At 60.7% G+C, this 57,032-nt stretch carries 52 protein-coding genes and 2 pseudogenes (1 of these 54 running past the window's edge); 23 read left to right on the top strand and 31 right to left on the bottom strand.

The features are described from left to right. Nucleotides 1-57: 57 nt before the first annotated feature. Nucleotides 58-348, bottom strand: a complete 291-nt coding sequence (locus ABLV54_RS04275; RefSeq protein WP_348813697.1) for a cupin domain-containing protein — start codon at nt 346-348, stop codon at nt 58-60. A gap of 139 nt (nt 349-487) precedes the next feature. Here ABLV54_RS04275 and ABLV54_RS04280 point away from each other — a divergent pair, with 139 nt between their 5' ends. Further along, the gene (locus ABLV54_RS04280; RefSeq protein WP_023290911.1) at nt 488-1,201 is read left to right on the top strand and encodes an aspartate/glutamate racemase; all 714 of its coding nucleotides are present in this window, start codon (nt 488-490) and stop codon (nt 1,199-1,201) included. Here the strand turns inward: ABLV54_RS04280 and ABLV54_RS04285 are convergent. Next, nucleotides 1,167-2,093: a LysR family transcriptional regulator gene (locus tag ABLV54_RS04285; protein WP_023290910.1), complete on the bottom strand. Its 927-nt coding sequence runs from the start codon at nt 2,091-2,093 to the stop codon at nt 1,167-1,169. The two genes, ABLV54_RS04280 and ABLV54_RS04285, sit on opposite strands and share 35 nt — an antisense overlap. Before the next feature lie 136 nt (nt 2,094-2,229). Between ABLV54_RS04285 and lysA the strand changes: the two genes are divergently transcribed. After that, a complete protein-coding gene (lysA, locus tag ABLV54_RS04290) occupies nt 2,230-3,492 on the top strand; it encodes a diaminopimelate decarboxylase (RefSeq protein WP_023290909.1) in 1,263 nt (420 codons plus the stop codon). On the opposite strand, the gene ABLV54_RS04295 is transcribed toward lysA, so the two are convergent. Beyond that, nucleotides 3,485-4,486, bottom strand: a complete 1,002-nt coding sequence (locus ABLV54_RS04295) for a LacI family DNA-binding transcriptional regulator (RefSeq protein ID WP_004229436.1) — start codon at nt 4,484-4,486, stop codon at nt 3,485-3,487. The two genes, lysA and ABLV54_RS04295, sit on opposite strands and share 8 nt — an antisense overlap. A gap of 299 nt (nt 4,487-4,785) precedes the next feature. Between ABLV54_RS04295 and ABLV54_RS04300 the strand changes: the two genes are divergently transcribed. The 4 genes from ABLV54_RS04300 to ABLV54_RS04315 all read left to right on the top strand — a co-directional run bounded on the left by ABLV54_RS04300 (nt 4,786) and on the right by ABLV54_RS04315 (nt 8,875). Beyond that, nucleotides 4,786-6,123, top strand: coding sequence for a PTS transporter subunit EIIC (locus ABLV54_RS04300; RefSeq protein ID WP_050533523.1), 1,338 nt, complete (start codon nt 4,786-4,788; stop codon nt 6,121-6,123). A gap of 7 nt (nt 6,124-6,130) precedes the next feature. Then, nucleotides 6,131-7,558, top strand: a complete 1,428-nt coding sequence (locus ABLV54_RS04305; protein ID WP_023290907.1) for a glycoside hydrolase family 1 protein — start codon at nt 6,131-6,133, stop codon at nt 7,556-7,558. 67 nt (nt 7,559-7,625) lie between these two features. Continuing rightward, nucleotides 7,626-8,399, top strand: a complete 774-nt coding sequence (locus ABLV54_RS04310; protein WP_004205433.1) for a GntR family transcriptional regulator — start codon at nt 7,626-7,628, stop codon at nt 8,397-8,399. Next, nucleotides 8,396-8,875: a GNAT family N-acetyltransferase gene (locus tag ABLV54_RS04315; RefSeq protein ID WP_060592051.1), complete on the top strand. Its 480-nt coding sequence runs from the start codon at nt 8,396-8,398 to the stop codon at nt 8,873-8,875. Before ABLV54_RS04310 ends, ABLV54_RS04315 begins: the two co-directional genes overlap by 4 nt. Here the strand turns inward: ABLV54_RS04315 and galR are convergent. Continuing rightward, entirely contained in the window at nt 8,836-9,852 is a 1,017-nt protein-coding gene (galR, locus tag ABLV54_RS04320; protein WP_002915981.1) for an HTH-type transcriptional regulator GalR, read from the bottom strand. The two genes, ABLV54_RS04315 and galR, sit on opposite strands and share 40 nt — an antisense overlap. A gap of 93 nt (nt 9,853-9,945) precedes the next feature. On the opposite strand from galR, the pseudogene ABLV54_RS04325 reads away from it, so the two are divergent. The 3 genes and pseudogenes from ABLV54_RS04325 to lplT all read left to right on the top strand — a co-directional run bounded on the left by ABLV54_RS04325 (nt 9,946) and on the right by lplT (nt 13,818). Continuing rightward, a pseudogene (locus ABLV54_RS04325) lies at nt 9,946-10,210 on the top strand (hypothetical protein). Between the two features lie 262 nt (nt 10,211-10,472). Then, nucleotides 10,473-12,632 (top strand): bifunctional acyl-ACP--phospholipid O-acyltransferase/long-chain-fatty-acid--ACP ligase, encoded by a 2,160-nt coding sequence (gene aas / locus ABLV54_RS04330; RefSeq protein WP_048298207.1) that lies wholly within the window; start codon nt 10,473-10,475, stop codon nt 12,630-12,632. Beyond that, entirely contained in the window at nt 12,625-13,818 is a 1,194-nt protein-coding gene (gene lplT / locus ABLV54_RS04335) for a lysophospholipid transporter LplT (protein ID WP_101881274.1), read from the top strand. The genes aas and lplT overlap by 8 nt, the downstream gene beginning before the upstream one ends. Nucleotides 13,819-14,016: 198 nt before the next feature. Here lplT and ABLV54_RS04340 read toward each other — a convergent pair whose 3' ends face one another. The 5 genes and pseudogenes from ABLV54_RS04340 to ABLV54_RS04360 all read right to left on the bottom strand — a co-directional run. Then, on the bottom strand, nt 14,017-15,057 hold the full coding sequence (locus tag ABLV54_RS04340) for an NADP(H)-dependent aldo-keto reductase (protein WP_008806332.1): 1,041 nt from the start codon (nt 15,055-15,057) through the stop codon (nt 14,017-14,019). 221 nt (nt 15,058-15,278) lie between these two features. After that, nucleotides 15,279-15,497: a YgdI/YgdR family lipoprotein gene (locus ABLV54_RS04345; protein ID WP_002915974.1), complete on the bottom strand. Its 219-nt coding sequence runs from the start codon at nt 15,495-15,497 to the stop codon at nt 15,279-15,281. Nucleotides 15,498-15,620: 123 nt separating this feature from the next. Continuing rightward, nucleotides 15,621-16,334 (bottom strand): TerC family protein, encoded by a 714-nt coding sequence (locus tag ABLV54_RS04350; RefSeq protein WP_023290903.1) that lies wholly within the window; start codon nt 16,332-16,334, stop codon nt 15,621-15,623. A 63-nt stretch (nt 16,335-16,397) separates the two neighbouring features. Further along, nucleotides 16,398-17,093, bottom strand: a complete 696-nt coding sequence (gene mutH, locus ABLV54_RS04355; protein ID WP_101881272.1) for a DNA mismatch repair endonuclease MutH — start codon at nt 17,091-17,093, stop codon at nt 16,398-16,400. Between the two features lie 88 nt (nt 17,094-17,181). Next, a pseudogene (locus tag ABLV54_RS04360) lies at nt 17,182-17,322 on the bottom strand (hypothetical protein); the annotation flags it as partial. Nucleotides 17,323-17,774: 452 nt separating this feature from the next. On the opposite strand from ABLV54_RS04360, the gene rppH reads away from it, so the two are divergent. The 12 genes from rppH (at nt 17,775) to recD (ending at nt 36,261) form a co-directional block, all read left to right on the top strand. Further along, nucleotides 17,775-18,305 carry an RNA pyrophosphohydrolase gene (gene rppH / locus ABLV54_RS04365; RefSeq protein WP_004205443.1) on the top strand — a complete coding sequence of 177 codons (531 nt, stop codon included), beginning with the start codon at nt 17,775-17,777 and terminating at the stop codon, nt 18,303-18,305. Between the two features lie 12 nt (nt 18,306-18,317). Continuing rightward, entirely contained in the window at nt 18,318-20,564 is a 2,247-nt protein-coding gene (ptsP, locus tag ABLV54_RS04370) for a phosphoenolpyruvate--protein phosphotransferase (protein ID WP_023290901.1), read from the top strand. Between the two features lie 244 nt (nt 20,565-20,808). Then, complete coding sequence (gene lgt, locus ABLV54_RS04375; RefSeq protein WP_004205445.1) at nt 20,809-21,684, top strand: prolipoprotein diacylglyceryl transferase; 876 nt, start codon at nt 20,809-20,811, stop codon at nt 21,682-21,684. Between the two features lie 6 nt (nt 21,685-21,690). Then, nucleotides 21,691-22,485, top strand: a complete 795-nt coding sequence (gene thyA / locus ABLV54_RS04380; RefSeq protein ID WP_023319077.1) for a thymidylate synthase — start codon at nt 21,691-21,693, stop codon at nt 22,483-22,485. 188 nt (nt 22,486-22,673) lie between these two features. Then, on the top strand, nt 22,674-23,225 hold the full coding sequence (locus ABLV54_RS04385) for a prepilin peptidase-dependent protein (protein ID WP_101881280.1): 552 nt from the start codon (nt 22,674-22,676) through the stop codon (nt 23,223-23,225). Next, the gene (locus tag ABLV54_RS04390) at nt 23,222-23,779 is read left to right on the top strand and encodes a prepilin peptidase-dependent protein (RefSeq protein WP_032453975.1); all 558 of its coding nucleotides are present in this window, start codon (nt 23,222-23,224) and stop codon (nt 23,777-23,779) included. The genes ABLV54_RS04385 and ABLV54_RS04390 overlap by 4 nt, the downstream gene beginning before the upstream one ends. Further along, nucleotides 23,776-24,183 (top strand): DUF2509 family protein, encoded by a 408-nt coding sequence (locus ABLV54_RS04395; RefSeq protein WP_023290896.1) that lies wholly within the window; start codon nt 23,776-23,778, stop codon nt 24,181-24,183. Before ABLV54_RS04390 ends, ABLV54_RS04395 begins: the two co-directional genes overlap by 4 nt. After that, nucleotides 24,168-24,491 carry a prepilin-type N-terminal cleavage/methylation domain-containing protein gene (locus tag ABLV54_RS04400; RefSeq protein WP_023290895.1) on the top strand — a complete coding sequence of 108 codons (324 nt, stop codon included), beginning with the start codon at nt 24,168-24,170 and terminating at the stop codon, nt 24,489-24,491. Before ABLV54_RS04395 ends, ABLV54_RS04400 begins: the two co-directional genes overlap by 16 nt. A 12-nt stretch (nt 24,492-24,503) precedes the next feature. Further along, nucleotides 24,504-27,881, top strand: a complete 3,378-nt coding sequence (gene recC, locus ABLV54_RS04405; RefSeq protein WP_101881271.1) for an exodeoxyribonuclease V subunit gamma — start codon at nt 24,504-24,506, stop codon at nt 27,879-27,881. A gap of 120 nt (nt 27,882-28,001) precedes the next feature. Continuing rightward, entirely contained in the window at nt 28,002-30,887 is a 2,886-nt protein-coding gene (gene ptrA / locus ABLV54_RS04410; protein ID WP_101881270.1) for a pitrilysin, read from the top strand. After that, on the top strand, nt 30,884-34,420 hold the full coding sequence (gene recB / locus ABLV54_RS04415) for an exodeoxyribonuclease V subunit beta (protein WP_101881269.1): 3,537 nt from the start codon (nt 30,884-30,886) through the stop codon (nt 34,418-34,420). The genes ptrA and recB overlap by 4 nt, the downstream gene beginning before the upstream one ends. Continuing rightward, complete coding sequence (gene recD / locus ABLV54_RS04420; RefSeq protein WP_050533529.1) at nt 34,417-36,261, top strand: exodeoxyribonuclease V subunit alpha; 1,845 nt, start codon at nt 34,417-34,419, stop codon at nt 36,259-36,261. Before recB ends, recD begins: the two co-directional genes overlap by 4 nt. 208 nt (nt 36,262-36,469) lie before the next feature. On the opposite strand, the gene argA is transcribed toward recD, so the two are convergent. Next, nucleotides 36,470-37,801 carry an amino-acid N-acetyltransferase gene (gene argA, locus ABLV54_RS04425; protein ID WP_004149616.1) on the bottom strand — a complete coding sequence of 444 codons (1,332 nt, stop codon included), beginning with the start codon at nt 37,799-37,801 and terminating at the stop codon, nt 36,470-36,472. A 226-nt stretch (nt 37,802-38,027) separates the two neighbouring features. Between argA and amiC the strand changes: the two genes are divergently transcribed. Further along, entirely contained in the window at nt 38,028-39,281 is a 1,254-nt protein-coding gene (gene amiC, locus ABLV54_RS04430; RefSeq protein ID WP_023290890.1) for an N-acetylmuramoyl-L-alanine amidase AmiC, read from the top strand. A 17-nt stretch (nt 39,282-39,298) separates the two neighbouring features. Continuing rightward, nucleotides 39,299-40,375, top strand: a complete 1,077-nt coding sequence (gene cobD / locus ABLV54_RS04435) for a threonine-phosphate decarboxylase CobD (RefSeq protein WP_023290889.1) — start codon at nt 39,299-39,301, stop codon at nt 40,373-40,375. Nucleotides 40,376-40,378: 3 nt separating this feature from the next. On the opposite strand, the gene ABLV54_RS04440 is transcribed toward cobD, so the two are convergent. From ABLV54_RS04440 to pduA, 21 genes are all read right to left on the bottom strand, one after another. Next, nucleotides 40,379-41,245, bottom strand: a complete 867-nt coding sequence (locus ABLV54_RS04440; RefSeq protein WP_032429207.1) for an L-threonine kinase — start codon at nt 41,243-41,245, stop codon at nt 40,379-40,381. A gap of 91 nt (nt 41,246-41,336) precedes the next feature. Then, on the bottom strand, nt 41,337-42,551 hold the full coding sequence (locus ABLV54_RS04445; protein ID WP_101881268.1) for an acetate/propionate family kinase: 1,215 nt from the start codon (nt 42,549-42,551) through the stop codon (nt 41,337-41,339). After that, nucleotides 42,536-42,988 carry a propanediol utilization protein PduV gene (gene pduV, locus ABLV54_RS04450; RefSeq protein WP_060592023.1) on the bottom strand — a complete coding sequence of 151 codons (453 nt, stop codon included), beginning with the start codon at nt 42,986-42,988 and terminating at the stop codon, nt 42,536-42,538. Before pduV ends, ABLV54_RS04445 begins: the two co-directional genes overlap by 16 nt. Nucleotides 42,989-42,992: 4 nt before the next feature. Next, complete coding sequence (gene pduU / locus ABLV54_RS04455; RefSeq protein ID WP_032453966.1) at nt 42,993-43,343, bottom strand: propanediol utilization microcompartment protein PduU; 351 nt, start codon at nt 43,341-43,343, stop codon at nt 42,993-42,995. Beyond that, a complete protein-coding gene (pduT, locus tag ABLV54_RS04460) occupies nt 43,343-43,897 on the bottom strand; it encodes a propanediol utilization microcompartment protein PduT (protein WP_000075777.1) in 555 nt (184 codons plus the stop codon). Before pduT ends, pduU begins: the two co-directional genes overlap by 1 nt. A gap of 2 nt (nt 43,898-43,899) precedes the next feature. After that, a complete protein-coding gene (gene pduS / locus ABLV54_RS04465; RefSeq protein WP_101881267.1) occupies nt 43,900-45,255 on the bottom strand; it encodes a cobalamin reductase PduS in 1,356 nt (451 codons plus the stop codon). After that, complete coding sequence (gene pduQ, locus ABLV54_RS04470) at nt 45,252-46,364, bottom strand: 1-propanol dehydrogenase PduQ (RefSeq protein ID WP_064157647.1); 1,113 nt, start codon at nt 46,362-46,364, stop codon at nt 45,252-45,254. The genes pduS and pduQ overlap by 4 nt, the downstream gene beginning before the upstream one ends. Before the next feature lie 11 nt (nt 46,365-46,375). Continuing rightward, nucleotides 46,376-47,767, bottom strand: a complete 1,392-nt coding sequence (gene pduP / locus ABLV54_RS04475; RefSeq protein ID WP_101881266.1) for a CoA-acylating propionaldehyde dehydrogenase PduP — start codon at nt 47,765-47,767, stop codon at nt 46,376-46,378. Then, on the bottom strand, nt 47,764-48,774 hold the full coding sequence (gene pduO / locus ABLV54_RS04480) for a two-domain cob(I)yrinic acid a,c-diamide adenosyltransferase PduO (protein ID WP_064372409.1): 1,011 nt from the start codon (nt 48,772-48,774) through the stop codon (nt 47,764-47,766). The genes pduP and pduO overlap by 4 nt, the downstream gene beginning before the upstream one ends. A 9-nt stretch (nt 48,775-48,783) precedes the next feature. After that, a complete protein-coding gene (gene pduN, locus ABLV54_RS04485; protein ID WP_000549823.1) occupies nt 48,784-49,059 on the bottom strand; it encodes a propanediol utilization microcompartment protein PduN in 276 nt (91 codons plus the stop codon). Nucleotides 49,060-49,062: 3 nt separating this feature from the next. Continuing rightward, nucleotides 49,063-49,554 carry a microcompartment protein PduM gene (gene pduM / locus ABLV54_RS04490; protein ID WP_024274643.1) on the bottom strand — a complete coding sequence of 164 codons (492 nt, stop codon included), beginning with the start codon at nt 49,552-49,554 and terminating at the stop codon, nt 49,063-49,065. Then, nucleotides 49,551-50,183: a phosphate propanoyltransferase gene (locus ABLV54_RS04495; protein ID WP_101881265.1), complete on the bottom strand. Its 633-nt coding sequence runs from the start codon at nt 50,181-50,183 to the stop codon at nt 49,551-49,553. Before ABLV54_RS04495 ends, pduM begins: the two co-directional genes overlap by 4 nt. After that, nucleotides 50,183-50,665, bottom strand: coding sequence for a BMC domain-containing protein (locus ABLV54_RS04500; RefSeq protein WP_087775372.1), 483 nt, complete (start codon nt 50,663-50,665; stop codon nt 50,183-50,185). Before ABLV54_RS04500 ends, ABLV54_RS04495 begins: the two co-directional genes overlap by 1 nt. 3 nt (nt 50,666-50,668) lie before the next feature. Then, nucleotides 50,669-50,944 carry a propanediol utilization microcompartment protein PduJ gene (pduJ, locus tag ABLV54_RS04505; protein ID WP_001057755.1) on the bottom strand — a complete coding sequence of 92 codons (276 nt, stop codon included), beginning with the start codon at nt 50,942-50,944 and terminating at the stop codon, nt 50,669-50,671. A 19-nt stretch (nt 50,945-50,963) separates the two neighbouring features. Next, a complete protein-coding gene (gene pduH, locus ABLV54_RS04510) occupies nt 50,964-51,314 on the bottom strand; it encodes a propanediol dehydratase reactivase beta subunit PduH (protein WP_050533537.1) in 351 nt (116 codons plus the stop codon). Further along, nucleotides 51,304-53,136 (bottom strand): propanediol dehydratase reactivase alpha subunit PduG, encoded by a 1,833-nt coding sequence (gene pduG / locus ABLV54_RS04515; protein ID WP_101881264.1) that lies wholly within the window; start codon nt 53,134-53,136, stop codon nt 51,304-51,306. Before pduG ends, pduH begins: the two co-directional genes overlap by 11 nt. Nucleotides 53,137-53,151: 15 nt before the next feature. Continuing rightward, entirely contained in the window at nt 53,152-53,673 is a 522-nt protein-coding gene (pduE, locus tag ABLV54_RS04520) for a propanediol dehydratase small subunit PduE (protein ID WP_101881263.1), read from the bottom strand. Between the two features lie 14 nt (nt 53,674-53,687). Then, nucleotides 53,688-54,362, bottom strand: a complete 675-nt coding sequence (gene pduD, locus ABLV54_RS04525; protein WP_023290878.1) for a propanediol dehydratase medium subunit PduD — start codon at nt 54,360-54,362, stop codon at nt 53,688-53,690. Nucleotides 54,363-54,372: 10 nt separating this feature from the next. Beyond that, nucleotides 54,373-56,037, bottom strand: a complete 1,665-nt coding sequence (gene pduC / locus ABLV54_RS04530; protein WP_004105132.1) for a propanediol dehydratase large subunit PduC — start codon at nt 56,035-56,037, stop codon at nt 54,373-54,375. An 18-nt stretch (nt 56,038-56,055) separates the two neighbouring features. Continuing rightward, nucleotides 56,056-56,868: a propanediol utilization microcompartment protein PduB gene (gene pduB, locus ABLV54_RS04535; protein ID WP_004105122.1), complete on the bottom strand. Its 813-nt coding sequence runs from the start codon at nt 56,866-56,868 to the stop codon at nt 56,056-56,058. Further along, nucleotides 56,865-57,032: the 3' portion of a propanediol utilization microcompartment protein PduA gene (gene pduA, locus ABLV54_RS04540; RefSeq protein WP_001183618.1), read on the bottom strand. It continues 117 nt past the right edge of the window; the window shows 168 of its 285 coding nt (coding positions 118-285); its start codon lies off the right edge, out of view; its stop codon occupies nt 56,865-56,867. Before pduA ends, pduB begins: the two co-directional genes overlap by 4 nt.

Genomic DNA, 57,032 nt, shown 5'->3' on the forward strand with positions numbered 1-57,032 from the left:
AAGATGCGTGATCTGATCCTTCAACTCAGCAAAAGTTCGATTTATTCAACAAAGCTCTCAGCAAAAGTTCGATTTATTCAACAAAGCCACGCAGCCGTGCATGATCCCCGGCTGCTTGTACAGCGTATCGCCAGCGCTGACGACGCGCGTCTCCTCGCCGATGGTGAATTCGAACTCGCCGGAGAGCACGTAGGTGAGCTGTTCGTGAGGGTGGTTATGCATTGGGCCGACGGCGCCGGCGGCAAAATTTACCTCCACGGCCATCATTTTGCCGTCATGGGCCAGAATGCGGCGGGTTACGCCATTGCCAAGGTCTTCAAGGGTGGTGTCTTTATGGAAAATAAACATCTGCCGATCCTGTTGTTAAAATGAAACATTGTTTCACTTAAGTTATCTCACTCTTCATGAAAAAGAAATACGCGGCCAGAGAAGTGGAAAGTTGATCACAAGTTTGTTTCACTGGCAGAAACAACATAAGGAGCAAAAGATGAAAACCATTGGCCTGCTAGGCGGCATGAGCTGGGAGTCAACGATCCCTTACTATCGCCTGATTAATGAAGGCGTGAAGGCGCGACTGGGCGGGCTGCACTCCGCCAGACTGGTGTTGCATAGCGTCGATTTTCACGAGATTGAAGCCTGTCAGTCCACCGGCGACTGGGATCGCGCCGGCGCGATCCTTGCCGACGCCGCGGTTGGGCTGCAGCAGGCGGGCGCCGAGGGCATTGTCCTGTGCACTAACACCATGCACAAGGTGGCGGATGCCATCGCCGCCCGCTGCCAGGTTCCCTTTCTGCATATCGCCGACGCCACCGGAAGGGCGATTGCCGCCAAGGGCCAGCGGCGGGTCGCGCTGCTGGGCACCCGCTATACCATGGAGCAGACCTTTTACCGGGGTCGTCTGCAGGCGCAGTTTGCCATCGAGACGCTGATCCCCGAGGCCGACGATCGGGCGCGGATCAATCAGATCATTTTCGACGAACTCTGTCTCGGCACCTTCAGCGAGGCGTCGCGGGATTATTATCTGCAGGTGATTGCCGCCCTGGCGGAGCAGGGGGCGGAAGGGGTAATTTTCGGCTGCACGGAAATTGGCCTGCTGGTGCCTGCCGAGCTCAGCCCGCTGCCGGTCTTTGACACCGCGGCGATCCACGCTGAGGACGCGGTCAACTTTATGCTCTCTGCAGAACCGACGCCAGCGGCGTGAGGATCTGCGGCAGACTCTGCTGCAGGTGCGTCACGAAGGCGTCGACCAGCGCCGATCGCGGGCGATGGAGCGGGCGGATCAGGCTGACGGTAAACGGCACTTCGACGCTGAAGCGGCGCACCACCACGCCGCTATCGGCATAGTCCAGGGCGGTCAGCGGGTTAACCACCGAGATCCCGGCGCCGGCGCGCACCATGGCGCAGATCGAGGCCGCGCTGTGGGTTTCGACCACCATCCGCCGCTTGACCTGATGCTCAAGGAACAGGGCGTCGAGCAGCTGGCGATAGCTGTCGGTGCGCGACAGGCTGATGTAGTTCTCGCCCTGAAAATCGGCGGGGGTCAGCGTCGTCTGCGCCGCCAGCGGATGGCCGGCGGGCAGCACGCAGACTTCATTCAACGTCAGCAGCGGGGTGCGTTCAGTGCCCGCGGGGGTATGCAGGGTCTCCGTCAGGCCAAGGTCATGGCGCTGGGCGGAGAGCCACTCCTCCAGCAGCGGCGACTCCTGGGGGACGATCTGCAGGCTGACCTCCGGGTAGCGGGCGAGGAACGGCGGCAACAGCAGCGGCAGAAAGGACTGGGAAAAGACCGGCAGACAGGCTATCGACAGCTCGCCCTGGCGGAACTCGCGCAGGCTCTCGGCGGCGCTGACGATGCGGTCCAGGCCGTACCAGGAACGCTGAACCTCCTCAAACAGGCGCAGGCCCTGCACGGTTGGCTGCAGGCGACCGCGGGTCCGTTCAAACAGCCGCAGGCCGAGCACCTTCTCAAAGCGCGCCAGCTCGCGGCTGACGGTGGGCTGGGAGGTATGCAGCATCCGCGCGGCTTCGGTCAGGTTGCCGGCGGTCATCACCGCATGAAAGATTTCGATATGACGCAAATTGACGGCTGGCATGCGGTCTCCCTGAGGCTCGGCTGGAACTATATCATTTTTGCATAGAGTCGCGATAAAACGATATTTTTTATTCGTCCGGCGCTGTGGCGTAATCAGAAAAAACAGCGACCAACACACGCACTACACCGGAGTTCTTATGCCACACTCGCTTTACGCCACCGATACCGATCTGACCGCGGACAATCTGCTGCGCCTGCCGGCGGAATTTGGCTGCCCGGTCTGGGTCTATGATGCGCAGATTATTCGCCGCCAGATTGCCCAGCTCAGCCAGTTTGATGTGGTGCGTTTTGCGCAAAAAGCCTGCTCTAACATCCATATTCTGCGTCTGATGCGCGAGCAGGGGGTGAAGGTGGACTCGGTGTCGCTGGGGGAGATCGAGCGTGCGCTGGCGGCGGGCTACGATCCGCAGCAGAATCCAGAGGATATTGTCTTCACCGCCGATCTGATCGACGAGGCCACCCTCGATCGCGTCAAGGCGTTACAGATCCCGGTGAACGCCGGCTCGATCGACATGCTGAGCCAGCTGGGTGAAGTGTCGCCGGGCCATCGCGTCTGGCTGCGCGTCAACCCGGGCTTTGGCCACGGCCACAGCCAGAAAACCAATACCGGCGGTGAGAACAGCAAGCATGGCATCTGGTACAGCCACCTGCCGGCGGCGCTGGAAGTGATGCGTCGCTATCAGCTGCAGCTGGTGGGGATCCATATGCATATCGGTTCTGGCGTCGACTATGGTCACCTGGAGCAGGTGTGCGGCGCGATGGTGCGCCAGGTTGTCGACTTTGGTCAGGATCTGCAGGCCATCTCCGCCGGCGGCGGCCTGTCTATTCCTTACCGCGAGGGCGAAGAGGCCATCGACACCGCTCACTATTATGGCCTGTGGAACCGCGCCCGGGAGCAGATCGCCACCCATCTGGGTCACCCGGTGAAACTGGAGATTGAACCCGGACGCTTCCTGGTGGCCGAGTCCGGCGTGCTGGTGTCGCAGGTGCGCAGCGTGAAAGAGATGGGCAGCCGCCACTTCGTGCTGATTGACGCTGGCTTTAACGACCTGATGCGCCCGGCAATGTACGGCAGCTATCATCATATCACCGCTCTGGCGGCGGATGGCCGCGATCTCAGCGCCGCGCCGCAGGTGGAGACCGTGGTGGCCGGGCCGCTGTGCGAGTCCGGGGACGTCTTTACCCAGCAGGAAGGGGGGAAAGTCGAGACCCGTCTGCTGCCGGCGGTGGCCCCAGGGGATTATCTGGTGCTCCATGACACTGGCGCCTACGGGGCTTCGATGTCATCCAACTATAACAGCCGTCCGCTGCTGCCGGAGGTGCTGTTTGATGGCGGCAAGGCGCGGCTGATCCGCCGTCGCCAGACCATCCAGGAGCTGCTGGCCTTGGAGCTTATTTAAAAAAAGGTCCCGTCGTCACCGACTCACGCAACACCAGCGTGCCGGTGAACGGCGGGATCGTTTCGATCGGCTGCTGGTTAGCAAGCTTGATCGCCTGATCGATCGCCGTGGTGATCATGTTGTCGATCGGCAGATAGACCGTCGACAGCCCCGGCTCCAGCCATTTCGCGCTTGGCGCATCGTCGAAGCCAAACAGCGACACATCCTGCGGAATACGCAGCCCCGCCTGATGCAGTGCCTTAGACGCCCCCAGCGCCATATCATCGTTACAGGAAAACAGCGCGCTGAAGCGGGCTTTCTCGTCCAGCAGTTCCCGGCACAGCTCGTAGCCGCGGGTCATCGTCGAGTCCCCGTATTTCACCCGGCTCGGATCCCACTCAATACCATGTTTTATCAGCGCGTTGCGATAGCCCTGCAGGCGCGCCTGGCCGGTGGGGGTGTGCATCGGAACGGTGATGCAGGCGATATCGCGGTGCCCCTGGGTAATCAGATACTCCACGGCCTGGAAGGCAGCTTCCTGCTGTTCGAAGAACACGCAGCGTTCGCGGGCCTGCGCCACATCACGGTTAATCACCACCAGCGGCATGGCGATCGAGTTAATCAGCGACATGATCGCCTTCTCGCTCATATGCCGGGTATAGAGGATGATCGCATCGCACTGCCGGTCGGCGAGCATCTGCACCGCTTCCTCTTCGCGCTCCGGCGTATCATGGCCGTCGGTGACGATAAGCTGTTTTCCCCAGGCTTCGGTCTGGCGTGACGCCTGCTGCAGCAGACGGCCAAAGTAGAAGCCGTCAAAGGTGGAGACGACCAGCCCGATACTGTTGCTGGTCTGATTGGCCAGCGAGCGGGCAAGGAAATTCGGCCGATAGCCCAGCTCTTCCATCGCTTTAAAGACCTGTTGGCGGGTGCTCTCTTTCACCTGACCTGTGCCGTTCAACACGCGGGAAACCGTCGCTTTCGAGACGCCTGCGCGAATTGAGACATCCAGCATTGTAGCCATTCATCGATTCCTGATTTCACGTGGTAAGGCGCAGTTTATCACAGACCGAAAAGGGACATATCGACGGGGCGGGGCGGAAAAACCATCGCGATCACGCTTTTAGCAGGAACTGACCAACCGGCGCTATCTGGTATGCCAATAGTTTTTATTATCGATATTTGGGATACCTCGCAGCGGGTTGCGAGCGCTGTCACAGAACAATTTTTACCTGGCAACTGTGTTTTGGTATGCCAAAAGTCTCTGGCTGTCCACCTGGCCGCAATAAGCCCTTTACTCTGAGGTACTCTTTTATGGCATTACAGGACAAACTGATCGACGCGCTGGGGCGTTTCGCGACGACATTCAACAGCTATCGCTACATTATGGCGATCAAATCGGCGTTTATTACCCTGATGCCGGTGATCATCGTCGGGGCCTTTTCGGTACTGATCTCCAATATGGTGCTGGATCCAAAGAATGGGCTCGCCAGCTTTTCCTCGCTCTCCTTTCTCGCTGCGCTGAAGCCGATCACCAGCGCGCTGAACTACGCCACGCTCAACTTCCTCAATATCGGCGCCGTGTTTCTGATCGGCATTGAGCTGGGGCGGATCAACGGCATCAAAAGCCTGTTTCCCGGCCTGCTGGCGGTGATCTGCTTTATCTGCGTCACGCCGACCACGGTAGAGATGATGGTCGATGGCCAGATGCACGTGGTGAAAGATGTCCTGCTGCGTCAGTTCTCCGACACCCGCAGCCTGTTCCTCGGGATGTTCATCGCCATTCTGTCGGTCGAGATTTACTGCTGGCTGGAGGGGCGCAAGGGACTGAAGATCAAGATGCCGGATACCGTGCCGCCGAACGTCTCTGCCTCTTTTTCGGCGCTGATCCCGGCGATCATCACCACCACCGCGATCGCCACCTTGGGTTTTCTCTTTCACCAGCTGACGGGAATGTATCTCTACGATGCGGTCTACCAGGTGGTGCAGCAGCCGCTGGAGCGGGTGGTGCAGAGCCTGCCGGGGATCCTGCTGCTGATGTTCGTCGCCCAGCTGTTCTGGGTGATCGGTATTCACGGCAACCAGATGATCAAGCCGATCCGCGAGCCGCTGCTGCTGGGGGCGATCACCGTCAATATGAGCGCCTTTGAGCAGGGGAAAGAGGTACCGAACATCATCACCATGCCCTTCTGGGATGTTTACATGAGCATCGGCGGCTCGGGGCTGACCATCGGCCTGCTGATTGCGGTGATGATCGCCACCAGGCGCAAAGAGATGAAAGAGATCGCCAAGCTGTCGATAGGCCCGGGGCTGTTCAATATTAACGAGCCGGTGATCTTCGGGATGCCGATCATGCTCAACCCGATCCTCGCCATCCCGTTTATCATCACCCCGCTGGTGACCGGCAGCATCGGCTATTTCGCCACCCTGACCGGCTTCGCCGGCAAGGCGGTGGTGATGGTGCCCTGGACCACGCCGCCGCTGATCAATGCCTGGCTCTCCACCGCTGGCTCGATGGGGGCGGTGGTCACCCAGCTGATCTGCATCGTGGCCGCGGTGCTTATCTATCTGCCTTTCGTCAAAATCGCCTCCCGCCGTGCCGATGCCGCGCAGCGTCAGGCAGACAATCAACAGACCGCCAACCCTGTCTGAGGAGCCTATGACTACCGTACGGATGACTATTCCCGATGATTTTATCCTTGGCGCGGCGGCTTCCGCCTGGCAGACCGAGGGCTGGAGCGGGAAAAAACCGGGGCAGGACTCCTGGCCCGATCTCTGGTACAAAAACGACCGTCACGTCTGGCATAACGGCTATGGCCCGGCGGTGGCTACCGATTTTATCAACCGCTTTCAGGAAGATGTGCAGCTGATGAAGCTGGCCGGGCTGACCCACTACCGCACTTCGATCAACTGGTCGCGCTTTCTGACCGACTATGAAAACGTCACGGTGGATGAGGAGTATGCGGCCTATTACGACCAGCTGTTCGATGCGCTGCTGGCCAACGGCATCACGCCGATGATCTGCCTTGAGCATTACGAATTACCGGGCTATCTGCTGGAAAAGTATGGCGGCTGGGGGTCGAAAACGGTGGTCGAGCTGTTTGTGCGCTACGCGGAGCAGGTTTTTGCCCGCTACCACCCGAAGGTGACCCGCTGGTTTACCTTTAATGAGCCGATCGTGGTGCAGACCCGGGTCTATCTTGATGCCCTGCGCTGGCCCTATGAGCAGAACACCAGCACCTGGATGCAGTGGAACTACCATAAGGTGCTGGCGACCGCTTGCGTCGTGAAGCGATTTCGCGAGCTAGGCTATCCCGGGACCGTCGGCTGCATCCTCAATCCGGAGGTGACCTACCCGCGCTCCCGCGCCCCGCATGACCTGCGCGCGGCGGAGATCTACGATCTGTTCTACAACCGTATGTTTCTCGACCCGCTGGTGCACGGGGTCTGGCCGCCGGCGCTTCTCGCGCTGCTTGAGCAGCATCAGGTGACGTGGGAGGCCAGCGCGGAGGATCTGGCGATTATCCGCGAGCACACCGTCGATGAGCTGGGGATTAACCTTTACTATCCGCACCGGGTCAAAGCCCCGTCGCGGGCCTGGCATCCGCATACCCCGTTCCATCCGGCCTGGTATTATGAGCCGTTTGAGCTGCCCGGCCGGCGGATGAACGCCTCCCGCGGCTGGGAAATCTACCCGCAAATCATCTTTGATATGGCGATGCGGATAAAAAATGACTATCGCAACATTCCCTGGTTCGTGGCGGAGAGCGGGATGGGGGTGGAAAACGAAGGCCAGTTCCGTAACCGCGAAGGCGCCATTGACGACAGCTATCGCATTCGTTTTATCAGCGAACATCTGTGGCACACCCTGCGCGCCCGCGAGGCAGGGGCCAACTGCCAGGGCTATATGCTGTGGGCGTTTACCGACAACGTGTCGCCGATGAACGCCTTTAAAAACCGCTACGGGCTTATCGAAATCGACCTGCAAAACCATCGCGCCCGGCGACCCAAAGCCTCGGCGCACTGGTTTCGTCAGCTCGGCGAACGGCGTGAACTGGTGCTGGATATCGATGATGAATACCGCTAGCCGGGGGCAATATTTGCTAAGATAGCGCCGTGTTTGACTCGCAGGCATGTAACGCACAGGTGATTTTGTGGAAAAAGCGATAATTCCGCCGGAAAAGAAGCCCTATCAGGAGATTGGTGATGACCTGCGCGCCCAGATCGCGCAGGGGCGCTACCCGGTCGGGTCGCGTTTGCCGCCGGAACGCCATATTGCCGAAACCTATGGCGTCAGCCGGACCATCGTGCGCGAAGCGCTGCTGATGCTGGAGCTGCAGGGGACGGTGGATATCCGTCAGGGATCCGGGGTGTACGTCATGCGTATCCCGCACGAAAACGACAGCGAAGAAGAGCAACTGCTCAGCAGCGACGTTGGTCCGTTTGAAATTCTCCAGGCGCGCCAGCTGCTGGAGAGCAATATCGCCGCCTTTGCCGCGAAAATGGCCACCCGCGCCGATATCGATAATCTGAAGCGGATTATCGAGCAGGAGCAGCGGGCAATCGCCCTCAACGACACCGCCCAGGATAACGCTCGTCTGTTCCATCTGGTGCTGGCCGGGGCGACGCAGAACCAGATGCTGTTAGCGACGGTGGAGCGGATCTGGCTGCAGATGGACAGCAGCCCGCTGTGGCAGCAGTTTAATGTGCATATTGCCAGCCGCGCCTGGCGGCTGAAGTGGCTCGGCGACCGGCAGACCCTGCTTGCCGCGCTGCGGCGTCGCGATGTGATGGGCGCCTGGCAGGCGATGTGGCAGCATCTGGAAAACGTTAAAAACAGTCTGCTGGAGCTGTCCGATGAAGACGCCCCGGACTTTGACGGCTATCTGTTCGACTCGGTGCCGATTTTTCAGGGGAAGCTGGTATGACGATCCTGCCGCTATATGCCGCGCCGCAGTTCGCCCGGGAGGTGACCGACCGGCTGTGGCAGGCCTTTGGCGGCGAGGCGCTGCCGCGGGAGTTTTTCGCCAGCATTGTGCAGCATAGCCAGACGGCGGAGGCGCTGCCGCTGACCTTTATTGCCGTGGAAGGGGAGCAACTGCTGGGAACGATTGGCCTCTGGCGCTGCGATTTGATCAGCCGCCAGGATCTGTTTCCCTGGCTGGCGGCGCTGTACGTCGCGCCCGCCGCTCGCGGTCAGGGGCTGGCCGGACAGCTGCAGCGGCATGTGATCGATTATGCCCGCCGCGCGGGCTATCGGGAGCTTTATCTCTACTCCGCCTGCCGCGATTTTTATGAACGCTTCGGCTGGCGCTACATCGGCGAGGGGCTGGATTACCCGGCCACCGCCGTGCATCTCTATCGCTACGACTTATCGCCTTCCTGCGGGGCCACCACCGAATGACGGCGCACCAGCGTCGGGCTGAACAGGTGGGTGATCTCCGGCGCCGGGCGCTGCTCCGCCAGGGCTAAGGCCAGCTCGGCCGCCTGGGTCGCCATCGTGACGATCGGGTAGCGGACGGTGGTCAGCCGCGGGCGAACATAGCGCGAAATCAGGACATCGTCGAAGCCGATCAGCGAAATTTCCCGCGGGACGTCGATGCCGTTGTCGTTCAGCACCCCCATCGCGCCGGCGGCCATCGAGTCGTTATAGCAGGCGACGGCGCTAAAGTGGCGGCCGCGGCCAAGCAGTTCGGTCATCGCCTGTTCGCCGCCGCTTTCATCCGGCTCGGCGAACGTGACCAGCCGGTCGTTGCAGGGCAGGCCGCTCTCCTCCAGCGCCGCGTAGTACCCCTGCAGGCGATCTTCCGCATCAGAGATATCGTGGTTTGAGCACAGGTAGCCGATACGCGTGTGCCCCTGCTGGATCAGATGGCGGGTCGCCAGCCAGGCGCCGTAGCGATCGTCCAGCGCTACGCAGCGCGTTTCATATCCGGGCAGGATGCGGTTGATCAGCACCATGCCGGGGATCTGCTTCATCAGCCCGGCGAGTTCCTCATCGGGGATCATTTTGGCATGCACCACCAGCGCCGCGCAGCGGTGACGGATCAGCTGCTCTATCGCCTGGCGCTCCTTCTGCACGTTGTGGTAGCCATTGCCAATCAGCAAAAAGTTGCCGGTGCGATAGGCCACCTGTTCGACGGCTTTGACCATCGCGCCGAAGAAGGGGTCGGAGACATCGCCCACCACCAGGCCGACGGTTTCCGTGGACTGCTGGGCCAGCGCCCGGGCGTTCGCGTTGGGATGATAGTTGAGGGTTTCCATCGCCGCGCCCACGGACTGACGCGAGGCTTCGCTGGCTTTGGGAGAGTTGTTGATGACGCGGGAGACGGTAGCGACGGAGACTCCTGCGAGTCGGGCTACATCCTTAATTGTCGCCATACCATGCCTTTTATAGGGTAAGCGTTTACATACTGCTATGTTACGGGAAAGAGCGGCAGATTCAAGGCGCGGCGGCGAAGGAATGGCGCAAATGTGATTCAGAGCGGGCTTATCGGTGACCTGTTTACATTGACGCTATCAGTAATTGAAACCGGCTCGGTGAAATACAAACCTTTGCTTACACTTTGCGATGCGCTGTTGCGAATGTTCGCTGGTTTGTCCGCCGAGCAGGTTGATATTCTGGCTATCCCAGAGGTATTGATAGGTGGAGTCAACGTCATGTTGACCACTTTACTTACACCAGCCTGCGCAGATGCGCAGGTTTTTTTTTGCCCGTCGCCGACGTTGTTACAGATAGCGAAAATCGTAATAACTGGTTGCACTTAGGCTCACTCCCTTGCGTTTTCCCGCTGGCCCGAACCGGGCGAAAAACGCGACAATCGAGATCCCAGAGGTATTGATAGGTGAGTTTCTCAGGTACGCTCTTCGTACTGGACGTTTTACACCAGCCTGCGCGGATGCGCAGGTTTTTTTTATTCTGAAAATCCCCCCGCTGCACTGCTTTCCCACGCCTTCTCGTGTAACCTGCTTTGACTCATCACCGGTCACATGGAGTTGTTATGCTTTTGGGATTTTTCAGACTGCTGTTCAAGGGGTTATACCGGGTCAGCCTGACCGGCGACACGCAGGCTTTGCACCAGCAAAAAGTCTTAATTACCCCGAACCACGTCTCGTTCCTCGACGGCATTCTGCTGGCGCTGTTTTTGCCGGTCCGACCGGTTTTTGCCGTCTATACCTCAATCAGCCAGCGCTGGTTTATGCGCGCGCTGACGCCGATTATCGATTTTGTGCCGCTGGACCCGACCAAACCGATGTCGATCAAACATCTGGTGCGCCTGATTGAACAGGGGCGGCCGGTGGTCATCTTCCCGGAAGGGCGAATTTCGGTCAGCGGCTCGCTGATGAAAATTTATGACGGCGCCGCCTTTGTCGCCGCCAAATCGCAGGCGACCATCGTGCCGCTGCGCATTGAAGGCGCTGAGCTGACGCCCTTCAGCCGGCTGAAGGGGCTGGTGAAACGTCGCCTGTTCCCGCGTATTCAGCTGCATCTGCTGCCGCCCACCCATCTGCCGATGCCTGAGGCGCCGCGCGCCCGCGACCGGCGCAAAATCGCCGGAGAAATGCTGCATCAGATCATGATGGAAGCCCGGATGGCGGTGCGTCCGCGGGAAACCCTGTATGAGTCGCTGCTGGCGGCGCAGGACCGCTTCGGCGCGCGCAAACCCTGCGTGGAGGATATCAACTTCCAGCCGGATACCTATCGCAAGCTGCTGACCAAAACCCTGTTTGTCGCCCGCATTCTGGAAAAATACAGCCAGCAGGGCGAGAAGATCGGCCTGATGCTGCCCAACGCCGGCATCAGCGCGGCGGTGATTTTCGGCGCGATCGCCCGCGGGCGCATTCCGGCGATGATGAACTATACCGCCGGGGTGAAAGGGCTCAGCAGCGCCATCGCCGCCGCGGAACTCAACACCATTTTTACCTCGCGCACCTTCCTTGATAAGGGCAAGCTCTGGCACCTGCCGGAGCAGCTGACCCAGGTGCGCTGGGTGTTCCTGGAAGATCTCAAAGGCGATATCACCCCTGCGGACAAACTGTGGATTTTCGGCCATCTGCTGGCGCCGCGTCTGGCGCAGGTTAAGCAGCAGCCGGAAGACGCGGCGATGATCCTCTTCACCTCCGGCTCGGAGGGTAATCCGAAAGGGGTGGTGCACAGCCATAAAAGTCTGCTGGCCAACGTCGAGCAGATCAAAACCATTGCCGACTTTACCGCTAATGACCGCTTTATGTCGGCGCTGCCGCTGTTCCACTCCTTTGGCCTCACCGTCGGTCTGCTGACGCCGCTGCTTACCGGTGCGGAGGTGTTTCTCTATCCCAGCCCGCTGCACTATCGCGTGGTGCCGGAGCTGGTCTACGATCGCAACTGCACAGTGCTGTTCGGCACCTCGACCTTCCTTGCCAACTATGCCCGCTTCGCTAACCCCTATGATTTCTATCGTCTGCGCTATGTGGTCGCCGGGGCGGAGAAGCTGCAGGAGAGCACCAAACAGCTGTGGCAGGATAAATTCGGCCTGCGCATTCTCGAAGGCTATGGCGTGACCGAGTGCGCCCCGGTGGTCTCGATCAACGTGCCGATGGCGGCGAAGGTCGGCACCGTGGGGCGTATCCTGCCGGGGATGGACGCCCGCCTGCTGGCGATGCCTGGCATTGAGCAAGGGGGGCGGCTGCAGCTGAAAGGGCCGAACATTATGAAAGGCTACCTGCGGGTGGAAAATCCCGGGGTGCTGGAAGCGCCGACGGCGGAAAATCAGCACGGCGAAAAGGAAGCGGGTTGGTATGACACCGGCGATATCGTCACCTTCGACGAGCAGGGCTATGTCCGCATCCAGGGCCGCGCGAAGCGCTTCGCCAAAATCGCTGGCGAAATGATCTCTCTTGAGATGGTGGAGCAGGTGGCTCTCGGCGCGTCGCCGGACAAAATGCACGCCACGGCGATTAAACAGGACGCCAGCAAAGGCGAGGCGCTGGTGCTGTTTACCACCGATAATGAACTGACTCGCGAAGCCCTGCTGCGCTACGCTCGCCAGCACGGCGTACCGGAGCTGGCGGTGCCGCGCGATATACGCTGGCTGAAACAGCTGCCGGTGCTGGGCAGCGGCAAGCCAGACTATGTCACCCTGAAAAACATGGTCGACGAGGCGGAAACAACCCATGAGTGAGTCAGTGCATACTAACCCTTCGCTGTATTCGAAAGGGATGATGGCGGTGATCTGCGCCCAGTTCCTGTCGGCCTTCGGCGACAATGCGCTTCTCTTCGCCACCCTGGCGCTGATGAAGCAGCTTTATTATCCGGAGTGGAGCCAGCCGGGCCTGCAGATGTTGTTTGTGGGCGCTTACATCCTGTTTGCTCCCTTTGTCGGCCAGTTCGCCGACAGCTTTGCCAAAGGCCGGGTGATGATGGTGGCCAACGGCCTGAAGCTGCTCGGCGCCGGCTGCATCTGCTTCGGCGTTAATCCGTTTATCGGCTATACGCTGGTGGGGATTGGCGCCGCCGCCTATTCGCCGGCCAAGTATGGCATTCTCGGCGAACTGACCACCGGCGATAAGTTAGTGAAGGCTAACGGACTGATGGAGTCCTCAACCATCGCGGCGATCCTGCTGGGCTCCATGGCCGGCGGGATCCTCGCCGACTGGCACGTGCTGGCGGCGCTGATCGTCTGCGCGCTGGTCTATGGCGGGGCGGTGGTGGCTAACCTGTGGATACCCAGGCTGCCGGCGGCGCGTCCGGGGCAGTCATGGCGTTTTAAGCCGATGACGCACAGCTTCTTCAGCGCCTGCCGCACGCTGTGGCGCAACGGCGAAACCCGCTTTTCGCTGATGGGCACCAGCCTGTTCTGGGGCGCTGGCGTGACCCTGCGCTTCCTGCTGGTGATCTGGGTGCCGGTAGCGCTGGGCATTACCAGCAACGCCATGCCCACCTATCTTAATGCGATGGTGGCGGTGGGGATTGTGCTGGGGGCCGGGGCGGCGGCGAAGCTGGTGACTCTGGAGACGGTGTCACGCTGTATGCCGGCCGGGATATTGATCGGTATTGCGGTAATGGCGTTTGCGGTGCAGCAGTCGCTGCTGCCGGCGTTCGGACTGCTACTGCTGCTCGGGGTGTTCGGCGGCTTCTTTATCGTGCCGCTGAATGCGCTGCTGCAGGAGCGCGGGAAACACTCGGTCGGGGCGGGTAACGCGATTGCGGTACAGAACCTGGGCGAAAACGTGGCGATGCTGCTGATGCTGGGGCTCTATTCCCTGGCGGTGAGCGTGGGCGTTCCGCCGGTCGCCGTGGGGATAGGTTTTGGCGCGGTGTTTGCCGTGGCCATCGCCGCGCTGTGGGTCTGGGGGCGGCGTAAATAACTTCTCGTCGCGGTTGACTCGAAATCGTAACCCCTGCCAGGCGCGCGGGCAGAGGGAAACCCCGGGTTGCGGCTTACGCCTGACCCGGGCTACCGCGGCTGCTGAGGCGGCTACCCGACCGGGGTAGCGAAGGCCCGGTAAGGCGTAGCCGCCACCGGGCAACAACGCGACGCCAGAAGCCGGCGTCGACAGGTCATGCTACGGAGCCGGGTAGGTATAAACCTGATGCACCGCTTCAATCTCCGCTAATACCTCTTCGCTCAGTTCAAGCTGTAAACTTTCCACGTTGGCCTGCAGCTGCGCCATGGTCGTCGCCCCCAGCAGGGTGCTGGCGACAAACGGCTGCCGACGCACAAAGGCCAGCGCCATTTGCGCCGGATCGAGGCCGTGGCGTTTGGCGATATCCACATACGCCGCCACCGCTTTCTGCGACTGCTCGCTGCTGTAGCGCGTAAAGCGGCTGAACAGCGTATTGCGCGCCCCCGCCGGCTTCGCGCCGTTGAGGTACTTCCCGGTCAGGGTGCCGAAAGCCAGGCAGGAGTAGGCCAGCAGCTCCACGCCTTCGAACTGGCTCACTTCCGCCAGGCCGACTTCAAAGCTGCGGTTCAGCAGGCTGTAGGGGTTCTGAATGGTCACGATCCGCGGCAGGTCGTGCTTATCCGCCAGGTGCAGATAACGCATCACGCCGAAGGCGGTTTCGTTCGACACGCCGATGTAGCGGATCTTGCCGGCGCGCTGGAACTCGGTCAGCGCCTCGAGGGTATCCAGCAGGGTCACCGCGGGGGCGGCGTCGGCCCAGGTGTAGCCCAGCTTGCCAAAGCAGTTGGTAGGGCGCTGCGGCCAGTGTACCTGATACAGGTCGAGATAATCGGTCTGCAGACGCTTCAGACTGGCGTGCAGCGCCTCGCGGATATTTTTCCGGTCCAGGACGTGGTTTGGTCGAATACTGCTGTCGTTATTACGCGCGGGCCCGCTGACCTTCGAGGCGAGCACCAGCTTTTCGCGATTGCCGCGTTTCGCCAGCCAGTTGCCGACGTAGGTTTCGGTCAGCCCCTGAGTTTCCGGGCGCGGCGGGACAGGGTACATTTCAGCGACATCGATCAGATTGATGCCGTTGGCGACCGCATAGTCGAGCTGCTGATGGGCATCGGCCTCGCTGTTCTGCTCGCCAAAGGTCATGGTTCCCAGCCCGAGGGTGCTGATTTCAAGTGAACTGTGTGGGATACGGTGATACTGCATAGCCAGCTTCCTTTTTATTTATAAGGTCAGGCATTCCCCGACAAAGGAGTATCAACATGGCAGAGGGTGAGAAAAAGAGGAAGTAAAAAAATCAAAAAAGCCGGGTGACGAGGAGGTGCGGTGGGTGAAACCCGCGGTGTCCTGGTGTGTCCCGACTCTTCTCAGAAGACTGGTTGTCGGTAAGCGCAGCGTCAACAGAGGCTGGGGCCGACGGGGAAAAATTAACGCTTAATGATTTGTGAAACGTCGTCACGATTGATCTGCATTTTATTACCCTGCTGATCTTCGTAGCTGATAAGACCGGTATCGTCATCCACGGTGGGTTTACCGTCGGTCAGGATCATTCGCCCATCTTTGGTCGCCATGACGTAATCGCTGCTGCAACCGGAAACCGAGAACGCCAGTCCTACGGCGGAAATCAATACTGCCCATTTTTTCATCGTCATCACCTCTTGAGTAGCTGCACCCCATACCTGTCTATTAATAGCCTGATTTGTGAGACATAAAAAGCAGTAAAGTCTGAAAAAGGGTTGCAGCCTGTGACCAGGCTGCAATTTTGTGGTTTACAGCGGGTTTTTCTTATTGCGCAGCAGGTTAAGGCTCTCCACCGCAATAGAGAAGAACATCGCGAAGTAGATGTATCCCTTCGGCACATGGACGTCGAAACTTTCCAGCATCAGGGTAAAGCCGACGAGGATCAGAAACGACAGCGCCAGCATTTTTACCGACGGATGACGGTCAACAAAATCGCCGATAGGTCGCGCGGCGAACATCATGACCCCCACCGCAATCACAACCGCCGCCATCATAATAAACAGATGATCCGACAGGCCGACGGCGGTGATCACCGAGTCGAGGCTAAAGATGATGTCCAGCAGCATGATCTGCACGATGGCGCCGAGGAAGGAGTGAACGTTAGTTTTCAGCCCCTCCTCTTCGCCTTCGATAGATTCATGGATCTCTTTACTGGCTTTCCAGATAAGGAACAGTCCGCCAAACAGCAAGATCAGATCGCGAAATGAAATCTCCTGACCGAGGACGGTAAAGAGCGGGTTGGTCAGCTTAACGACCCAGGCGATAGAGGCCAGCAGCGCCAGGCGCATGACCATCGCCCCCATTAAACCGATCCGTCGCGCGTGGGCGCGCTGGGCGGTGGGGAGCTTGGCCACAACCAGAGAGAGAAAAATAATATTATCGATCCCGAGCACGATCTCCAGCAGCGTCAAGGTGCCCAGCGCCAGCCAGGCGTTAGGATCGGTTATCCATGCAAATAACATTGTTCAAAGTCCTGCAAAATAGAAAGCAGCAATTATATGCAAGCCCCAACGCAGAACAAAAAATTAATCGTGTTGTAACAAAAAATGGCGGGCGAGCAGGGCGGCGGTAAAATTCTTTTTCAGGTAGAAGCCGCGCGGCAGCGTGAGGATCGTCTCCCCGCGGGCGCCGATGGCTTCGGTCAACGCCTTGCTGTTGGCCGCTTTCGGTCTTAGCTGTAGCACCTCGCCGTGGCGGGCGGTAATGCGCTCCACCTCACCGAGGACAATAAGATCCATCAGCTCTTCCCAGTCCATGCGCAGCTGGCGCTCCTCTTCTTCGTCCGGACTCCACAGCAGCGGTGCGCCGACGCGCCGCGCCGCCAGAGAAATGGTGCGCTCTCCCTCCACAGGGATCCACAGGACTCGCTGCAGCTTATGCCGCACATGGCTGCTCTCCCAGGTGACGCCGCTATTGCCAGTTAACGGGGCGACGCAGACAAAAGTGGTCTCCAGCGGACGGCCCCGGCTGTCGATAGGGATCGTTTTGAGCTCCACCCCCAGCGCGGCGAAATCCTGCTCGGGTTTACTGCCCGCGCTGGCCCCCAGCCACAGCTCCAGCAGGATGCCCGTCCAGCCTTTATCACGTTTCAGATCGCGGGGAATGGGGATCCCGGCCAGCGCCGCCAGCTCACCCAGCGTATAGCCGGCCAGCTGGCGGGCCTGGGCCAACAGCTGTTCCTGACTTTGCGGCGGAGAGGAGAGCGGAGCAATAGCGGGCATAGGGCGACACCTTTGGTTAAAAAATGAGCGCTAATTTTGCGCGTTGTGGATAGAGTTTATCGTTTTCTGAGTAACTATACCAATCCCATGATTTATATGATTTTTTAAGGTCATTACGCGGCAGGTGAAAACCATGAAAACAGGTTTTCCAGAACTGGTCACTGACAATAAACAGGATCTTACACCATGTTATCCACAGAAAAGTGGGATAACTGGGGAAAAGCCCCACTACTGGTTCGATTTACAGCCTTGACGTGCGACGAAAATCGAATTTTTAGAGAAAATATGCCCGCGACCTGCGCGTAATCTGTGGATAAAATCGACATTGCTCGATCTTTCATCAGTCGGCGGATCGCATGTGTGATGATCGTCACGTTATGCTGTAATAAGTGAAAGGAATATATTCTAACTTAATGAATATGCTATCATTATTATAAGGTGCTAGCAGTGCGATGTTCAGATTACTCCGGGTTTTCCCGGGTTAATTCCGTACTTCTTCACAACTCTATCCACAGAAAAAGTGAATAAAATCGGACGTCGGCGCTTTCGCTGTTTATAACTCTGGCAATTACTGTGAGTTATTCAAATGTTATCCGTTCTCAGTGTGCGAACAGAGTGGTTTACCGTTTCCGACGAGTGTGAAACAATCATTCACATTGAAGCTTATCTTGAGGTAGTCCGGTGATTGATGACGATGGCTACCGCCCAAATGTCGGTATTGTAATCTGTAATCGTCAGGGCCAGGTCATGTGGGCCCGACGCTATGGTCAGCACTCGTGGCAGTTCCCGCAAGGGGGCATAAATCCAGGAGAATCCGCAGAGCAGGCGATGTATCGGGAATTGTTTGAAGAGGTCGGGTTAAGCCGTAAAGATGTGCGGATCCTTGCCTCAACCCGTAACTGGCTGCGTTACAAGTTGCCTAAACGTTTGGTGCGTTGGGACACAAAGCCGGTTTGTATCGGCCAGAAACAAAAGTGGTTTCTTTTGCAGTTGATCGGTAACGACGCGGACATCAATATGCAAACCAGCAGCACACCTGAATTTGATGGCTGGCGCTGGGTGAGTTACTGGTACCCGGTGCGTCAGGTGGTGTCGTTCAAACGCGACGTCTACCGCCGGGTGATGAAAGAGTTCGCCAGCGTCACTATGTCGCTGGCGGAGAGCGCACCTAAGCCGCAAAGCGCGCCTGCTTATCGACGTAAAAGAGGTTAAGCCACGCACATTATGCTCACTCGGTTGCGAGAAATAGTCGAGAAGGTCGCGAGTGCGCCGCGTTTAAACGAGGCGCTGGATATTCTGGTGACGGATGTCTGCCAGGCGATGGAGACGGAAGTCTGCTCGGTTTACCTGGCTGACAATGATCGACGCTGCTATTACCTGATGGCTACCCGCGGGTTAAAAAAACCTCGCGGGCGCACCGTTGCGCTGGCGTTCGATGAAGGCCTGGTGGGGCTGGTTGGCCGCCTGGCGGAGCCCATCAACCTCGCCGATGCGCAAAAACACCCCAGCTTCAAGTATATTCCCGCCGTCAAAGAGGACCGCTTCCGCGCCTTCCTTGGCGTGCCGATCATCCAGCGCCGCCAGCTGTTGGGCGTGCTGGTGGTCCAGCAGCGTGAGCTGCGCCAGTTTGATGAAAGCGAAGAGTCTTTCCTCGTCACCCTCGCCACCCAGATGGCGGCGATCCTCTCCCAGTCACAGCTGAACGCCCTGTTCGGTCAGTATCGTCAGACGCGCATTCGCGCTCTGCCGGCCTCTTCCGGGGTGGCGATCGCCGAGGGCTGGATGGACGTCAGCCTGCCGCTGATGGAGCAGGTGTATGAAGCCTCGACGCTGGACACCGCCTCGGAACGTGAACGCCTGACCGGCGCGCTGGAAGAAGCGGCCAACGAGTTTCGTCGCTACAGCAAACGCTACGCCGCCGGCGCGCAAAAAGAGACGGCGGCGATCTTCGATCTCTACTCGCACCTGCTCTCCGACGCCCGCCTGCGTCGCGAGCTCTTTGCCGAAGTCGACAAAGGCGCCGTCGCCGAGTGGGCGGTCAAAAAGATCATCGAGAAGTTCGCCGAACAGTTTGCCGCGCTGAGCGACGGCTATCTAAAGGAGCGGGCCGGCGACCTGCGCACGCTGGGTCAGCGTCTGCTGTTCCATCTCGACGACAGTATTCAGGGACCTAACACCTGGCCGGCGCGCATTATCCTCGTGGCGGACGAGTTGTCGGCCACCACCCTCGCCGAGGTGCCGCAGGATCGTCTGGCCGGCGTGGTGGTGCGCGATGGCGCTGCCAACTCCCATGCCGCCATTATGGTGCGGGCCCTTGGCATCCCAACGGTGATGGGCGCCGATATTCAGCCCTCGCTGCTGCATGGCCATACGCTGATTGTCGATGGCTATCGCGGTGAGCTGCTGGTGGATCCTGAACCTGTTCTGTTGCAGGAATATCAGCGGCTTATCAGCGAAGAGAACGAGCTCAGCCGCCTGGCGGAGGACGATCTCCAGCGCGCATCGGAGCTGAAAAGCGGCGAACGGGTGAAAGTCATGCTCAACGCCGGCTTAAGCCCGGAGCACGAAGAGAAGCTCGGCAGCTTTGTTGACGGTATTGGTCTGTACCGTACCGAAATTCCTTTTATGCTGCAGAGCGGCTTCCCCTCAGAAGAGGAGCAGGTCGCCCAGTATCAGGGCATGCTGCAGATGTTTAACAGCAAACCGGTGACCCTGCGTACTCTGGACATCGGCGCGGATAAACAGCTGCCGTACATGCCGATCAGTGAAGAGAACCCGTGCCTCGGTTGGCGCGGGATCCGCATCACCCTCGATCAGCCGGAGATCTTTTTGATCCAGGTGCGGGCGATGCTGCGCGCCAACGCCGCCACCGGCAACCTCAGCATTTTGCTGCCGATGGTGACCAGTCTGGAAGAGGTCGATGAGGCCCGTCGGCTGATCGACCGCGCCAGCCGGGAAGTGGAGGAGATGATCGGCTACGCCATCCCGCGTCCGCGTCTGGGGGTGATGCTGGAGGTGCCGTCGATGGTCTTTATGCTGCCGCAGCTGGCCAGCCGGATCGATTTTATCTCGGTAGGCACGAACGACCTGACCCAGTACCTGCTGGCTGTCGACCGTAACAATACCCGGGTCGCCAGCATGTATGACAGCCTGCATCCTGCGGTATTGCGGGCGCTGGCGATGATCGCCCATGACGCGGAGCGCTTTGGCATCGATCTGCGACTGTGCGGCGAGATGGCAGGCGACCCGATGTGCGTGACGATCCTCATCGGTCTCGGTTATCGCCATCTGTCGATGAACGGCCGCTCGGTGGCGAGGGTGAAATATCTGCTGCGCCGCATCGATATCGAAGAGGCGCAGGAGCTGTCGCGTCGCAGCCTCGAAGCCCAGATGACCGCCGAGGTGCGCCATCAGGTGGCGGCCTTTATGGAGCGGCGCGGTCTCGGCGGCCTGATCCGCGGCGGACGGTAGCGGTAGCCCGGGTGAGGCGTAAGCCGTAACCCGGGAATCCTCTGTTCGCACCCTCCGGCAAAATAGGATACCACCGGGAAAACGGCATTCTGTTAGCATCCGTATACATATCTTTTACACGCCGGCGCGGATCGCACACCTGGCTTATGCTATGATTCGCCTCCTTCGGCGTGCCCGTTTTAATCGGGCATGGATCATCACCGCTGTCCACTTTCGGCGGAATAACAAGTCTTTATGGTGACAGATGAATAGTGGCTACCTGCATTTTCCGGAGTTCGATCCGGTCATTTTTTCTCTAGGCCCGGTCTCCCTCCACTGGTACGGTTTGATGTACCTGGTGGGCTTTGTCTTTGCGATGTGGCTGGCCACCCGTCGGGCGAATCGTCCGGGCAGCGGCTGGACGAAAAATGAAGTGGAAAACCTGCTTTACGCGGGATTCCTCGGCGTCTTCCTGGGCGGCCGTATCGGCTACGTGCTGTTCTACAACCTGCCGGTCTTTCTTGCCGATCCGTTGTATCTGTTCCGCGTCTGGGACGGCGGCATGTCGTTCCACGGCGGCCTGATCGGCGTGATCCTGGTGATGATTATCTTCGCCAGACGCACCAAACGGACCTTCTTCCAGGTCTCCGATTTTATCGCGCCGCTGATCCCGTTTGGCCTTGGCGCCGGGCGTCTGGGCAACTTTATCAACGGCGAGCTGTGGGGCCGCGTGGACCCGAGCTTCCACTACACGATGATTTTCCCGGGCTCCCGTGCTGAAGACCTGGCGCTGCTGCCGACCCACCCGGAATGGCAATCGCTGTTTGATACCTATGGCGCGCTGCCGCGCCACGCGTCGCAGCTGTACGAGCTGGCGCTGGAAGGCGTGGTGCTGTTCCTGATCCTGAACCTGTTTATCCGTAAACCGCGCCCGACCGGTTCCGTTTCCGGCCTGTTCCTGATTGGCTACGGCCTGTTCCGCATTATCGTGGAATTCTTCCGCCAGCCCGACGCCCAGTTCACCGGCGGCTGGGTGCAGTACATCAGCATGGGGCAGATTCTTTCGATCCCGATGGTGCTTGCGGGTATCATCATGATGGTTTGGGCTTACCGCCACCGTCCGCAGCAACTGAATTCTTGAGGAACCATGAAACAGTATCTTGATTTGATGCAGAAAGTGCTCGCCGAGGGCACGCCAAAAAATGACCGCACCGGCACTGGCACGATCTCTATTTTCGGCCATCAGATGCGTTTTAACCTGCAGGAAGGCTTCCCGCTGGTGACCACCAAGCGCTGTCATTTACGCTCCATCATCCATGAACTGCTGTGGTTCCTGCAGGGTGACACCAACATCGCCTATCTGCACGACAACAACGTCACCATCTGGGACGAGTGGGCAGATGAAAATGGCGACCTGGGGCCGGTTTACGGCAAACAGTGGCGTTCCTGGCCTGCGCCGGACGGTCGTCATATCGACCAGATCAGCACGGTGATGGACCAGCTGAAAAACGACCCGGACTCCCGCCGGATCATCGTTTCGGCGTGGAACGTCGGCGAGCTGGATAAGATGGCCCTGGCGCCGTGCCACGCCTTCTTCCAGTTCTATGTCGCCGACGGCAAGCTCTCCTGCCAGCTGTATCAGCGCTCCTGCGACGTCTTCCTCGGCCTGCCGTTCAACATCGCCAGCTACGCGCTGCTGGTGCATATGGTGGCGCAGCAGTGCGATCTGCAGGTCGGCGATTTCGTCTGGACCGGTGGCGATACCCATCTGTACAGCAACCATCTCGAGCAGACCAATCTGCAGCTGAGCCGCGAACCGCGTCCGCTGCCGAAGCTGGTCATCAAACGCAAGCCCGCGTCGATCTTCGACTACCGCTTTGAAGACTTCGAGATTGAAGGTTACGATCCGCACCCGGGAATCAAAGCGCCAGTGGCGATTTAACCCCCTCTGCAGATATGACCAACCGGCGTCCGATGACGCCGGTTTTTTTATGCCGTTTTCACCACCTGAATGAGTGGCAGCCCTCGTCGCCATTAGGATAGGAACGCTTCACCCCGCCCCCTGGCCACAGGCGGTTGTGGGCGGGAATGTTGGAAAGAGGCTCGCAAAAAAATGTTCTGCTGTTGATCATACAAACCTTTTTTGCGTGTCTGGCCGGGAAAGCTATTTTCCGTCGTCGCGCCAGGGCTAACCGCCGCGGCATACTCTGCGCCATGAACAGAGAACATGGCTATACCCTGATGGAAACCCTGGTGACGCTGACGTTAATGATGATCCTCAGCGTCGGCGGCCTGTACGGCTGGCAGCGCTGGCAGCAGCAGCAACGACTGTGGCAAACCGCCGTCCAGGTGCGGGATTTCCTGGTCTTCCTGCGCGATGACGCCAACGCCTACAACCGGGACCGCGTGCTTCGCGTCGGCCAGGATGAAGAGGGCTGGTGCCTGAGTGCGCAGGGGGAGGCGCCGGCGTGCGCCTCCGCGTCGACCTTTACGCTGCGCCCGCGCTGGCCGGGGATCTCGCTGGCAGGCGTCACGCCTGGCCTGGGATTCTACGGCCTGCGCAGCACCGCCTGGGCGGGGAATCTGCGGCTGCAGAGCGAGGCCGGCAGCTGGAGCATTGTGATTTCACACTGGGGGCGGATTCGTTTATGCCGCAGCGACAGCGCGGGAGGGTGCCAGTGAGCCGCCGCGGATTTTCCCTCGCCGAGGCGCTTATCGCCATGGCGATAGGCTCGCTGCTGCTGATTGGCGCCTGCCGCTTTCTACCCGCCCTGCAGCGCCATATTCTGCGCCAGGGCGAACAGCTGGCCCTGGAGAACGAACTGTGGCAGCGGGTGCATGCCGTGGGTAAACATCTGCAGCGCGCCGGATACTGCCGGGGAGCGTGCGGCGGAGCCGGACTGGAGCTTGCCGCCGACGGCGAGTGCCTGATTGTGCGCTGGGACGCGAACAGCAATGGGACATGGGAAACCTCCCCTGCGGCAGCGGCGGAGAGCACCGGCTTTCGCCTGCGCGACGGCGCGCTGGAGACTTTGCGCGGAGCCAGCGACTGCCGCGGCAGCGGATGGGAGAAAATCACCAATCCGGCCGCTATCGTGGTGACGCGCTTTGCGGCGCAGCGTCTGCTGACCGAGGGCTTCGCGCCGGAGCTGATCGTGACGCTGGCGGCGCGCTCTGCCCGGCAGGCGGGTCTGGCGGCCGAGGTGGAGCAGCGGGTGACGGGGTATAACCTGTGATCCGCCAGCGTGGAATGTCGTCGCTGCTGATGGTGCTCCTGTTGCTGACTCTCGGTAGCCTGCTGCTTGAGGGGCTTAATCTGCAGCAGCGGGCGCTGCTGGCGCAAACCGCCAGCGAAACGCAGGCGATCCGCGATACGGCTGTGGCCCATTCGGCGCTACAGTGGGGAAAGCAGCAGGCCTGGTCGACACAGGCGCCGCTGGCCTGCCGCGAGCAGGCGCAGCAGGGCTGGCGCGCCTGTCTGCGCATCTTCGACGACGGTTCGCTGCTGCTCAGCAGCGCCAGCGGCGAGGTGCAGGTCTGGCAGTCCGGCGAGGTGCGCGGCGGGCAGGTGCGTTTCTCCGCCCATGGCTGGAGCGATTTTTGCCCGCTCAGGGAGGTGAGCTTATGTCAAATGCCATGAAGCGCCAGCGGGGTTTTAGCCTGCCGGAGACCGTGCTGGCGATGGCGCTGATGGTGCTGACGGTCGCCGCGCTGGGCGGCTATCAGCGCGGAATGGCGCAAGGGGTCCACCAGCTGAACCAGACGCGTCAGCTATGGCGCGACGCCTGGCGCTATAGCCAGCTCTCCGCGCCGCCTCCGCCGGCAGGCGAGCAGGTAAGCCGTATGCAGACATCGACGCAAAGATGTGTCAGCATCACGGTAACGATCAGTATGCCCGTTGCAAAGCGGGCGCAGATGACCCGGCTGCATTGCCCGGTCAGCCAGTAGTCAGGAGCAATTATGTTAAGGGTATACCACTCAAACCGGCTGGATGTTCTCGAGGCGTTGATGGAGTTTATCGTCGAGCGCCAGCGGCTGGATGACCCTTTTCAGGCTGAAATGGTGCTGGTGCAGAGTACCGGTATGGCGCAGTGGCTGCAGATGACCCTGGCCTCGCGCTTCGGAATTGCCGCCAACATCGAGTTTCCGCTGCCGGCGAGCTTTATCTGGGATATGTTCGTGCGCGTCCTGAAAGATATCCCTGGCGAAAGCGCCTTCAGCAAGCAGAGCATGAGCTGGAAGCTGATGACTCTCCTGCCGCAGCACCTGGAAGAAGACGATTTTATCCTGCTGCGCCAGTATCTGAGCGATGACGGCGACAAACGCAAGCTGTTTCAGCTGGCCGCCCGGGTAGCGGACCTCTATGACCAGTATCTGGTCTATCGCCCGGAATGGCTGATGCGCTGGGAGGCCGACCAGCGGGTTGACGGCCTCGGCGACGCCCAGCAGTGGCAGGCGCCGCTGTGGAAAGCGCTGGTGCGCTATACCGCCGAGCTCGGTCAGCCGCAGTGGCACCGCGCCAATCTCTATCAGCGCTTTATCAGCGCCCTGGAAAAGGCAGATGAACCTCCCGCCGGGCTGCCGTCGCGCGTCTTTATTTGTGGAATTTCCGCGCTGCCGCCGGTCTACCTGCAGGCGCTGCAGGCGCTGGGTAAGCATGTCGATGTCTATGTGCTGTTCACCAACCCCTGCCGCTACTACTGGGGAGATATTAAAGATCCGGCGTTTCTGGCAAAGCTACTGTCGCGTCAGCGACGCCATCACCGCGAGGCGCGCGCGCTGCCCCTGTTCCGCGACGCCGGGCAGGCGCCAGGGCTGTTTAATGACGCCGGGGAGCAGGATGTCGGCAACCCGCTGCTCGCCTCCTGGGGCAAGCTGGGACGCGACTATATCTACCTGCTGGCGGGATTGGAGCGCTATGAGGAGCTGGACGCCTTTGTCGATATCGTTCCCGATAACCTGTTGCATAACCTGCAGTCGGATATCCTCGAACTGCGCAACGCGGCGGTGGCCGGGCAGAGCGCAGAGGCGTTCGCTCACAGTCGCGACAAACGTCCGCTGGCGCAGGATGACCGCAGCCTGAGCATTCACGTCTGCCACAGTCCGCAGCGTGAGGTGGAGGTTCTGCACGATCGGCTGCTGGCGATGCTGGAGGCGGATCCGACGCTCACGCCGCGGGATATCATCGTCATGGTGGCGGATATCGATAGCTACAGCCCCTATATACAGGCGGTGTTTGGCGCCGCCAGCGGCGACCGCTGGCTGCCGTGGGCGATCTCCGACCGCCGCGCCCGGGAGTCGCACCCGGTGCTGCAGGCGTTTATCACGCTGCTCTCGCTGCCCGACAGCCGCTTCGCCAGCGAAGATGTGCTGGCGCTGCTGGACGTGCCGGTGCTGGCGGCGCGCTTTAACATCAACGAAGAGGGGCTGCGCTACCTGCGCCAGTGGGTCAACGAGTCCGGGGTCCGCTGGGGAATGGATGACGACAACGTCCGTGAGCTTGACCTGCCGGCGACCGGCCAGCACACCTGGCGGTTCGGCCTTACCCGCATGCTGCTGGGCTACGCGATGGACAGCCGGGAGGGCGAATGGCAGTCGGTGCTGCCCTATGACGAATCCAGTGGTTTGATCGCCGAACTGGTGGGTAACCTCGCATCGCTGCTGATGCAGCTTAACCTGTGGCGACGCGGTCTCGCCCAGCAGCGGCCGCTGGCGGAGTGGCTGCCGGTCTGTCGCGATCTGCTGAATGACTTTTTCCTGCCGGACAGCGAGACCGAAGCGGCGCTGGCGCTGATTGAGCAGCAGTGGCTGGCGGTGATTGATAGCGGTCTGGAGGCGCAGTATGGCGACCAGGTGCCGTTGACGCTGCTGCGCGATGAGCTGGCCCAGCGCCTCGATCAACAACGGATCAGCCAGCGCTTTCTCGCCGGCCCGGTCAACATCTGCACCCTGATGCCGATGCGCTCTATTCCTTTCAAAGTGGTTTGCCTGCTGGGGATGAACGATGGGGTTTATCCGCGAACGCTGCCGCCGCTGGGCTTTGATTTAATGAGCCAGAAGCCGCAGCGCGGCGACCGCAGCCGGCGCGATGATGACCGCTACCTGTTCCTTGAGGCGCTGATGTCCGCTGAAAAGACGCTGTATATCAGCTACATCGGCCGTTCTATCCAGGACAATAGCGAGCGCTTTCCCTCGGTGCTGGTGCAGGAGCTGGTGGATTACATCGGCCAGAGCCACTGTCTCGCCGGCGACGAGGAGCTTGATTGCGACACCAGCGAGGCGCGGGTTAAAGCCCACATCACTCACCTGCATACCCGCATGCCGTTCGACATCGCCAATTTCCAGGAGGACGAGAACAAGAGCTACGCCCGGGAATGGCTGGCTGCCGCCGGCCAGCAGGGTGAGGCGCATAGCGACTTCATTCAACCGCTTACCCCGCCGCCGATAGACAGCCTGCCGTTCGAGCAGCTCCTGCGCTTCTGGCAGCACCCGGTTCGCGCGTTCTTTCAGCAGCGTCTGCGGGTCAATTTCCGTGCGGAAGAGGATGATATTCCCGATGACGAGCCCTTCACCCTGGAAGGGCTGAGCCGCTATCAACTGAACCAGCAACTGCTCAATACCCTTATCGAGGAACAGGACGCCTCGGCCATGTTCCGCCGCTTCCGCGCCGCCGGCGAGCTGCCGTATGGCGCCTTTGGCGAGCTGGTGTGGGAGACGCAGCGTCTGGAGATGCAGGCCCTGGCCGAGCGGGTGAAAGCCGAGCGCCAGCAGGAGCAGAGCATGGAGATCGATCTCCAGTGCGGCGGCGTAAATCTGACCGGCTGGCTGCAGCAGGTGCAGCCGGACGGGCTGCTGCGCTGGCGGCCTTCGCTGCTGAGCGTCTCCCAGGGAATGCAACTTTGGCTGGAACACCTTGTCTACTGTGCCAGCGGCGGCACCGGCGAGAGCCGGCTGTTTGTGCGTAAAGAGGGAGAGTGGCGTTTTCCGCCGCTGGCGCCCGCCGAGGCGCAGGCGTACCTTAATGAGCTGGTGGATGGCTATTTGCTGGGGATGTCGCAGCCGCTGCTGCTGCTGCCGGAAAGCGGTGGCGCCTGGCTGAAAGCCTGTTATGACGCCGAAAAGGATGTCATCGTAATGGACGAAGAGACGCAGCAGAAAGCGCGGAGCAAATTCCTGCAGACCTACGAAGGTAACATGGTGGTCAGCGGGGAGGGCGCCGATATCTGGTATCAACGCCTGTGGCGTTCGCTGGAGCCGGCGCATTACGAAGAAATCATTGCCCAGACGCAGCGTTATCTGTTACCGCTATATCGTTACCATCAGTCCACACAAATTTAAATAGTATAAAAATTGCGCAGTGAATGGCGGTTCATTTATTATGCGCAACGTATCACGGACTGATGGACATAAAAGGCTGCACGCCGTGCAGCGCAAGTTTGTTAATGATGAGGTTCGTGAATGCCCCGCAGTTTATGGTTCAAGGTTTTTGTAGTGCTGGCCGCCCTCTGGGCGCCGTTGAGTCAAGCCGACACCGGATGGCAGCCTGTTCAGGAGACGATCCGCAAAAGCGAAAAAGATACGCGTCAGTATCAGGCGATCCGTCTTGATAACGACATGGTCGTGCTGCTGGTTTCCGATCCGCAGGCGGTGAAATCGCTGTCGGCGCTGGTGGTGCCGGTGGGATCCCTGCAGGATCCGGCCGATCATCAGGGGCTGGCGCATTTTCTGGAACATATGACGCTGATGGGGTCGCAAAAATATCCCCAGCCTGACAGCCTTGCAGAGTTTCTTAAGCTGCATGGCGGCAGCCATAACGCCAGCACCGCGCCCTACCGCACCGCGTTCTATCTCGAAGTGGAGAATGATGCGCTGGACGGGGCCGTAGACCGGCTGGCCGACGCCATCGCCGCGCCGCTGCTGGATAAAAAATATGCCGACCGCGAACGTAACGCGGTCAACGCCGAGCTGACGATGGCCCGGACGCGAGACGGGATGCGCATGGCCCAGGTCAGCGCAGAAACCATTAACCCGGCTCACCCGGCGGCCCACTTCTCTGGCGGCAACCTCGAGACGCTTAGCGATAAGTCCGGCAACCCGGTTCTTGATGCGCTGCACACCTTCCGCGATAGCTGGTACTCCGCCAACCTGATGAAAGCGGTGATCTACAGCAACAAGCCGTTGCCGGAGCTGGCGCGCATGGCCGCTGACACCTTTGGCCGCGTGCCGAATCGTCACATCAGCAGGCCGGAAATAAGCGTCCCGGTGGTAACCGATGCGCAAAAAGGCATCATTATTCACTATGTGCCGGCGATGCCGCGTAAAGTGCTGCGCGTCGAGTTTCGCATCGACAACAACAGCGATCGTTTCCGCAGCAAAACGGATGAACTGGTCTCTTACCTGATCGGCAACCGCAGCCCGGGGACGCTCTCCGACTGGCTGCAAAAGCAGGGACTGGCGGAAGGTATCCGCGCGGATTCTGACCCGGTGGTGAACGGCAACAGCGGCGTGCTGGCGATCTCTGCCACCCTCACCGATAAAGGCCTGGCGCACCGCGACGAAGTGACGGCGGCCATATTCAGCTACCTCAACCTCCTGCGTACCCAGGGCGTCGACAAACGTTACTTTGACGAGTTGGCGCATGTGCTGGCGCTGGATTTCCGCTATCCGTCGATCAACCGCGACATGGATTACGTGGAATGGCTGGCGGATACCATGATCCGGGTGCCGGTTGAGCATGCGCTGGACGTGGTCAACATTGCCGATCGCTACGACCCGCAGGCGATCAAAGACCGGCTGGCGATGATGACTCCGCAGAACGCGCGCATCTGGTATATCAGCCCGCAGGAACCGCATAACAAGACCGCTTATTTTGTCGATGCGCCGTATCAGGTGGATAAGATCGGCGAGCAGACGTTCGCTGACTGGCAGCAAAAAGCGCAGGCGATCAAGCTGCAGCTGCCGGCGCTCAACCCCTATATTCCGGATGATTTCACCCTCATCAAAAGCGATAAAGCCTGGCCGCACCCTCAGCTGATCCTCGATGAGCCGACCCTGCGGGTGGTTTATGCCCCGAGCCAGTATTTCGCCAGCGAGCCGAAGGCGGATATCTCTCTTGTGCTGCGTAATCCCCAGGCGATGGACAGCGCTCGCCGGCAGGTGATGTTTGCCCTCAACGATTATCTCGCCGGCATCGCCCTCGATCAGCTCAGTAACCAGGCGGCGGTCGGCGGCATTTCATTCTCCACCGGCGCCAATAACGGGTTAATGGTCAATGCCAACGGCTACACCCAGCACCTGCCGGCGCTGTTCAGCGACCTGCTGCAGGGATACTTCAGCTATACGCCGACCGAGGAGCAACTGGAGCAGGCCAAATCCTGGTACGCGCAAATGATGGGCTCCGCTGAGAAGGGCAAAGCTTACGATCAGGCGATAATGCCGATCCAGATGGTCTCCCAGGTACCGTATTTCCAGCGCGAAGTACGCCGGGCGCTGTTGCCTTCCATCACCTTGCAGGAAGTGCTCGACTACCGCGCCAACCTGAAAACCAAGGGGCGCCCTGAGCTGATGGTGATCGGCAATATGTCCGCCGATGCCGCCACGACGCTGGCTCGCCAGATCCAGCAGCAGCTGGACGCTGACGGCAACGAATGGTGCCGCAATAAAGACGTGGTGGTGAACCGGCAGCAGCTGGCGATCTTCAACAAAGCGGGCAACAGCACCGACTCCGCGCTGGCCGCGGTGTTTGCGCCGCCCAACGTGGATGAGTTCAGCAGCACCGCCGCCAGCACCCTGCTGGGACAGATTATTCAGCCGTGGTTCTACAACCAGCTGCGCACCGAAGAGCAGCTCGGCTACGCGGTCTTTGCCTTCCCGATGAACGTGGGGCGCCAGTGGGGCATGGGCTTCCTGCTGCAGAGTAGCGATAAGCAGCCGGCTTTCCTCTGGCAGCGGTTCCAGGCCTTCTTCCCCACCGCGGAGGCGAAGCTGCGGGCGATGAAGCCGGAAGAGTTTGCCCAGCTCCAGCAGGCGGTGATAAGCCAGATGCTGCAGGCGCCGCAGACGCTGGGCGAAGAGGCATCGAAACTGAGCAAAGATTTCGATCGCGGTAATATGCGTTTTGATTCACGTGATAAAGTAGTGGCTCAGATTAAACTGCTGACGCCGCAAAAACTTGCCGATTTCTTCCATCAGACGGTGGTGGATCCGCAGGGCATGACGATATTGTCCCAGATTTCCGGTAGCCAGAATGGCAAAGCGGACTACGCCCAGCCGGCAGGCGGCAAAGTGTGGGAAAACGTCAGCGCATTGCAGCAATCCTTACCCCTGATGCGAGAGAATGAATGACCGACACCGCTGAGTCTTTGGATCCCCTGCGCTTGCCCTTGAGGGGCGAGCGCCTGATAGAAGCCTCTGCGGGCACCGGAAAAACCTTTACCATCGCCGCGCTGTATCTTCGGCTGCTGCTGGGGCTGGGCGGCGAGGCCGCCTATCCCCGCGCCATCAGCGTTGAAGAGCTGCTGGTGGTGACCTTTACCGAGGCGGCGACCGAAGAGCTGCGCGGACGTATCCGCAGCAACATCCATGAACTGCGCATCGCCTGTATGCGCGGTGAATCCGACAACCCGCTCTACAGCGCGCTGCTGGCGGAGATCGCCGATAAAGACGATGCCGCGAAGACCCTGCTGTTGGCCGAACGGCAGATGGACGAGGCGGCGGTGTTCACCATCCACGGTTTTTGCCAGCGGATGCTGAGCCTTAACGCCTTCGAGTCGGGCATGCTGTTCGAGCAGCAGCTGATCGAGGATGAATCCCGCCTGCGCTATCAGGCCTGCGCCGACTTCTGGCGCCGTCACTGTTATCCACTGACCCGCGATATCGCGGCGGTGATCCATGATGTCTGGAAAGGGCCGCGCGACCTGCTGAAGTCCCTTGACCGCTGGCTGCAGGGCGAAGCGCCGCAGCTCAAGTCGCCGCCAGCCGCCGACGAGACGCTGGCCGAGCGCCATCAGCAAATCATCGGCCGCATTGACTCGCTCAAGCAGCAGTGGCGCGAGCAGGTGGGGGAGATCGAAGGCGTGCTTGAAGATTCCGGCCTTGACCGGCGGAAGTTCAATCGCGGCAACCAGGGCAAATGGCTTGAGAAAGTGACCGCCTGGGCGCAGGAAGAGACGTTGAGCTATCAGTTGCCCGACGCGCTGGAGAAATTTGCCCAGTCGTTTCTGCTTGAGCGTACCAAAGCCGGTGGCGAACCGCCCGTGCATCCTCTGTTTAGCGCCGTCGAATCGCTGCTGGCCTCGTCGCTGACGCTCACCGATCTGGTGCTGGCGAGAGCGATGGTCGAGATCCGTGATGCGGTCGCGCGCGAAAAGCGCCGTCGCGGCGAGCTGGGGTTTGACGACATGCTCAGCCGGCTTGATGAGGCGCTGCGCGGCGACAGCGGCGAGGCGCTGGCCAGCGCCATTCGCCAGCGTTTTCCGGTGGCGATGATCGATGAGTTTCAGGATACCGACCCCCAGCAGTACCGGATTTTCCGCCGTATCTGGCGCCAGCGTCCGGAGACGGCGCTGCTGCTGATCGGCGATCCGAAGCAGGCCATCTACGCTTTTCGCGGCGCCGATATCTTTACCTATATGAAAGCGCGCGGCGACGTTGCCGCGCACTACACGCTTGACACCAACTGGCGCTCCTCCCCTGGCATGGTGGGCAGCGTTAACCGGCTGTTCAGCCTCAGCGATAACCCCTTCATGTTTCGCGAGATACCGTTCCTGCCGGTGAAGTCGGCGGCGAAGAACCAGGGGCTGCGCTTTACCGTTGACGCGGCGGATGTCCCGGCGATGAACGTCTGGCTGATGCCCGGCGACACCGTTGGCGCCGGCGATTATCAGACGTTTATGGCCCAGCTCTGCGCCACGCAGATCCGCGACTGGCTGAGCGCCGGTCAGCAGGGGCGCGCACGGCTGTGGCGTGGGGAAACTTCGCGCCCGGTGCAGGCTTCGGATATTACCGTGCTGGTGCGCAACCGGCTGGAGGCGGCGCAGGTGCGTGAAGCGCTGCAGACGCTGGGCATCCCCTCGGTCTACCTCTCCAACCGCGACAGCGTTTTTGAGACGCTGGAGGCCCAGGAGCTGCTCTGGCTGTTGCAGGCGGTGTTGTCCCCGGAGCGGGAAAATACCCTGCGCAGCGCGCTGGCGACCTCAATGTTTGGCCTGACCGCGCTGGATATTGAAAACCTCAACCAGGATGAGCAGGCGTGGGACGCGCTGGTGGAGGAGTTCAGCGAATACCGCCAGATCTGGCGTCAGCGCGGGGTGATGCCGATGCTGCGGGCGCTGATGACGGCCCGGCACATCGCCGAGAACCTGCTGGCGACCCGGGGCGGCGAGCGGCGCTTAACCGACATACTGCACATCAGCGAATTGCTGCAGGAGGCGGCCAGCCAGCTGGAAAGCGAGCATGCCCTGGTGCGCTGGCTGACGCAGCATATCGCCGAGCCGGACAGCAACGCCGCGAGCCAGCAGATGCGTCTCGAAAGCGATAAGCACCTCGTGCAAATCGTCACTATTCACAAGTCAAAAGGACTGGAATATCCCCTGGTCTGGCTGCCGTTTATCGCCCGGTTTCGCAAACAGGACCAGGCGTTCTATCACGATCGCGAGACGTTCGCGGCGGTGCTGGATCTGGGCCAGGATGAGGCCAGCCTCGAGCTGGCGGAGGCGGAACGGCTGGCGGAAGATCTGCGCCTGCTGTACGTCGCTCTCACCCGCGCGGTCTGGCACTGCAGCCTTGGCGTGGCGCCCCTCAGCAGTCGAAAGTCCGGCAACAGCGATTTTCATCTGAGCGCCCTCGGGCGGCTGCTGCAGGCGGGCGAAGCCATGGATGCCGCCGGGCTGGCCGCGCGTTTAGCGGACTTCTGCCATGGCGATATTGCATTACAGAGACCTGGCGAGCTGGATCTGACCCCGTGGCAGGCGCCGGCGGCGAGCATTCCCCCGCTGTCGGCGCGCGAGCTGCAGCGCCGCATCGCCGACGACTGGCGGGTGACCAGCTACTCCGGGCTGCAGCAGCATGGTTTCAGCGGCGGACAGGATCTGCTGCCGCGTCTGGATGTCGATGCCGCCGGCGTCGGCGAAGTCGTGGAAGATCCGCAGCTGACCCCGCACCAGTTTCCGCGCGGCGCCGCGCCGGGAACCTTCCTGCACAGTCTGTTTGAGGAGCTGGACTTTACCCAGCCGGTGCCGGACGGGTGGATGGCGGAGAAACTGCAGCTGAGCGGGTTTGACGCGCAGTGGGCGCCGGTGCTGACCGACTGGCTGGGGGGCGTGCTGAAGACCCGTCTGCCGGAGCCGGATATCGCGCTCAATCAGCTGGCGGCGCGGGATAAACAGGTGGAGATGGCATTTTATCTGCCTATCGCCCAGCTGCTGACGGCGGAGCGCCTTGACGCGCTTATCCGCCAGTACGATCCCCTTTCCGCCGACACGCCGCCGCTGGATTTCCGCCAGGTGCGCGGCATGCTGAAGGGCTTTATCGATCTGGTCTTCCGCCATGAAGGCCGCTATTACCTGCTGGATTACAAATCGAACTGGCTGGGGGAAGATCGCGAGGCCTATACCCGGCCCGCGATGGAGCAGGCGATGCGGGCTCACCGCTACGATCTGCAGTATCAGCTGTACAGCCTGGCGCTCCACCGCTATCTGCGCCACCGGCTGGCCGATTACGACTATGACCGCCACTTCGGCGGCGTGATTTATCTCTTCCTGCGCGGCATGGACGGGCAGGAGGGGGGGCAGGGGATCTTCACCACCCGGCCGGTGCGACCGCTGATTGACGGTCTGGATCAGCTTTTTGCCGGAGAAACTCAGGAGGAGGCCTCATGACTTTCGAACAACTACTGCTGGCGGCGGTGGAGCAGCGTCTGCTGCGGCCGCTGGACGTCCAGTTTGCTCTGATGGTGGCGCAAAACGACCCGCCGGCGGTCAAGCTGGCGGCGGCCTTGCTGAGCCGGGACGCCGGCGAGGGGCACGTATGCCTGCCGCTCTCGCGGCTGAGCGGCGACGAGGCGCTCGGCGGGAAAGCGGGGGAAATCCGCGATCGGCTGCTGGCCGAAGCCGGCGCGCCGGAAGACTGGCCCGCGCTGCTGCTCGCTTCGTCGGCGGTGAGCTGCGGCGATGCCCCGGCGCCGATGATCTTATGCGGCGACCGGCTCTATCTGAACCGGATGTGGCGCAACGAGCTGACCGTCGCCCGCTTCTTCAACGAAGCCAACCGGGTGCTGGAGATGGATGAGGCCCGGCTGGCGTCAACCCTGAACGCTCTGTTCCCTGCCACCGGCGAAACCGACTGGCAAAAAGTGGCCGCAGCGGTGGCGCTGACCCGCCGCATCTCGGTGATCTCCGGCGGTCCCGGGACCGGGAAGACCACCACCGTGGCCAAACTTCTGGCGGCGCTAATCCAGATTGAAGACAGTCCGCGCTGTCGTATTCGCCTGGCGGCGCCGACGGGGAAAGCGGCGGCGCGCCTGACCGAATCGCTGGGCGCGGCGTTGAGAAAACTGCCGCTGACCGACGCGCAGAAAGCGTTGATTCCCACCGAGGCCAGCACGCTGCACCGTCTGCTGGGCGCCCAGCCCGGCAGCCAGCGCATGCGCTATCACGCCGGCAACCCGCTGCATCTGGACGTGCTGGTGGTGGATGAAGCCTCGATGATCGACCTGCCGATGATGTCGCGGCTCATCGACGCGCTGCCTGCTCACGGGCGGGTGATTTTTCTCGGCGATCGCGACCAGCTGGCCTCCGTGGAAGCGGGGGCGGTGCTGGGGGATATCTGCGCCTGGGCGAGCTCGGGCTACACCGCCGCGCGGGCGCAGGAGCTGACCCGGCTGACCGGTTCACCGGTACCGGCGGGCGAGGGGGCTATCGCTGGCGCGTTGAGAGATAGCTTGTGCCTGCTGCAAAAGAGCTATCGCTTCGGCAGTCACTCCGGCATTGGGAGCCTGGCGCGGGCGGTGAACGCTGGCGCGCGCGCGGAGGTGAAGGCCACGCTGCGCCAGCCGTTTGACGATATCGCGCTTCATCCCCTCAGCACGACCGAAGAGTACGAAGCCATGCTCGGCGCGGCACAGCAGGGCTATGAGCGCTACCTGCAGCTGCGCCGCGAGCGGGCGGAACCGCAGGCGATGCTGGCCGCCTTCAGCGAATTTCAGCTGCTGTGCGCGCTGCGGGAAGGGCCGTACGGCGTGAGCGGCGTCAATGAGCGGCTGGAGCAGCGGCTCAACCGTCAGCGGGCGATCGCCCTGCCGCGCCACTCCCGCTGGTATGACGGCCGGCCGATTATGATCGCGCGCAACGACAGCGCGCTGGGACTGTTTAATGGCGATATCGGGATAGCGCTGGAGCGCAACGGCGAGCTGAGGGTGTGGTTCCTGATGCCCGACGGCGCCATCAAGTCGGTGCAGCCGAGCCGCCTGCCGGAGCATGATACCGCCTGGGCGATGACCGTGCATAAATCGCAGGGATCGGAGTTCGACCATGCGGCGCTGATCCTGCCGGCGCGCAGCGTCCCGCTGGTGACGCGCGAACTGGTCTACACCGCGATCACCCGCGCGAAACAGCGGTTGTCGCTCTATGCCGACGAGCAGGTGCTCTCCCAGGCCATTGTGACGCGAACCGAGCGGCGAAGCGGCCTGACGGAGATCTTCGCCGGGCACAAAGCCCCCTGAGATGCCGCGTTTGGGCGACGGGTAGCGTGACGACGCTCCTCGACGGCTGGGCGCATATCGGTGAGCCAGCGAGGTAAAGGGTCTACGCGAAAAGCAGAATTCTACCCGCGAGCCGCAGACAGCGTGCCGGCCAGGCGTAGCAGGGGACTGGCCCGGGGAGCGATAAACGCCGTGTTATCCCGGGCCGTTAGCAACAGCGAAGAAGGGCTTAAGCGAGGTCGGCCATCAGCACCTTCGACCGGCGCTGATAGTTATACATCTGCTTTTTACTCTCCGGCAGCAGGTCGATATCCACCGGCGTGAAGCCGCGCTCCTGGAACCAGTGGATGCTGCGGGTGGTTAACACAAACAGCTTGCTCAGCCCCATCTGTCTGGCCTGGGCGGCAATGCGCTCCAGCAGCACCTCTCCCCGCGACGAGCTCCGGTAATCCGGATGCACCGCCACGCAGGCCATTTCGCCGATCTTCTCTTCCGGGAAAGGATAGAGGGCGGCGCAGGCGATAGTGGTGTTATCGCGCTGAATAATAGTGAATTTGTCGATCTCCATCTCCAGCTGCTCGCGGGAGCGGCGCACCAGGATGCCCTGCTGTTCCAGCGGGCTTATCAGCTCGAGAATACCGCCGATATCGTTGATGGTCGCCCGACGGATTTGCTCTGCGCTCTCCATGACGATCTGGGTGCCGATGCCGTCGCGTGAGAATAGCTCCTGCAGCAGCGCGCCATTTTCCTGATAGCTGATCAGATGGCAGCGCCGCACGCCGCTGCGGCAGGCCTTCACGGCCCCGCGCAGGAAGCGCACGGTACCGGAGTTATAATCTTCGTCCGCTTCCAGCTCTTCGACGCGGGCCTGCGCTTCATTGGGGAACAGTTCGGAGACAATTTCCCCGGCCTGGTTGTAAACCCCTTGCGAAGAACAGAAGCCGATCATTTTCTCTGCTTTCAGCTTGATGGCCAACTGGGTGGCGATCTCTTCCGAAGTCAGGTTAAAGCTTTCGCCGGTAACCGACACCGCGACCGGCCCCATCAGCACAATGGCGCCGCTGTCGAGCTGGCGATGAATCGCCTCTTCGTCAATGCGGCGAATGCGGCCGCTGTGGCAATAATCAACGCCGTCATCAACGCCCAGCGGCTGGGCAATGATAAAGTTGCCGCTGACGACGTTGATATGGGCTCCCTGCAGCGGGGTGTTGTTGAGGCTCATCGACAGGCGGGCGGTGATCTCCAGCTGCAGCATACCCGCCGCCTGCTTAACCAGCTCCAGCGTTTTGGCGTCAGTCACTCGCGTCTGCTTATGATAGACCGGCTCGTGATGGTGCTCGGCGAGGTTAGCGTCAATCTGCGGGCGGGCGCCATAGACCACCACCAGGCGAATGCCCAGGCTATGCAATAACCCTATGTCATTGACAATATTTGAGAAATTTTCATGCTCAATGGCTTCGCCGCCCAGCATGATGACAAACGTTTTTCCCCGATGGGCATTAATATAGGGAACAGAATGGCGGAATCCTTCTACCAGTTCAGTGCGACGTTCCTTCACCATGACAAACCCTCAATGCATGATTATTCGTAATTATTGTATTTTTATTCTGTTTTGCCGTTAAACGCAAGCCCCAATTTGAGGCTAAGCCCTGAAAAACATGTGACCCGGCGCAGGGTGTCAATGAATGTTTACCCTTTTATAGATGACAGGTTATATGCCTTTCGTTAAAGTTTCTGGTCAATCTGTTTGTTTTGGGTATAAATGCGTTTTATTGCTTGGGAGTGGCATGTCGGGAAACAACTCTGGATTAAGCCGTCGCCGTCTGCTGCAGGGCGCGGGCGCCATGTGGTTAATGAGCGTGAGCCCCGTTGGGCTGGCCGCCGCCGCGCGGGTGGTTGCCGTTCGCGTCTGGCCTGCATCGACCTACACGCGCGTCACGGTGGAATCGAATCATGTGCTGAAATACCGGCAGTTTGCCCTCAGTAATCCGGAACGGGTGGTGGTGGATCTGGAAGGGGTTAATCTGAACTCGGTGCTGAAAGGCATGGGAGGGCAGATCCGCGATGACGATCCCTTTATTAAGTCCGCCCGCGTGGGCCAGTTTGATCCGCAAACCGTGCGCATGGTCTTCGAGCTCAAGCAGAACGTTAAGCCGCAGCTGTTTGCCCTTGCGCCGGTGGCCGGCTTTAAAGAGCGTCTGGTGATGGATCTTTACCCCGCCAACGCCACCGATGTGCAGGATCCGCTGCTGGCGCTGCTCGAGGATTACAACAAAGGCGATCTGCAGCGTCAGGTACCGCCGGCGCAAAGCGGGCCGCAGCCCGGCAAAGCCGGGCGCGATCGGCCGATTGTCATTATGCTCGATCCCGGCCACGGCGGCGAAGATTCGGGCGCTGTGGGCAAGTATCGCACCCGCGAGAAAGACGTGGTGCTGCAGATTGCCCGTCGCCTGCGGGCGCTGATCGACAAAGAAGGCAATATGAAGGCCTATATGACCCGCAACGAAGACGTGTTTATCCCGTTGAAGGTGCGTGTCGCCAAGGCGCAGAAGCAGCGCGCCGACCTGTTCGTATCGATTCACGCCGACGCCTTTACCAGCCGCCAGCCCAGCGGCTCCTCGGTGTTTGCGCTCTCCACCAAGGGAGCCACCAGTACCGCAGCAAAATATCTCGCCCAGACGCAGAACGCCTCGGATCTGATCGGTGGGGTCAGCAAGAGCGGCGATCGCTATGTCGACCACACCATGTTCGATATGGTGCAGTCCCTCACCATCGCCGACAGCCTCAAATTTGGTAAGGCGGTGCTGGAGAAAATGGGTAACATCAATAATCTGCACAAAAATCGGGTAGAGCAGGCGGGCTTTGCGGTGCTCAAGGCGCCCGATATCCCCTCCATTCTGGTGGAGACGGCGTTTATCAGTAACGTGGAAGAGGAGCGGAAGCTGAAAACGGCCAAATTCCAGCAGGAGGTGGCCGAGTCGATCCTTGCCGGGATTAAAGCGTACTTCGCCGACGGCGCGACGCTGGCCCGGCGTGGATAACCACACAGGAAAAGGATATGGCCTTACTGAAAAGCGCCCATGGCGGCAATATCCGCGAGGCCGCCGCCCTGCTGGGCATTGCTCCCAACGAGCTGCTGGATTTTAGCGCCAACATCAATCCGCTGGGAATGCCTGCCTCGCTCAGGCAGGCGATCGTCGATAACCTCGGCTGCGCCGAGCGCTATCCTGACGTCGAATATCAACAGCTGCACCAGGCGCTGGCGGCCCACCATCAGCTGCCGGCGGGGCATATCCTCGCCGGCAATGGCGAAACCGAATCGATCTTCACCCTCGCCCACGGCCTTAAGCCGAGGCGGGCAATGATCGTCATTCCTGGCTTCGCGGAGTACCGGCGGGCGCTGCAAACCGTGGATTGCGCGGTCGTGGAGTATGCCCTTCGGGAGTGCGATGGCTGGCAGCTGACCGACGCGATCCTCGATGCCCTCACCCCGGCGCTGGACTGCCTGTTTCTCTGCACGCCGAACAACCCCACCGGCCTGCTGCCAGAGCGGGGCCTGCTGGAAGCCATTGCCCGGCGTTGTCAGGCGCTGAACATCAGCCTGATCCTCGATGAGGCCTTCCTTGACTTTATCCCCGACCAGCCGGGGTTTATTCCCCTGCTGGCGCAGTATCCGCACGTCTGGGTTTTGCGCTCGCTCACTAAGTTTTATGCCATTCCGGGACTGCGTCTTGGCTACCTGCTCAATGCTGACGCGCAGGCGGTAGCCCGACTGCGCGAGCGACAAATGCCGTGGTCCATCAATGCGTATGCCGCGCTGGCCGGCGAGATCATCCTCCAGGACCGGGCGTATCAGCGGGCCACCTGGCAGTGGCTGCAGGAGGAGGGGGCGCGTTTCTACGCGCAGCTGCAGGAGATAGCCGGGCTGACCGTGTGGCCCGGGCGCGCCAACTACCTGTTCTTGCGCTGCGACAGACCAGAGCTTGACCTGCAATATGCCCTGTTGCGCCAGCATGTGCTGATCCGCAGCTGCGCGAATTACCCGGGGCTTGATAGCCGCTATTTCCGGGTGGCGATCCGCAGCGCCGGCGAAAACGACCAGCTGCTGGCGGCGCTGCGCCGGGCGCTGGCCTGAGCCCTATTGCAGGGTGACGCCCCCCGGGACCATCGCCAGCAAGTGCTGCAGCGGCCAGTGGGCGGCGATGTCGCTGTCTGCCAGCCGCCATTTTATAAAGTCGACGTCATGACGACGGCGGTCCAGCAGCAGGCCGACGACGCTGCCGCTGTGCGCCACGTTAAGGCCATAGAGCCCTGCGCTTTCCACCAGGTCCAGCAGCGCGTCAAACCCCGGCTTGGGCAACAGCCGCTGGCTGGCGATGGCGCTGATGGTCGCCGCTTCGCCCAGCAGCTGCGGGCTACCGCGCTGGCAGGCCTGCTGCACTTTCTCCCACGCCAGCTGCAGCCGGGAGGCGTTAGCCAGCAGACCCGGCTCGCGCGGCAGCTGGTGGTAGTCAGTGGTGCGTAGCGTCAGCGGGCTCTCCAGCACTAACAGGTCGAGCGCCGGCGGCGCAGGGCAGGCGATTTGCGTGGCGGCGGTATTGTGGTCGAACAACGTCAGCTGGCGGAACAGGGTGCTGTCGGTGGGCTCCAGCGCGACGCACAGGCGCGCCAGCGTCGGCTCATCCAGCGCGTGGCCCAGATGATGGGCGGTAGCCGCCGCGGTGGCGGCGATATCGGCGGTGCTGCTGGCCATCCCTTTGGCGACCGGGATCGTCGAGTGCAGGGTGATGCGGATCTGCTGACTCAGCGCCGCCGGGTAGCCCCAGTGGGCCAGCAGCTGGTCGACCATCGCCCGCGACAGTGGCCGCTCATCGTTTCGCGGCGTGCCGGTCTCGACCTCGACGGTGCTGTACCAGTCCACCGGGCAGGAGACCAGCTTCTCGCTGCCGAGGATCCAGCCCTGGATAAGTTCTCCGCACGAGGCGGGACATTGTGCAACGGCCACGTTTTCACCTTTCCGCTTACCTTCGCCAGGGCGCATAGTGGCACGGCGATTCGCCGGTTACCATGATTCTCCGCAAGGGGAGAGGCGCCGTTTATACCGACACCGCCAGCTCGTGCGCCTGCGGCAGCGCCAGGCGCATCACATCGCGGGCAATCATCAGCTCTTCATTGGTATTGATGACCGCCACTTTGACCATCGCATTTTCGGCCTGAATAAAGGTAGCGTTGTGCTGGTTTTTCTCTTCATCGACCGACAGCCCGAGGAAATTCAGGTTATGGCAGATGGCGCTCCTGGCGCGGGCGGAGTTTTCGCCGATGCCGCCGGTAAAGATCAGCGCGTCCAGGCCGCCCATCTGCATAATATAGCTGCCGATGGTGGCGCGAATGCGCTCGGCAAACAGCGAGAGCGCCAGGGCTGCCTGACGATTACCGCCGTCCGCCGCCTGCTCGACATCGCGATAATCGTGCGAGATGCCGGAAACCCCCAGCAGGCCGGACTCGTTATTCAGCAGCTGATTAAGCTGCTCCGGCGTTTTTCCCTCATGCAGCGCCAGCCACGGTAGAATCGACGGATCGATATCGCCGCTGCGGGTGCCCATCATCACGCCGGACTGCGGCGTAAAGCCCATTGAGGTGTTAACCGAGCGCCCGCCTTTGATTGCGCATACGCTGCTGCCGTTGCCGAGATGGCAGCTCACCACGCGCAGAGCGCTCAACGGTACGCCCAGCTTTTCCGCCAGCGTCGCGCTAACGTACTTGTGGCTGGTGCCGTGGAAGCCGTAACGGCGAATGCCCAGCTCGCTGTAGTAGCGCCAGGGCAGAGGATAGATAAACGCGCGCTCGTCGAGCGTTTGGTGAAAAGCGGTATCAAACACCGCCACCGACGGCGCGTCGGGCAGCAGCTGGCGGAAGACTTTAATGCCCAGCGCGTTGACCGGATTATGCAGCGGGGCCAGCTCCGCCAGGCGCTCGATTTCCGCTAAGGTCTCATCGGTCACCGGCGTCGAATCTTTAAAGCGCTCCCCGCCGTGCGCCACGCGGTGGCCGACGCCATCGATATCCTGCAAACTCTGGATAATCCGATGGTCGAGGAGCTTTTCCAGCAGCAGGGTGACGGCTTCACGGTGATCGGCTACGGGCGCCGTTTCATGCCATTTTTGCGCCGGCGTTTTGAGGGTCACCTGGGCGTTTGCCATGCCGATACGCTCGATCAATCCCTGGCAGAGCATATCGCCCTGAGGCATCTCCAGCAGCTGGAATTTTAACGATGAACTGCCGGCATTAATGGCCATTATTTTGTAAGACATAAAGGTTCCTTCGAATTCAGAAAATCCAGCACGGCATCAAGACCCAGATTATTCAGCGCGCTGGTGATAAAAATCTGCTGGGCGCCAGCCTGCCTGAGCCACTCGCCGATTAGCGATATCCGCTGCGGGTCGGCAAGGTCGGCTTTAGTGACCAGACCAATCGTCGGGCGGTTCATCGGGGCGGTAAAACCCGGAGAAAACGGCGACCACTGGGCGTCGGCGTTCAGCACCAGAGCGATAACGTCGGCCTCGCAGGCGCTGGTCAACAGAGCGCTATAAAGGCAGCGGTTCTCCAGATATTCGCCCGGCGTGTCGATGGCCATCGGCGACCATTCAATCGCCTGGGTTTTCTTGTAATGGAGCGCTTCGCCGCGCAGGCCCTGGGTCAGCGAGGTTTTGCCGCACTGGCTGGGGCCGATCAACATCAGACGTTTCATCGCGCTACGTCCGGGTTATTGAGCAGGTAGTAAACTGCATCATCTCGCCCAGGGTGCGCGTCACCTGCCTGAGGGCGTACTCGACGGCGGAAACGTCGCCGGTCAGCACCACGGCGCCGGTAAAGCGGTCAAGAAAACCGATCTCCACCGCGCCGGATTTGGTGGCGATGTCGCAGGCGATAATCGACGCTTCGCTGGGCGTAATGGTGAGGATGCCGATGGCGGACACCGCATCCTGCAGGCCGAGTTTCTTAAAGAGATCTTTCCCGGGATTGGCAATCAGGTGCGCGAGGGTGACCTGTTTCCCGGGAACGTATTCCTGAATCATGCGATCCGTTGTTGGCTGTCTTTCCATTATCCCTCCACCATCTGTCGCCACATGGCTTCATGCGGTCGCGGGATCACCGAACGATAAACCAGCAGCCCTTTTTCACCCGCGCTTTCGCTGGCTACCGTAACCGCGTTGTTGACGTCGGAAACGTCGCCCGCCACCACCATGTAGCATTTACCGCCGATGCCGAAGGCCATATGCACCCGTACCAGGGTGACGTTGGAGCCTTTCACCGCCCGGTCCGCGGCGCTGATGCAGGCCGCAACGCTCCAGGTTTCAACGATGCCGACTGCCTGGCGTTTGTCTACGCTGTTCAGGCCGCTGATGGCCGGGAGTACGCTGGGATGGATATTCGCCAGCACCAGGCTGTCGACGAGCATTTCGCCGGCCTGCGAAGTGCCGGTTTCAATGGCCTGCTGGATAGCGCCGATATCCCCGCCGAGCATCAACAGAAACTTACCCGGGCAGATAGTCTTGCTGACCAGCAGATTGACGTTGGCGCTTTTCAGCATCGCATCGCCGAGTTCCATTCCTTTGGCAATGCTGGTGAGTTCTAAAATTCCTATAGCCTGAGACATGGTTAACCTCTTACCACCGTGATGGCCTGTTCGCTGATGGCCGCAACCACGCCGTCGATGCTGGCGTGAACCGGCGCGCCTAATGCGCCTGCCGGGATATCGGCAACGCATTGCCCACGCGTCACGCGGTCGCCCACTGCAACGTTCGCTACCGCGCTGGCGCCGATATGCTGGCGCAATTGCAAAGTCACTGTTTCTACTGCCGGTTCGTCTTCCACCAGCGGCGCCTCCTGATACCAGGGGCTCAGCCCCAGTTTGGCGATCAGTCGCTTCACCGGCACGAGGCGATATTTCGCCATTTCGTCGGCCGGATAGAGCGGCCCTTCATAGCGCTGGTTTTGCGCGCGCAGCTCGCGTTTCAGCATGCGGTTGATGCGCATCGGCGAGATCCCTACCGGGCAGGCCACGCTTTCGCAGACGTTGCATTCCGAACAGGTGAGGGCGCTCAGCAGCAGCTGGGGCGTGGCGGCCTGATGAAAGTTCACCGCCCGCACCAGCAGGTGCGGGGAGAGTTCGTGGCCGATCAGATGCCGTGGGCAGAGATCGGTACACAGGCGACACTGTTCGCAGACGGTACGGGCCACGGAAAGCACCGTGCGCTCGTCCTGCATCCGCCGCTGGATAAGCGGATGGCTTTTGGGCAGCACCAGCAGGCCGCCGGTAGTTTTGGTTACCGGGCTATCGAGAGAAGTCATCAGGCCGCCCATCATCGGGCCGCCGTTAATAAAACCGGGGTCGTCGACCGTCGCGCCGCCCGCCAGCGCCAGCACTTTGCGCAGCGACATGCCGATGGGGACGGTGACGGTCAGCGGCCGGGCGACCGCGCCGTTAACGGTCAGCGTGCGGCGGGTCACCGGAAACTGCTGCTCAACCGCACGGGCCATGTTGAGCACCGTTTGTACGTTATTCACCACGACCCCGACGCTGGCCGGCAGCGCGGCGGGCGCGACCCGGCGACCGGTCGCCAACCAGATAGTCAGCACCTCATCGCCTGCGGGATAGACATCCGGCAAAATATGCAGGCGAATACCGGCAGGCAGCAGCGGGGTGAGGGCGTCGATAGCCCGGCGGTACTTCTCTTTCAGGGCGATAACCCCTTCGCGCGCGCCGGTTGCCGTCATCGCGTACTGCACGCCGCGGACCAGACGTGCAGCCTGCTGCCACATCAGCTGCTGGTCGACCTTGAGCATCGGTTCGCACTCGGCGGCGTTAACCAGAAAGATCTCCACCTGCGCCTGCAGCTTCACGTGGGCGGGAAAACCCGCTCCACCCGCGCCGACTACGCCCGCAGCGCGCACGCGCTCGCGGATCTCCTCGGCGCTTCTGGCCATTTCAACAGCGTTGACGGCGGTACTCATCGCAGTTCCTCCAGCAGTTCCTGAATTTCCCCGGCGCTGGCCGGGCGAGGATTCGTACGCAAGGTCACGTCAGCCAGTGCGGCCTGCACCATGGCCGGAATGCGCGCTGAGTACTCGGCACGTCCCTCTTTCAGCGCGACCGCCAGTGACGGCAGCGCACAGCGCTGCTTGAGCCGTTCGATTTGTTGGATCAGCGCATTGATCGCCGTACTATCGCTGGCGTCTGCCGGACAAAAGCCGCAGGCTTTGGCCAGCCGCGCGTAGCGTTTTCCGGCGCGCGGATGACCGGCGTTAAAGCGGATAACCGCGGTTAACAGCAGCGCGTTGGCCAGCCCGTGCGGCAGATGAAACTGCCCGCCAAGCTGGTGGGCGATAGCATGGTTAAGCCCCAGCCCCGCCTGGCTGAACGCCATCCCGGCAAGCGTTGAGGCATTGTGCATTTTCCCGCGCGTCGCCACGCAGTCGCCTTTTTCCACCGCCGTGGGCAGATACTGGAACACCAGTTTGGCGGCTTTTTCCGCCAGCGCGTCGGTAAAGTCGCTGGCGTGCGGAGAGACCCACGCCTCCAGCGCGTGGGTCAGCACGTCCATGCCGGTGTTGGCCGTAATCTGCGGCGGCACGCTGACCACCAGCTCCGGGTCAAGGATCGCCATATCGGGATAGAGCGCATTGTTGAACAGCGGGTACTTGATGCCTTTATCCGGATCGCTAATTACGCAGGCGCTGGTCACTTCTGAACCGGTACCGCTGGTGGTCGGTATGGCCACGCAGGTTTCGATGCTGATGCCGCTCTGCTGACTGAACCAGACGATAGCTTTCGCCGCATCCATTGCCGATCCGCCGCCGAAGCCGATGACCACCTGCGGCTGCAGGGCCTGCATTTGCGCAATGCCCTGCACCACGGTATGGATAGTGGGGTCCGGGGTTATCTCGCTAAAGACGCTAATGTGGTTATCTGCGGGCAATGCATTACGCAGGGTTTCCAGCAGCGGCGAGCGCGCCAGAAAGCCATCGCAGATAATCCAGATGTGCTTGTTGGTAAAGCGCTTGAGCACCGCCAGGCTACCCTGACCGCTGTACAACCGCGTTTGTAGTGAGAAAGTCTTCATCGCGACCTCGGTTAGCGAATGGAAAAGCCGTTGGTCAGCACACAGCGACGGGAGCGGGCAAACGTGCGCGCCGAGGTTGTCCCTTCACCGGTCGGCGTGGCGATAGTAAAGGTGGTAAAGCCTTCGCCGCCGACGCCGATCCCGGCATAAGAGGGGCCGTTCTTGACGAATATCGAGGTTTGCAGGGTGCGGGCCGCGAGGTTCAGGCGCGACACGTTCTGCGAGTGCATAATGGCGGTATGATGCAGTCCCTCTTCAACCTTCAGCGCCAGGGCCAGCGCGCTATCGAAATCGATAACTTTCACTATCGGCAGCATCGGCATCAGCTGCTCGCTGGTAACCCATGGATCGTCGGCGTTAACCAGCGCTATCAGTAGACGCGGCGCTTTCGCCGGAACGGCGATCCCGGCCGCTTCGAGCATGGCTGATGGGCTTTTGCCGACCAGTTTTTTATTCGCCTGGCCTTCCGGCAGGCAGGCGGCGCGGAGCTTGTCGGTATCGGCCGGGCTCAGCAGCAGCGCGCCGAAGGTTTGCATTTGCTGTACCAGACGTTCAGCGACGCTCTCCACCACAATCAGGCTCTTCTCGGCAATGCAGGGCAGGTTGTAATCGAACGAGGCGCCGTTGATGATATCTTCCGCCGCTTTAACCAGATCCGCCGTTTCATCAACGATGCAGGGCGGGTTACCCGCACCGGCGCCAATGACTTTCTTACCGCTCTTCATGCCCATCGCCACAATGCCCGGGCCGCCGGTAATGGCCAGAACCGCAATGCGCGGATGGGCCATCATCTGCTGGGTGGCTTCGAAAGTGGGTTCTGCTACGGTAACCACCAGATTGCGGATGCCGCAGCAGCGGAAAACAATCTCTTCAATCATGCTAATCAGCTTCAGTGAGACCTTTTTTGCTCCCGGATGCGGGCTGAAGTAGACGCTATTACCCGCCGCCAGCATGCTGATGCTGTTATTAATGATGGTTTCCGTCGGGTTGGTGCTCGGTGCGACCGACCCGATAACGCCAAATGGCGAATACTCAAACAGCACCATGCCGCCGTCGCCGGTCAGCGCCGTGGTGGTGAGATCTTCCACGCCCGGCGTGTTGTCCAGCGCAGCTTTGTTTTTCAAAAATTTATCTTCTTTGTTGCCCATCCCCGTTTCATTGGCGCTCTCTTCCGCCAGGGCGGCCAGATGCGGCGTCAGCTCCTGACGCATTGCGCTAATGATGGCGCTGCGGGTTTTTAGCGGGCACTGCTGATAACGTAAGAACGCCTGATTCGCGGCATCAATGGCCTCGCTCACGGACTGAAAAATCCCTTTGCCCTGCGCCGGGTTTGGCGTTTGGGCTGGGGTTAACTGTTCGCTAAGAATGGTGCGAATAAGCGTTTCGAGTTCAGAAGTATTCATTGATGAGTTCCCACGTTAATGGCCGCGATGGCGGTCTGTGCGATATCCATGTCCTGTTCAACGCTGCCGCCGCTGATGCCAAGACCCCCAATTAATGAGCCGTCGCGCCACAGGGCGTAACCGCCGCCGAAGGTCACCACTTTTCCCTGCAAATGCGTTTCGAGGCCATAAAGCGCGGCGCCCGGCTGAACGGCCTCGCTCAGCTCATGGGTCGCCGTTTTCATCGCCACCGCGGTCCAGGCTTTTTTCGGCGCCAGTTCGCTGCTGACCAGCAGGGCGTCCGGCATCCGCCAGGTCACGGTTTCGGTGCCGTGTGCGTCAACGATGCTGATCACCACCGGCACCTGAAGTTGCTGCGCGCGCTCAACGGCGGCGCGGGTGAGCTGGTGCAGATCGTGGAATGAAAGGGCCAGGGGCGTCTTCTCCTTGCTGCGGCTCGGTAGAGTGGCGGCCAGATAGCGCCGGCTCACTTCACGAATGATGTTGTTCTGGTGCGCATCGCTATCTTCCGCGCGCGCCAGGGCGTACAGGCAGTCTGACAAGCGATTGATGTAGCGCATCAGCACCTGGCGCACGTTGACTTCCGCCGCCAGCTCAACCAGTCGCCGTTCGGCCCGGCGGGCCAGCGTGCGGGCAAAATGCAGGCGGCTCGCGGCTTCGCAGCGGCCGGGTAAAATAAAGCTGTGCAGCGGCTCGACGCGGGCCATGGCCCGATCGATGGCGGCTTCCAGAGCGGAAATCTCTTCGCTGCTGATGTAGCGCTGTTTCGGCGACGGCCGTTCGCTGTCGCTGGCCAGTTCTGCGCTAAACCAAAAAAGCTGCTGCTGGATGGCCTCAAGTAAGGCGCGGTGATTTTCATCCGCGGCGGCGCAGGCGCACAGGCTCAGCGCGGCGTTCAGCTCATCCAGCGTGCCGTAGGCTTCAACCCGCGGGTGGGTTTTACTCACCCGCTGGCCGGTAAAGAGTGAGGTGGTGCCAGCGTCGCCCGTTCGGGTATAAATCGCCATATTCGCTCCTTAACGTGAAAGCGTATCGACAATGCCGACAACGGCGAGGTCGATGGCCTCGTTTGGCCCGGAAAAAACGTGCCTGGCGCTGGAGCCGCCGCTGAGCAGAACCAGCTCGCCGATCCCCGCGCCGACGGAATCCACGGCGACTTCATCGCCGGAGGTCGGCGAGGCGGGAAGCTCGCCATCGGCGCTGACCCGCCGCACCAGCAGCAGCTTTTTGCCGATCAGGGAAGGCGATTTTTGCGTGGAGACAACCGCGCCCGTGACTCGTGCCAGATGCATGATTTACTCCTGCTTAATTAATTGAATATGCCGCGCCTGTGCCGCTTCGCGCGCCAGGGCGGTCACGATGCATTTGCGGTGGATAACCAGGCGACCCTGGCCCAGCTGCGCGACGTCGCGATAGCTCAGCACCGATCCTGCGTGCAGGATCAGCGGCAGTCCGCGCTCGTCGGTGAAGATCGTCGGCAGGCGCGCCAGTTTTTTGACCGGGATAACCGGCAGCAGCTGGCTGTGCAGGGTGAGCTGCACGCGGATGCCGAAAGCCAGCGCGTCGTGAATTTTCCGGGCCGCAGGATCGTCGGTTTCCGCCTCCGTCAACTGGCCCAGCAGCGGCAGGTCGACAAGCAGGATGCGCAGCGAGGCGTGCTGGCTGAACAGCCCGGGGCAGTCGGCATCGCGCAGCTGCGCAACGCTCAGCGTCGCCGTGCTATGGGCGCGACGCTGCAGCCTGGAGACGATTTCCTCCACGATGCGCTGCAGAACTTCGCCGTTCATCGCGGGCCTACCAGCCGGGCAAAGGCCTGCGGATTATCGGCGCCGGCGGCGTTGGCTTCATCGGTATCAATGTGCATTTCGAGACGCATATCCGGTGAAACGCGAATCGCCACGTTGTTGAAAACCAGCCCGCGCGCGTCGCCTTCAATGACCACGGAGACCCTATCGCCGTGGGAAACCCGCAGGATCAGCGCATCGAGCGGCGACATATGAATATGCCGCTGCGCGACGATAACCCCTGACGAGAGCGTCAGTTCGCCATAGGGGCTGACCAGACGGATGCCCGGCGTCCCTTTCAGATCGCCGGACATTCTCAGCGGCGCCGCAACCCCCAGGGTTCTGGCATCGGTACGCGATATTTCCACCTGGCTTACCGAACGCAGTGGGCCGAGCAGGCGCACATTTTTAAGCTGCCCCTTCGGCCCTACCAGGGTGACGGTTTGCTCCGCGGCGTACTGTCCCGGCTGCAGCAGCGCTTTTTTCTCGCTGATGGGATGGCCAGGAAACAGGCGTTCATAATCCGACGCCGACAGGTGGATATGACGATTTGAAACCCCCAGCGGAATGGGCCGCAGACGCATCTCGTCGAGGACTTTACTGACCGTTGATTCGAGAAGCTGTTTATCCATTACGCTTCACCTCGCTTGCCGGGATGAATGCAAAGGGTGCGCGGCTCGCCCTTCTGGCGCGGACATTTGGGATCCAGGCACAGGTTGCAGCTGACCACGCCTTGTTGCTGGAGGGGCTCTTCTGCTGGCGCTTCAGAAACGACATTAGCCGTCTCTGACTCTTCAGGCTCAGGTTCCATGACGGAGGGTGGGGGAGCCTCTGCGGGCAGGATCCCTTCTCCGGGTCTGGCGATGACTTTATGAGCCACCAGACCGTTTCGCTGTTCGGCAAACAGTGCACCGGTGGTGATGGCCGCCTGTACTGAGGCCACATCACCGGTAATTTTAATGACCGTCCAGCCTGAACCATTGGTCTTTTCGAGGGCGACCAGCGTGATAGAAGCGGATTTCGCCATGATATCGGCGCAGCTAATAGCCAGTGCCAGACCACAAACTTCAAGTAATCCCAGTGATTGCTTCACGCGGTGCTCCTTATTCGCCATCAATCAGGCTGATTTCGGTAAAATGGCCTCAACGTCGCTGTGCGGACGCGGGATCACGTGGCAGGATTTCACTTCACCTACGACGCTTGCCGCCGCGCTGCCCGCGTCTACCGCCGCTTTGACCGCGCCGACATCGCCGCGAACCATGACGGTCACCAGACCCGAGCCAATTTTTTCGTAGCCGACCAGCTGCACGTTGGCCGATTTCACCATCGCATCGGCGGCCTCAATGGCGCCTACTAACCCTTTTGTTTCAACCAGTCCCAGTGCGTTATTCATACTGCTGTTCTCCTGTTGCTTAGCTATTCAGATCCCGGAACGGGATCCCTTTGACCAGCCGTGCCGCGTTATTACCGGTGTTACGTTGGGCCTGACTGTCCTGATGATGCATCAGCGTAAAAAGCGGCGCCGATGCGGGTAAATTCTTGTAGTGCACGACCAGCGTATGGCGGTCGCAGGCGATGCCCACCAGTAGCGGCGAGCTGCGCGCCGCCTGCCAGGCGCTGTCCACGACATCCCCGGCCGGGTGATGCTGGAGCAGGAAAGGAATGCCTTCCTCTTCGATACCCAGCAGCACGTCGCGCCACAGGCCGTCGCAGCCGTCGATGGCGGCGATCACAATAGCCGGGGCGCTGTGATTACTGTCCATGCGCGAACTCCTTATGCCAGGAGAGAATCAGGCCGGTGGCCACCGCGTTTCTGGGGCCCTCGCTGCCGCGAATATTTCCCCGTCCGGCAACCAGGCGGTAATGCGCCAGCGCATCGGTGACCAGCTGCGGGACTTCGAAATCCAGCGACGAACCGCCGACCAGCACCACGAACGGAATATCGCGAATGTTGCCGGTGGGGCTGACCTGACGCAGTGCGCGCAGGGCGTTGGTGACAAAGACCCGCTCTTTGGCGCTGCGGCGAATGGCGCGTACTTTTTCCAGCGCTAAGTCGCCGGGTAGTGGCACCAGTTCGTCCGGTTTCACCACGCAGACGCGGGCGAATACGGCGGGCGGCAGCGGCGTGGAGAAGAACTGCACGCTGCCGTCCTCGTGGCGTAAATGGAACAGACTTTCCACCTTGGCCAGCGGATACTTCTTGATCTCTTCCGCCAGATAGCGGTCTTCCAGCCCCAGCTCGCGGGCAATAATCATCGTCACCATATCGCCTGCTCCGGCGAGGTGAGTGGCGATGATTTCGCCTTTGGGGTTGATGATGGAGGCATCGGTGGAGCCTGCGCCGAGGTCGAGGATCGCCAGCGGTCGGGTGGTACCCGGCGTGGTCAGCGCGCCCAGAATGGCGGCTTCGGCCTCGGCGCCGCCGATCTGCACGTCGATATTGAGCTTCTGCTCGATTTCGCGGGCAATCATCGCCATCTGCAAACGATCCGATTTCACCATTGAGGCGATGCCCACGGCCTGCTCCAGCGAGAACTCCCCGGCAAGACCGCCGGTGACGCTCACCGGCACCGAGGTATCGACGGCCAGCAGGTCCTGAATGAATATTTCGCTGCTGGGCTTGTTGGTCAGCTCGGCCATGGTCTGGCGCACGTGTTCCAGCATGCCGCCGATATTGGTCCCCGACTCGCCGGTGACGTTATCGAGCTTGCCGCAGCCGTCGACCGCTTTCATGATGGCTTCGGCGCCAGCGGCAACGTCTACGCGTACGCTCCGGCCCTGGGCCAGCAGCTCAAGGTTACCGGCGGGTATCGCGCGCGCTTTGACGTCACCGGATGGCGTTTTGACCACCACGGCGGAACGGTTGCCAATCAGCGCGCGAGCCATCGGGACGATGTTTTTCGTCTCCTCGGCGTTGAGGTGGAATACGGTGGCGATGCCGTAGGGGTTAGAGAGCGTTTCGATGACCTTCCCCGGGACGGCGACCTCAATTGCCGCCAGCATTCCCAGAGGAATGCGGTCGATGTACAGCACTTCGTCAACAATCGGCAGCGGTTTTTCCAGCCGGTTGCTGACCAGCACGCCATCGTCACGTTGCAAAATGACGCCGGTAATCTGATATCCGGCGCGCAGGGAAGCGTTAATCACGCTGGCGATATCGGCAAAATCGAACGCCGACGACACCACCAGGATATAGGGCGCGTCCGCCGGGCGGGTTAACAGCTCCTGCGGTGTAATGGTGATGCCCACGCCAAGCCCCGCGCCGCCGGGCGTTTTCGGGTTATGGCCGATCATGGTCGATTCGGTGATGATGGTCTCGGTAATGGTTTCCATCGCCACATCGCCAATCACCGGCGTGGCTTCGTTAATGCGGATGAGCGAGATATCGCTGACATTGATCCCCGCGCGCTTAGCGACGAGGGCAAGCGCTTCCTGAATGCCGAACACGTTACGTAACGTGCCTTTGATCCCGGTGGTTTCCGCCAGCGCGCTGTGGGTGATTGTCAGCGCGCCAGCCTCATTCAGAGTCGCCAGGGCGACTTCCGTCGATGAGTTGCCGATATCAATGCCAGCTATATATCGCATCACATACCCCTGTAATTAATCGTCGCCTTTGAGTTTTTTACGCTCGACGTACAGCGTGGCCGCTTCGCGAACGAAAGCGGCGCAAATCTTCGCCTGATAGCGGCTTTCGAGATCGTCGGCGATCGCCAGTAGCTCCTCTTTCGTCGAGCGATAGGGGCGGAGGGCGTTGTAGATTTCAAGAATGCGATCGTCCGGTACCGCGGTCAGTTCGGCGGCGCGCTCGAAGTTCATCGCCAGCCGGTCGCGGCCCGCGTCCCTGGCGATAGAAGCCTGTAAGCGCAGGGTTTCCGGGGGGATACGCATATCCTGGGCGGTGACTTTATTGCTCAGCACGTTTTCCAGCGTAAAGTCGTCCAGCGTTTTATTGGTGGCGGTTTTCACCCATTCCGGGTGCTTGTTCGCCAACGGGTAGTCGCTGACCTTTGCGCTACGGGACGCGCCGCCTGCCGCCGGAGCCGCCGTCGGCGCCTCGCCCTGCAGGCTGTTCATGCGGCTTAATACGTCGCGCACCATCGATTCAATTGCGTCGGTATTCATGGAGTTATCCTTTATCAAAGCGCCACGCGCAGTTCCTGCGGGTTTTTGCCCGTCACCACGTACTTGGTCTCTTTAATGTGCAAAATGGCCGATTTCGCCTGGTATTTTGGCCGCGCCATCTGGTCGTTCAGCGTCGGGACCGGTTGCGGCGATTCGCGTTTCGCATAGCGGGCGGCGTTTTTACCAATCTGGCGATAGGTTTCCAGGGTCAGCAGCGGCGCCTGGGGGAACAGCTCCAGGTTAGAGAGCGGCGGCAGCCCCTGCTGGTGAATCACCGTGGTGCCTTTTGACTGGATGCCGATAGAGATGCCGGAACCGCTCAGGCGATTGCCTTCAACGGCGACGAAGGCCACGTCGGAGGATTTAAAGCAGCGAATCACGCGCGCCTTAATGCCTTCTTCTTCAATACCGGCAATGACTTCGCGCAAAATGCTCTTATGCGGTATGCCGACGATATTGACGGTCTGCGCCAGGCCGAAAGCCGGGCCGACGGCGATAATCACTTCGTCCTGCTGGGTACCCTGACGCGCTTCGCCCACTTCCGTCAGGAAGCCGTCGCCGGCGGGCGGCGTGGCCTGGGGCGCCGCGGAGGCCGCTGGCGCAGTAAACGAGACGGGTTTATCGCTGCCCTTCATCTCGCTGAGCACGTCTTCAATTATCTGGCGCAGCAATTTTTCATTAATTTCCATTTCTCACCCCTTAATCAATCTCGTTGGGATCAAGAGCGCCAGGGATGTTTTTAATCTCTTCCCAGCGTTCGCCCTGCAGGCGATAGCCCGTTGCCGGACCGGCATAGTCGTTAACATCGTTGACGGCTGACAGCACCTGCCCATCGCCGACGATAATTGCGGAGGTATGCAGATAGTCTCCGGTCAGCTTGGCTTTCTGGATGTTGAGCATGTCCTGGGCCACGTCGGTGAACCCGCCCTGCGCCAGCGCTTTCACTACTTCCAGGCCGTTGCGGTTTTTATTGATGATTTCCTGGGCGAACTTGATGTCTTCGACGATGTTGCGCTCCGGCATATCTTTCGAACCGTGGGCGTAGGTCGCGGCTTCAACTTCTTCATCGGTAATCGGCGGCAGCCCCATTCCGGCAAAAACGGCCTGCAGCGCGCGGGCAGCCTTATTACGGATGGCGATAACATCTTCTTCGCGAACCGGACGCAGACCGCCGTCCACCTTCAGGTCGCGCTGGATGACGTTGTAGTCGTCAAAGTCTTCGGCATCTTCGTTGGAACCGGCGAACATGTTGTCGTAGTTCGGCACCGCGGAATAACCGGAAGAGATAAAGTCGGTCCCCGGCAGAAACTGCATCAGCAGGCGCGCGGTACGACGCATATCGGAGTGGGTGAAGGTCTGGTCGTTACTGGAGGCGCACTCCAGATCCAGCGACGAACAGATCAGGTTTTCCGCCAGCACCGCGCGAATGCCGGAAGGCACCGCAGACGGCACGCCGATGCAGCTAACGGAACCGTTTTGCAGGCCCTGTACGCCCGCGGCTTTGGTGATGTAGATGCAGCGCGCTTCCAGGTAAAGCATGGATTTGCCTTCGGCGTAGCCCATCTGCACTTCGGAGCCGGAGCCGGAGGTGAAGCGCATTTTCAGACCGCGAGAGGCGTAGGAGGAGGCTAAGAAACCCTTCGACCACGGCGTGTCGTCGCCGTCGGTAAAGACCGGTTCGGTACCGTAGACGGAGATGGTTTCGGCGTAGCAGGTGTGGCCCAGCATGCCGAGCTTCAGCTCGGTGGCTTCTTCCAGCGAGCACTGAGTCAGTACGCCCGGACGGCCTACCTGCGAGCCGACCAGCAGCGCGATGGCGTTGAACGGCGCGTAGCGCGCTACCGCAACGGTGGTTTCCTGTTCGTCAAATCCGCGCCATGCGCCTTCGGCGGCGTCGGCGGCAATCTGTACCGGGTTATCTTTGACGTTGGTGACGTGCGCCTGCTGGGATGGGGTGCGGCGGGCGCGCATTTTCTGCATCGCCATCATCATCTCAACGACGTTCATATGCGAAACCACTTCGACAATTTTTGCCGGCGTCATCGCGGTGGTCAGCGGGACGATTTCGCTGCGTTTAACGTTCGGATCGCACAGCATGTTGGCCAGCTTGACCGAATCCATCGCCATCACTTCTTCGGCGCGATTCAGGTTGATACCGTAGCGGGCGATAAAGTGGTCGATCAGGTCAAAATCGCTCACCGGTTTCCCGTCCAGCTCGGTCACCGCGCCGTTAACGATTTTTATCGACGGTTTCGGATCGTTCGGGCTTTCCATCGCGATAAAGCCTTCTTCGATCCACTCCTTAACGAAGCCGTCCTGATTCACAGGGCGTTTCGCCAGTGCTTCAAATCTTTTCGATCTCATGAATCAGCCTCGTGGGTATCAGATGTAGGACGGGCGATCGTTTTTCGGTTCAGAACCGAGGGTCGCAAGGACGGTTTTACCGATTTCGCGCGCGGAGGTGACTGCCTGGCGGACCGCGCCGGAGTCGCCGGAAATCACCAGGATGGCTTCGTTACTGAAGCTGGTGCCGTGCGCCGGAGAGCTATACGCCACGACTTCCACGTTGGCTGACTTCAGGGCGGTATCGGCCATCAGCACGCCAACGGAGGCCGGTGCGCCGACAATAATGCCGCAGGCGCGGCCAATCGGCGCGCCGAAGGCTTTTTCCAGGGCGTAGCTGGCGCGGGCGGTGTACTGCAGCTCGATATGTCCGGCTTCATTGCCGTAAACATCGCCGAAGGTGCGGTCGAGCTCTTTCAGCGCCACTTCAATCCCGCGCTTAACGTCGGACACGTCGTTGCCGCCTAAAATAATCAGCGAACCGTGGCCCGCGCCGCCTTTGGTATCGCGCGGAAGCTCAATGCTGACCACTTCGGTGTTGGTGGCTTTCACCGCTTCGTCCGCCGCCATAATGTGCGGGCCTGCGCCGGTACGGGCGCCGAGAATGCCGATGGAGCGATAGCGCTTTTCAAGCTTCATCGCGTCCAGCAGGGCGGTATCGACGTTGGCGATAACCAGACCCAGGGTGTCGCCAATGGCGGTCCCGACAAATTCCGTTAAACTGCAGCTTTTTTCTGCCATAGCCGTCTCTCGTATTGGATGGTTTTCAGTAGGGATGGCCTGCTGTTCCGGCGTTGCCACGCGGGCAATCACCTGAGCCATGATCTGTTCAACCAGCTCATTGCTACTCATTGGCTAATTCCCTTCGGTAAGATTTTTTCTACATCGGTGTGAGGGCGTGGGATGACGTGTACGGCTTTCACTTCACCCACGTTACGTGCGGCGGCGGCGCCCGCATCGGTGGCCGCTTTTACCGCGCCAACATCGCCGCGCACGATGACGGTTACCAGCCCAGA

The sequence above is a fragment of the Klebsiella sp. JB_Kp042 genome, assembly GCF_040065275.1.
Lineage (GTDB): Bacteria > Pseudomonadota > Gammaproteobacteria > Enterobacterales > Enterobacteriaceae > Klebsiella > Klebsiella quasipneumoniae.

Bases quoted from the DNA above. Each gene is read 5' to 3' on its own strand.
- ABLV54_RS04305 (WP_023290907.1), top strand. From the start codon at position 6,131: ATGACTACCGTACGGATGACTATTCCCGATGATTTTATCCTTGGCGCG.
- amiC (WP_023290890.1), top strand. From the start codon at position 38,028: ATGTCGGGAAACAACTCTGGATTAAGCCGTCGCCGTCTGCTGCAGGGC.
- ABLV54_RS04280 (WP_023290911.1), top strand. From the start codon at position 488: ATGAAAACCATTGGCCTGCTAGGCGGCATGAGCTGGGAGTCAACGATC.
- recC (WP_101881271.1), top strand. From the start codon at position 24,504: ATGTTAAGGGTATACCACTCAAACCGGCTGGATGTTCTCGAGGCGTTG.
- pduD (WP_023290878.1), bottom strand. From the start codon at position 54,362: ATGGAAATTAATGAAAAATTGCTGCGCCAGATAATTGAAGACGTGCTC.
- pduH (WP_050533537.1), bottom strand. From the start codon at position 51,314: ATGGACAGTAATCACAGCGCCCCGGCTATTGTGATCGCCGCCATCGAC.
- ABLV54_RS04400 (WP_023290895.1), top strand. From the start codon at position 24,168: ATGTCAAATGCCATGAAGCGCCAGCGGGGTTTTAGCCTGCCGGAGACC.
- pduQ (WP_064157647.1), bottom strand. From the start codon at position 46,364: ATGAAGACTTTCTCACTACAAACGCGGTTGTACAGCGGTCAGGGTAGC.
- pduE (WP_101881263.1), bottom strand. From the start codon at position 53,673: ATGAATACCGACGCAATTGAATCGATGGTGCGCGACGTATTAAGCCGC.
- pduO (WP_064372409.1), bottom strand. From the start codon at position 48,774: ATGGCGATTTATACCCGAACGGGCGACGCTGGCACCACCTCACTCTTT.
- ABLV54_RS04495 (WP_101881265.1), bottom strand. From the start codon at position 50,183: ATGGATAAACAGCTTCTCGAATCAACGGTCAGTAAAGTCCTCGACGAG.
- recB (WP_101881269.1), top strand. From the start codon at position 30,884: ATGACCGACACCGCTGAGTCTTTGGATCCCCTGCGCTTGCCCTTGAGG.
- ABLV54_RS04300 (WP_050533523.1), top strand. From the start codon at position 4,786: ATGGCATTACAGGACAAACTGATCGACGCGCTGGGGCGTTTCGCGACG.
- ABLV54_RS04350 (WP_023290903.1), bottom strand. From the start codon at position 16,334: ATGTTATTTGCATGGATAACCGATCCTAACGCCTGGCTGGCGCTGGGC.
- pduN (WP_000549823.1), bottom strand. From the start codon at position 49,059: ATGCATCTGGCACGAGTCACGGGCGCGGTTGTCTCCACGCAAAAATCG.
- ptsP (WP_023290901.1), top strand. From the start codon at position 18,318: ATGCTCACTCGGTTGCGAGAAATAGTCGAGAAGGTCGCGAGTGCGCCG.
- galR (WP_002915981.1), bottom strand. From the start codon at position 9,852: ATGGCGACAATTAAGGATGTAGCCCGACTCGCAGGAGTCTCCGTCGCT.
- mutH (WP_101881272.1), bottom strand. From the start codon at position 17,093: ATGCCCGCTATTGCTCCGCTCTCCTCTCCGCCGCAAAGTCAGGAACAG.
- pduJ (WP_001057755.1), bottom strand. From the start codon at position 50,944: ATGAATAACGCACTGGGACTGGTTGAAACAAAAGGGTTAGTAGGCGCC.
- ABLV54_RS04445 (WP_101881268.1), bottom strand. From the start codon at position 42,551: ATGTCTTACAAAATAATGGCCATTAATGCCGGCAGTTCATCGTTAAAA.
- pduM (WP_024274643.1), bottom strand. From the start codon at position 49,554: ATGAACGGCGAAGTTCTGCAGCGCATCGTGGAGGAAATCGTCTCCAGG.
- ABLV54_RS04340 (WP_008806332.1), bottom strand. From the start codon at position 15,057: ATGCAGTATCACCGTATCCCACACAGTTCACTTGAAATCAGCACCCTC.
- ABLV54_RS04285 (WP_023290910.1), bottom strand. From the start codon at position 2,093: ATGCCAGCCGTCAATTTGCGTCATATCGAAATCTTTCATGCGGTGATG.
- ABLV54_RS04345 (WP_002915974.1), bottom strand. From the start codon at position 15,497: ATGAAAAAATGGGCAGTATTGATTTCCGCCGTAGGACTGGCGTTCTCG.
- aas (WP_048298207.1), top strand. From the start codon at position 10,473: ATGCTTTTGGGATTTTTCAGACTGCTGTTCAAGGGGTTATACCGGGTC.
- ABLV54_RS04315 (WP_060592051.1), top strand. From the start codon at position 8,396: ATGACGATCCTGCCGCTATATGCCGCGCCGCAGTTCGCCCGGGAGGTG.
- ABLV54_RS04295 (WP_004229436.1), bottom strand. From the start codon at position 4,486: ATGCTGGATGTCTCAATTCGCGCAGGCGTCTCGAAAGCGACGGTTTCC.
- pduC (WP_004105132.1), bottom strand. From the start codon at position 56,037: ATGAGATCGAAAAGATTTGAAGCACTGGCGAAACGCCCTGTGAATCAG.
- pduU (WP_032453966.1), bottom strand. From the start codon at position 43,343: ATGGAAAGACAGCCAACAACGGATCGCATGATTCAGGAATACGTTCCC.
- ABLV54_RS04275 (WP_348813697.1), bottom strand. From the start codon at position 348: ATGTTTATTTTCCATAAAGACACCACCCTTGAAGACCTTGGCAATGGC.
- recD (WP_050533529.1), top strand. From the start codon at position 34,417: ATGACTTTCGAACAACTACTGCTGGCGGCGGTGGAGCAGCGTCTGCTG.
- argA (WP_004149616.1), bottom strand. From the start codon at position 37,801: ATGGTGAAGGAACGTCGCACTGAACTGGTAGAAGGATTCCGCCATTCT.
- cobD (WP_023290889.1), top strand. From the start codon at position 39,299: ATGGCCTTACTGAAAAGCGCCCATGGCGGCAATATCCGCGAGGCCGCC.
- pduT (WP_000075777.1), bottom strand. From the start codon at position 43,897: ATGTCTCAGGCTATAGGAATTTTAGAACTCACCAGCATTGCCAAAGGA.
- thyA (WP_023319077.1), top strand. From the start codon at position 21,691: ATGAAACAGTATCTTGATTTGATGCAGAAAGTGCTCGCCGAGGGCACG.
- pduS (WP_101881267.1), bottom strand. From the start codon at position 45,255: ATGAGTACCGCCGTCAACGCTGTTGAAATGGCCAGAAGCGCCGAGGAG.
- pduP (WP_101881266.1), bottom strand. From the start codon at position 47,767: ATGAATACTTCTGAACTCGAAACGCTTATTCGCACCATTCTTAGCGAA.
- ABLV54_RS04500 (WP_087775372.1), bottom strand. From the start codon at position 50,665: ATGGCGAATAAGGAGCACCGCGTGAAGCAATCACTGGGATTACTTGAA.
- pduG (WP_101881264.1), bottom strand. From the start codon at position 53,136: ATGCGATATATAGCTGGCATTGATATCGGCAACTCATCGACGGAAGTC.
- lysA (WP_023290909.1), top strand. From the start codon at position 2,230: ATGCCACACTCGCTTTACGCCACCGATACCGATCTGACCGCGGACAAT.
- lgt (WP_004205445.1), top strand. From the start codon at position 20,809: ATGAATAGTGGCTACCTGCATTTTCCGGAGTTCGATCCGGTCATTTTT.
- pduV (WP_060592023.1), bottom strand. From the start codon at position 42,988: ATGAAACGTCTGATGTTGATCGGCCCCAGCCAGTGCGGCAAAACCTCG.
- ptrA (WP_101881270.1), top strand. From the start codon at position 28,002: ATGCCCCGCAGTTTATGGTTCAAGGTTTTTGTAGTGCTGGCCGCCCTC.
- lplT (WP_101881274.1), top strand. From the start codon at position 12,625: ATGAGTGAGTCAGTGCATACTAACCCTTCGCTGTATTCGAAAGGGATG.
- pduB (WP_004105122.1), bottom strand. From the start codon at position 56,868: ATGAGTAGCAATGAGCTGGTTGAACAGATCATGGCTCAGGTGATTGCC.